Source organism: Pseudomonas panipatensis (genome assembly GCF_900099785.1).
Classification (GTDB): domain Bacteria; phylum Pseudomonadota; class Gammaproteobacteria; order Pseudomonadales; family Pseudomonadaceae; genus Pseudomonas; species Pseudomonas panipatensis.
Genome location: NZ_FNDS01000008.1, coordinates 54892 through 110031 on the forward strand (window position 1 = coordinate 54892; position 55140 = coordinate 110031).

General features: G+C 66.0%; 56 protein-coding genes and 1 pseudogene (2 of these 57 cut by a window edge). 27 read left to right on the forward strand and 30 right to left on the reverse strand.

The annotated features are described in order from the left end of the window. From BLQ74_RS18610 to dadR, 3 genes are all read right to left on the reverse strand, one after another. Nucleotides 1-1104: the 5' portion of a phospholipase D family protein gene (locus BLQ74_RS18610; RefSeq protein WP_090264916.1), read on the reverse strand. It extends 450 nt beyond the left edge of the window; 1104 of the gene's 1554 nt are visible here — the first part of the coding sequence; its start codon is at nt 1102-1104; its stop codon lies off the left edge, out of view. A 44-nt stretch (nt 1105-1148) separates the two neighbouring features. Then, entirely contained in the window at nt 1149-2468 is a 1320-nt protein-coding gene (locus BLQ74_RS18615) for an NAD(P)/FAD-dependent oxidoreductase (RefSeq protein WP_090264918.1), read from the reverse strand. Nucleotides 2469-2573: 105 nt separating this feature from the next. Next, a complete protein-coding gene (gene dadR, locus BLQ74_RS18620) occupies nt 2574-3062 on the reverse strand; it encodes a transcriptional regulator DadR (RefSeq protein WP_009614106.1) in 489 nt (162 codons plus the stop codon). Nucleotides 3063-3229: 167 nt separating this feature from the next. On the opposite strand from dadR, the gene BLQ74_RS18625 reads away from it, so the two are divergent. The 8 genes from BLQ74_RS18625 to BLQ74_RS18660 all read left to right on the forward strand — a co-directional run bounded on the left by BLQ74_RS18625 (nt 3230) and on the right by BLQ74_RS18660 (nt 10816). Further along, on the forward strand, nt 3230-5800 hold the full coding sequence (locus BLQ74_RS18625) for an intermembrane phospholipid transport YdbH family protein (protein ID WP_090264920.1): 2571 nt from the start codon (nt 3230-3232) through the stop codon (nt 5798-5800). A 17-nt stretch (nt 5801-5817) separates the two neighbouring features. Next, on the forward strand, nt 5818-6009 hold the full coding sequence (locus BLQ74_RS18630; RefSeq protein ID WP_090264923.1) for a YnbE family lipoprotein: 192 nt from the start codon (nt 5818-5820) through the stop codon (nt 6007-6009). A gap of 11 nt (nt 6010-6020) precedes the next feature. Further along, nucleotides 6021-6365: a YdbL family probable chaperone protein gene (locus BLQ74_RS18635; protein ID WP_090264925.1), complete on the forward strand. Its 345-nt coding sequence runs from the start codon at nt 6021-6023 to the stop codon at nt 6363-6365. 351 nt (nt 6366-6716) lie between these two features. After that, a complete protein-coding gene (gene dadA, locus BLQ74_RS18640) occupies nt 6717-8012 on the forward strand; it encodes a D-amino acid dehydrogenase (RefSeq protein ID WP_090264927.1) in 1296 nt (431 codons plus the stop codon). Beyond that, nucleotides 7987-8340, forward strand: coding sequence for a RidA family protein (locus BLQ74_RS18645; RefSeq protein ID WP_090264929.1), 354 nt, complete (start codon nt 7987-7989; stop codon nt 8338-8340). Before dadA ends, BLQ74_RS18645 begins: the two co-directional genes overlap by 26 nt. A gap of 81 nt (nt 8341-8421) precedes the next feature. Further along, nucleotides 8422-9495, forward strand: coding sequence for an alanine racemase (gene alr, locus BLQ74_RS18650; RefSeq protein WP_090264931.1), 1074 nt, complete (start codon nt 8422-8424; stop codon nt 9493-9495). Nucleotides 9496-9674: 179 nt separating this feature from the next. After that, on the forward strand, nt 9675-10223 hold the full coding sequence (locus BLQ74_RS18655; RefSeq protein WP_090264933.1) for a cupin domain-containing protein: 549 nt from the start codon (nt 9675-9677) through the stop codon (nt 10221-10223). A gap of 161 nt (nt 10224-10384) precedes the next feature. Then, nucleotides 10385-10816: a c-type cytochrome gene (locus tag BLQ74_RS18660; RefSeq protein ID WP_342028958.1), complete on the forward strand. Its 432-nt coding sequence runs from the start codon at nt 10385-10387 to the stop codon at nt 10814-10816. A gap of 66 nt (nt 10817-10882) precedes the next feature. Here the strand turns inward: BLQ74_RS18660 and BLQ74_RS18665 are convergent, their stop codons facing one another. Both BLQ74_RS18665 and rep read right to left on the reverse strand, forming a co-directional pair. Then, complete coding sequence (locus tag BLQ74_RS18665; RefSeq protein ID WP_090264937.1) at nt 10883-11455, reverse strand: xanthine phosphoribosyltransferase; 573 nt, start codon at nt 11453-11455, stop codon at nt 10883-10885. A gap of 216 nt (nt 11456-11671) precedes the next feature. Beyond that, on the reverse strand, nt 11672-13681 hold the full coding sequence (gene rep, locus BLQ74_RS18670) for a DNA helicase Rep (protein ID WP_090264939.1): 2010 nt from the start codon (nt 13679-13681) through the stop codon (nt 11672-11674). 291 nt (nt 13682-13972) lie between these two features. Between rep and BLQ74_RS18675 the strand changes: the two genes are divergently transcribed. After that, the gene (locus BLQ74_RS18675; protein ID WP_090264941.1) at nt 13973-15652 is read left to right on the forward strand and encodes a putative bifunctional diguanylate cyclase/phosphodiesterase; all 1680 of its coding nucleotides are present in this window, start codon (nt 13973-13975) and stop codon (nt 15650-15652) included. Here BLQ74_RS18675 and BLQ74_RS18680 read toward each other — a convergent pair. Beyond that, nucleotides 15624-17033 (reverse strand): NorM family multidrug efflux MATE transporter, encoded by a 1410-nt coding sequence (locus tag BLQ74_RS18680; RefSeq protein WP_090264943.1) that lies wholly within the window; start codon nt 17031-17033, stop codon nt 15624-15626. The genes BLQ74_RS18675 and BLQ74_RS18680 overlap by 29 nt on opposite strands. Nucleotides 17034-17176: 143 nt before the next feature. Between BLQ74_RS18680 and BLQ74_RS18685 the strand changes: the two genes are divergently transcribed. Then, the gene (locus BLQ74_RS18685; RefSeq protein WP_090264945.1) at nt 17177-18097 is read left to right on the forward strand and encodes a LysR substrate-binding domain-containing protein; all 921 of its coding nucleotides are present in this window, start codon (nt 17177-17179) and stop codon (nt 18095-18097) included. A gap of 179 nt (nt 18098-18276) precedes the next feature. Continuing rightward, a complete protein-coding gene (locus tag BLQ74_RS18690; RefSeq protein ID WP_374439465.1) occupies nt 18277-19329 on the forward strand; it encodes an HAD family hydrolase in 1053 nt (350 codons plus the stop codon). An 87-nt stretch (nt 19330-19416) separates the two neighbouring features. On the opposite strand, the gene BLQ74_RS18695 is transcribed toward BLQ74_RS18690, so the two are convergent. Beyond that, nucleotides 19417-20865, reverse strand: a complete 1449-nt coding sequence (locus BLQ74_RS18695) for an aminotransferase-like domain-containing protein (protein ID WP_090264949.1) — start codon at nt 20863-20865, stop codon at nt 19417-19419. Between the two features lie 177 nt (nt 20866-21042). Between BLQ74_RS18695 and BLQ74_RS18700 the strand changes: the two genes are divergently transcribed. Beyond that, entirely contained in the window at nt 21043-21273 is a 231-nt protein-coding gene (locus BLQ74_RS18700) for a DUF1127 domain-containing protein (RefSeq protein WP_090264951.1), read from the forward strand. Nucleotides 21274-21278: 5 nt separating this feature from the next. Here the strand turns inward: BLQ74_RS18700 and BLQ74_RS18705 are convergent, their stop codons facing one another. Next, complete coding sequence (locus BLQ74_RS18705) at nt 21279-22766, reverse strand: YifB family Mg chelatase-like AAA ATPase (RefSeq protein WP_090264953.1); 1488 nt, start codon at nt 22764-22766, stop codon at nt 21279-21281. Nucleotides 22767-22802: 36 nt separating this feature from the next. Continuing rightward, entirely contained in the window at nt 22803-23066 is a 264-nt protein-coding gene (locus tag BLQ74_RS18710) for an accessory factor UbiK family protein (protein WP_090264955.1), read from the reverse strand. 418 nt (nt 23067-23484) lie between these two features. On the opposite strand from BLQ74_RS18710, the gene glnK reads away from it, so the two are divergent. The 4 genes from glnK to sutA all read left to right on the forward strand — a co-directional run bounded on the left by glnK (nt 23485) and on the right by sutA (nt 26124). Next, nucleotides 23485-23823 carry a P-II family nitrogen regulator gene (glnK, locus tag BLQ74_RS18715; RefSeq protein WP_003457590.1) on the forward strand — a complete coding sequence of 113 codons (339 nt, stop codon included), beginning with the start codon at nt 23485-23487 and terminating at the stop codon, nt 23821-23823. A 39-nt stretch (nt 23824-23862) separates the two neighbouring features. Beyond that, entirely contained in the window at nt 23863-25197 is a 1335-nt protein-coding gene (locus BLQ74_RS18720) for an ammonium transporter (protein ID WP_090264957.1), read from the forward strand. A 103-nt stretch (nt 25198-25300) separates the two neighbouring features. Next, nucleotides 25301-25726, forward strand: a complete 426-nt coding sequence (locus BLQ74_RS18725) for a secondary thiamine-phosphate synthase enzyme YjbQ (RefSeq protein ID WP_090264959.1) — start codon at nt 25301-25303, stop codon at nt 25724-25726. Nucleotides 25727-25803: 77 nt separating this feature from the next. Beyond that, a complete protein-coding gene (gene sutA, locus BLQ74_RS18730) occupies nt 25804-26124 on the forward strand; it encodes a transcriptional regulator SutA (RefSeq protein WP_090264960.1) in 321 nt (106 codons plus the stop codon). Nucleotides 26125-26223: 99 nt separating this feature from the next. Here sutA and BLQ74_RS18735 read toward each other — a convergent pair whose 3' ends face one another. Genes BLQ74_RS18735 through lptM form a run of 6 tightly spaced genes read right to left on the reverse strand, consistent with a single transcriptional unit; the run spans nt 26224 to nt 30841 of the window. Further along, nucleotides 26224-26916 (reverse strand): HAD family hydrolase, encoded by a 693-nt coding sequence (locus BLQ74_RS18735; RefSeq protein WP_090264963.1) that lies wholly within the window; start codon nt 26914-26916, stop codon nt 26224-26226. After that, nucleotides 26913-27833, reverse strand: coding sequence for a tyrosine recombinase XerC (xerC, locus tag BLQ74_RS18740; protein WP_090264965.1), 921 nt, complete (start codon nt 27831-27833; stop codon nt 26913-26915). Before xerC ends, BLQ74_RS18735 begins: the two co-directional genes overlap by 4 nt. Before the next feature lie 54 nt (nt 27834-27887). Beyond that, nucleotides 27888-28589 carry a DUF484 family protein gene (locus tag BLQ74_RS18745; protein ID WP_090264967.1) on the reverse strand — a complete coding sequence of 234 codons (702 nt, stop codon included), beginning with the start codon at nt 28587-28589 and terminating at the stop codon, nt 27888-27890. Nucleotides 28590-28600: 11 nt separating this feature from the next. After that, nucleotides 28601-29431 (reverse strand): diaminopimelate epimerase, encoded by an 831-nt coding sequence (dapF, locus tag BLQ74_RS18750; protein ID WP_090264969.1) that lies wholly within the window; start codon nt 29429-29431, stop codon nt 28601-28603. Between the two features lie 10 nt (nt 29432-29441). Further along, nucleotides 29442-30689, reverse strand: a complete 1248-nt coding sequence (gene lysA / locus BLQ74_RS18755) for a diaminopimelate decarboxylase (protein ID WP_090264970.1) — start codon at nt 30687-30689, stop codon at nt 29442-29444. Between the two features lie 11 nt (nt 30690-30700). Next, nucleotides 30701-30841, reverse strand: a complete 141-nt coding sequence (lptM, locus tag BLQ74_RS18760) for an LPS translocon maturation chaperone LptM (RefSeq protein ID WP_009614052.1) — start codon at nt 30839-30841, stop codon at nt 30701-30703. 262 nt (nt 30842-31103) lie between these two features. Between lptM and BLQ74_RS27730 the strand changes: the two are divergent. The 4 genes and pseudogenes from BLQ74_RS27730 to rnk all read left to right on the forward strand — a co-directional run. Next, nucleotides 31104-31235: pseudogene (locus BLQ74_RS27730) on the forward strand (AraC family transcriptional regulator); the annotation flags it as partial. Nucleotides 31236-31244: 9 nt separating this feature from the next. Next, on the forward strand, nt 31245-31580 hold the full coding sequence (cyaY, locus tag BLQ74_RS18770; RefSeq protein ID WP_090264975.1) for an iron donor protein CyaY: 336 nt from the start codon (nt 31245-31247) through the stop codon (nt 31578-31580). Beyond that, nucleotides 31558-31758, forward strand: a complete 201-nt coding sequence (locus BLQ74_RS18775) for a DUF1289 domain-containing protein (protein WP_090264977.1) — start codon at nt 31558-31560, stop codon at nt 31756-31758. Before cyaY ends, BLQ74_RS18775 begins: the two co-directional genes overlap by 23 nt. A 107-nt stretch (nt 31759-31865) precedes the next feature. Then, nucleotides 31866-32273 carry a nucleoside diphosphate kinase regulator gene (gene rnk / locus BLQ74_RS18780; protein ID WP_090264983.1) on the forward strand — a complete coding sequence of 136 codons (408 nt, stop codon included), beginning with the start codon at nt 31866-31868 and terminating at the stop codon, nt 32271-32273. A gap of 87 nt (nt 32274-32360) precedes the next feature. On the opposite strand, the gene BLQ74_RS18785 is transcribed toward rnk, so the two are convergent. The 3 genes from BLQ74_RS18785 to BLQ74_RS18795 all read right to left on the reverse strand — a co-directional run bounded on the left by BLQ74_RS18785 (nt 32361) and on the right by BLQ74_RS18795 (nt 35928). Further along, on the reverse strand, nt 32361-35210 hold the full coding sequence (locus tag BLQ74_RS18785; protein WP_090264984.1) for a class I adenylate cyclase: 2850 nt from the start codon (nt 35208-35210) through the stop codon (nt 32361-32363). 147 nt (nt 35211-35357) lie between these two features. After that, nucleotides 35358-35594: a TIGR02647 family protein gene (locus BLQ74_RS18790; protein ID WP_090264985.1), complete on the reverse strand. Its 237-nt coding sequence runs from the start codon at nt 35592-35594 to the stop codon at nt 35358-35360. 61 nt (nt 35595-35655) lie between these two features. After that, nucleotides 35656-35928: a DUF1841 family protein gene (locus BLQ74_RS18795; RefSeq protein ID WP_090264987.1), complete on the reverse strand. Its 273-nt coding sequence runs from the start codon at nt 35926-35928 to the stop codon at nt 35656-35658. A gap of 88 nt (nt 35929-36016) precedes the next feature. Between BLQ74_RS18795 and BLQ74_RS18800 the strand changes: the two genes are divergently transcribed. Together BLQ74_RS18800 and ppk2 are read left to right on the forward strand one after the other, a co-directional pair. Next, entirely contained in the window at nt 36017-37000 is a 984-nt protein-coding gene (locus tag BLQ74_RS18800; protein ID WP_090264989.1) for a magnesium transporter CorA family protein, read from the forward strand. Nucleotides 37001-37236: 236 nt separating this feature from the next. After that, on the forward strand, nt 37237-38118 hold the full coding sequence (gene ppk2, locus BLQ74_RS18805; protein WP_090265499.1) for a polyphosphate kinase 2: 882 nt from the start codon (nt 37237-37239) through the stop codon (nt 38116-38118). 36 nt (nt 38119-38154) lie between these two features. On the opposite strand, the gene BLQ74_RS18810 is transcribed toward ppk2, so the two are convergent. Then, nucleotides 38155-38922, reverse strand: coding sequence for a hypothetical protein (locus BLQ74_RS18810; protein ID WP_090264991.1), 768 nt, complete (start codon nt 38920-38922; stop codon nt 38155-38157). Nucleotides 38923-39151: 229 nt separating this feature from the next. Further along, nucleotides 39152-39847 (reverse strand): Crp/Fnr family transcriptional regulator, encoded by a 696-nt coding sequence (locus BLQ74_RS18815; protein ID WP_090264994.1) that lies wholly within the window; start codon nt 39845-39847, stop codon nt 39152-39154. A gap of 75 nt (nt 39848-39922) precedes the next feature. Between BLQ74_RS18815 and BLQ74_RS18820 the strand changes: the two genes are divergently transcribed. Continuing rightward, a complete protein-coding gene (locus tag BLQ74_RS18820) occupies nt 39923-40453 on the forward strand; it encodes an Mpo1 family 2-hydroxy fatty acid dioxygenase (RefSeq protein WP_090264996.1) in 531 nt (176 codons plus the stop codon). 19 nt (nt 40454-40472) lie between these two features. On the opposite strand, the gene BLQ74_RS18825 is transcribed toward BLQ74_RS18820, so the two are convergent. Together BLQ74_RS18825 and BLQ74_RS18830 are read right to left on the reverse strand one after the other, a co-directional pair. Next, nucleotides 40473-41063, reverse strand: a complete 591-nt coding sequence (locus BLQ74_RS18825; RefSeq protein ID WP_090264998.1) for a 2-hydroxychromene-2-carboxylate isomerase — start codon at nt 41061-41063, stop codon at nt 40473-40475. A 66-nt stretch (nt 41064-41129) separates the two neighbouring features. Then, the gene (locus tag BLQ74_RS18830) at nt 41130-41861 is read right to left on the reverse strand and encodes an SDR family oxidoreductase (RefSeq protein WP_090265000.1); all 732 of its coding nucleotides are present in this window, start codon (nt 41859-41861) and stop codon (nt 41130-41132) included. A 90-nt stretch (nt 41862-41951) separates the two neighbouring features. Here BLQ74_RS18830 and BLQ74_RS18835 point away from each other — a divergent pair, with 90 nt between their 5' ends. Next, entirely contained in the window at nt 41952-42527 is a 576-nt protein-coding gene (locus BLQ74_RS18835) for a TetR/AcrR family transcriptional regulator (protein WP_090265002.1), read from the forward strand. Nucleotides 42528-42573: 46 nt separating this feature from the next. Here the strand turns inward: BLQ74_RS18835 and BLQ74_RS18840 are convergent, their stop codons facing one another. The 6 genes from BLQ74_RS18840 to BLQ74_RS18865 all read right to left on the reverse strand — a co-directional run bounded on the left by BLQ74_RS18840 (nt 42574) and on the right by BLQ74_RS18865 (nt 49155). Continuing rightward, complete coding sequence (locus BLQ74_RS18840; RefSeq protein WP_090265004.1) at nt 42574-43563, reverse strand: sulfate/molybdate ABC transporter ATP-binding protein; 990 nt, start codon at nt 43561-43563, stop codon at nt 42574-42576. A gap of 10 nt (nt 43564-43573) precedes the next feature. After that, nucleotides 43574-44446 (reverse strand): sulfate ABC transporter permease subunit CysW, encoded by an 873-nt coding sequence (cysW, locus tag BLQ74_RS18845; RefSeq protein ID WP_090265006.1) that lies wholly within the window; start codon nt 44444-44446, stop codon nt 43574-43576. Between the two features lie 10 nt (nt 44447-44456). Beyond that, nucleotides 44457-45275, reverse strand: coding sequence for a sulfate ABC transporter permease subunit CysT (cysT, locus tag BLQ74_RS18850; RefSeq protein ID WP_090265009.1), 819 nt, complete (start codon nt 45273-45275; stop codon nt 44457-44459). Between the two features lie 126 nt (nt 45276-45401). Next, nucleotides 45402-46400 carry a sulfate ABC transporter substrate-binding protein gene (locus BLQ74_RS18855; protein ID WP_090265011.1) on the reverse strand — a complete coding sequence of 333 codons (999 nt, stop codon included), beginning with the start codon at nt 46398-46400 and terminating at the stop codon, nt 45402-45404. A 158-nt stretch (nt 46401-46558) separates the two neighbouring features. Next, nucleotides 46559-46741 (reverse strand): sulfur starvation response protein OscA, encoded by a 183-nt coding sequence (gene oscA, locus BLQ74_RS18860; RefSeq protein WP_090265013.1) that lies wholly within the window; start codon nt 46739-46741, stop codon nt 46559-46561. Nucleotides 46742-46872: 131 nt separating this feature from the next. Then, nucleotides 46873-49155 carry a putative bifunctional diguanylate cyclase/phosphodiesterase gene (locus tag BLQ74_RS18865; RefSeq protein WP_090265015.1) on the reverse strand — a complete coding sequence of 761 codons (2283 nt, stop codon included), beginning with the start codon at nt 49153-49155 and terminating at the stop codon, nt 46873-46875. Nucleotides 49156-49320: 165 nt separating this feature from the next. On the opposite strand from BLQ74_RS18865, the gene desA reads away from it, so the two are divergent. From desA to BLQ74_RS18880, 3 genes are all read left to right on the forward strand, one after another. Continuing rightward, complete coding sequence (gene desA / locus BLQ74_RS18870) at nt 49321-50502, forward strand: delta-9 fatty acid desaturase DesA (RefSeq protein WP_090265018.1); 1182 nt, start codon at nt 49321-49323, stop codon at nt 50500-50502. Nucleotides 50503-50629: 127 nt separating this feature from the next. Then, on the forward strand, nt 50630-51601 hold the full coding sequence (locus tag BLQ74_RS18875; protein WP_090265020.1) for a GGDEF domain-containing protein: 972 nt from the start codon (nt 50630-50632) through the stop codon (nt 51599-51601). 589 nt (nt 51602-52190) lie between these two features. Continuing rightward, nucleotides 52191-53576, forward strand: a complete 1386-nt coding sequence (locus tag BLQ74_RS18880) for an OprD family porin (RefSeq protein ID WP_090265022.1) — start codon at nt 52191-52193, stop codon at nt 53574-53576. Between the two features lie 121 nt (nt 53577-53697). On the opposite strand, the gene aguA is transcribed toward BLQ74_RS18880, so the two are convergent. Both aguA and aguB read right to left on the reverse strand, forming a co-directional pair. Then, nucleotides 53698-54807, reverse strand: coding sequence for an agmatine deiminase (gene aguA, locus BLQ74_RS18885; protein WP_090265024.1), 1110 nt, complete (start codon nt 54805-54807; stop codon nt 53698-53700). A 61-nt stretch (nt 54808-54868) separates the two neighbouring features. Then, nucleotides 54869-55140, reverse strand: the end of a protein-coding gene (gene aguB, locus BLQ74_RS18890) for an N-carbamoylputrescine amidase (RefSeq protein ID WP_090265026.1). Its footprint extends 610 nt past the window's final position; 272 of the gene's 882 nt are visible here — the last part of the coding sequence; its start codon lies beyond the right edge, outside the window; its stop codon occupies nt 54869-54871.

The window sequence follows — 55140 nt, forward strand, 5'->3', positions numbered from 1 at the left end:
GCCGGCGTGTACGGCCGGCACGTCGGTGGCCTCCAGTGAGTTGGTCAGCAGGCGCACGCTGACCCCCTTCCGGGTGCGCTCGGTCAGGTAGTCGACGCCGGAGCTGGTCGGTACGAAATAGGCGGAGACCAGGATCAGTTCCTGCGAGACCTGGTTGAACAGCGGCGCCAGTTGGCTGCTCAGTTGCTGCTGCGGTTTGGCTTCGCCGCCGTCGAGCACCTTCAGCGGATTGTCCCAGACCGCCCGGCCGGGCGCCCAGACCAGGTCGTCCAGCCAGGTCGAGAGGTTCGAGGTCAGGCTGCGCTGGCGCAGCCTCTCAAGGTAGGCCGAGTGACGTACCTTGCTTTTCTCCAGGTAGTGCTCCAGGCGCCGGCGTGCGCGCGCCAGTTCGTCGGCATCGGGTGCGTCCCACAGATAGTCCTGGATCGGCCGGCTGATGGTGCTGTTCCAGTACTGGTCGAAGCTCTGCCCCAGTTCGTGGGCCACCGGGCCGGCGCTGAGCAGGTCGAGGTCGCGGAAGTTCATCGCGGCATTGGCGCCGAAGTATTCGTCGCCGAGATTGCGCCCGCCGACGATGGCCACGCTGTCATCGGCCAGCCACAGTTTGTTGTGCATGCGCCGGTGCTGTTCGGCGAGGTTGAACAGGCGCCCGAGGTTGCGCGTGATGCCGGTGCTGCGGCCCAGGTGCAGCGGATTGAACAGGCGCACCTGAATGTTCGGGTGGGCGGCGAGGGTGCCGATCTCGTAGTCCCAGCCGTCGCTGCTGGTGTCGTCGATCAGCACGCGCACACGCACGCCACGGTCGGCGGCACGCAGCAGTTCGCGGACCAGGGCGCGGGTGGTGATGCCGTCGTGGACGATGTAGTACTGGATATCCAGGCTGCGCTGGGCGGCGCGGATCAACTCGGCGCGGGCGAGGAAGGCGTCGCTGCTCGACGGCAGCAGGCGGAAGCCCGAGGCGCCTGAGTGCGCCATCGTCAGTTGTTGCACGGCATCGCCCAACGGCGTGCCGCGCGCCGGCAAGGCGTGCGAGGGGGTGGGCATGGGCGCGCTGGCGCAGCCGCCGAGCAGCAGCAGCGCCAGCAGGAGCAGGCGTGGTAGCAAGCAAAAGTCTCCGACGCATCCGCCTGGGCGGAAATGCGCAGATTCTACCCGCTGAGTGCCTCTTTGAAGCGATACCAGGCCATGCCCAGGGCGAGCAGCGGCGAACGCAGCAACTTGCCGCCGGGGAAGGTGATGTGCGGCACCTTGGCGAACAACTCGAAGCCTTGGCTGTGCTGGCCGGCGATGGCCTCGGCGAGCAGCTTGCCGGCCAGGTGGGTGGCGTTCACCCCGTGGCCGGAATAGGCCTGGGCGTAGTACACGTTGGGCTGGTCGGACAGGCGGCCGATCTGCGGCAGACGGTTGGCGCCGATGCCGATCATGCCGCCCCACTGGTAGTCGATGCGCACATCGGCCAGGTGCGGGAATACCTTGAGCATCTTCGGCCGCATGTAGGCGGCGATGTCCGCCGGATCGCGTCCGGAATAGTGGCAGGCGCCGCCGAACAGCAGGCGCCGGTCGGCGGAGAGTCGGTAATAATCCAGCGCCACGCGCTGGTCGCAGACCGCCATGTTCTGCGGCAGCAGCTCGTGGGCCAGCTTCTCCGGCAGCGGTTCGGTGGCGATCACATAGCTGCCGGCTGGCAGCACCTTGCCGTCCAGATAGTTGTTCAGGCCGTTCTGGTAGGCGTTGCAGCCGATCACCAAAGTCTTGGCGCGCACGCTGCCCTTGGCGGTGCGTACGCGCACCTCGACGCCGTAGTCGATGGCGGTGACCCGCGAGTCTTCGAACAGGCGCACGCCCAGGCTTTGTGCCGCGGCGGCTTCGCCCAGGGCGAGGTTGAGCGGGTGTAGATGGCCGGAACCCATGTCGACCAGGCCGCCGACATAGCAGTCGGCGCCAACGATGCTGCGCATCTGCGCCTTGTCGATCAGGCGCAGTTCATGGGCATAGCCGAGGCGCTTGAGTTCTTCGTAGTCCTCGCGAAAGCCCTCGATGTCCGAAGCCTTGTTGGCCAGATCGCAGTAGCCCCAGGTGAGGTCGCAGTCGATGGCGTATTTTTCGACGCGCTGGCGGACGATTTCCACCGCCTCAAGGCCCATCAGCTTGAGCTGGCGCACGCCGTCCTTGCCGATCACCGATTCGAACTGCTCGACGCCATGGCCGACGCCGCGGATCAGTTGGCCGCCGTTGCGCCCGCTGGCGCCCCAGGCGATCTTGTGGGCCTCCAGCAGCACCACGGAAAAGCCGCGTTCGGCCAGTTCGATCGCCGTGTTCAACCCGGAAAAGCCGCCGCCGATGATGCACACGTCCGCCTGTTCCTCGCCGGCCAGGGGAGGGCACTCGATGCGTCGGCTGACGGTCGCGGCGTAATAGGACGGGGCGTGCAGGTCGGTGTGCACCGGGAGGCGAACGCGGGCGTTCATGTGCGATATCCTGATTGGCGTGTTGTTAAAATTTGACACAGGATAAACGCCGTTTTCCCGCCCCGCCAAGGGGGGATTCAGGAAAAGCCCGGCAAAATGTTGCGATCAGTCGGGAATAGGCAAGGTCAGGCTTTCCTTGACCTCTTCCATGACGATGTAGCTCTTCGACTCGCGCACGTGTGGCAGCTTGAGCAGGATGTCGCCGAGCAGCTTGCGGTAAGACGCCATTTCCGAGATGCGTGCCTTCACCAGGTAGTCGAAGTGGCCGGACACCAGATGGCATTCCAGGACATGCGGCAGCTTGAGTACGGCGCGGCGGAAGTCCTCGAAGGTATCGCCCGATTTGTAGTCCAGGCTGATCTCGACGAATACCAGCAGGCTAGCCTTGAGGTATTGCGGGTTCAGGCGGGCGTTGTAGCCCATGATGATCCCTTCGCGCTCCAGGCGCCGCACGCGCTCGGTGCAGGGAGTGGTGGACAGGCCGACGCGCTCGCCCAGTTCGGTGAAGGAGATACGCCCTTCTTCCTGGAGGATGCGCAGGATATTGCGGTCGATCTTGTCCAGTTCGCGGCGGCTTTGGTGCTGAGTTCTCATGAGCGCTGGCTCTGGCGGAGTTCAGATGATTGGGGATTGTCGCCAAATATAGTCGTTAAGCCAGTGAATATCACTGGGACTTGATCTTCCCGGCGCCGCTCGCCAGCCTTGGATGCGCTGCGCCGGCCGGGAGCCCCGGCTCGCACACCTGGCCACTGGAGTTCGGCATGTCGCTACCCCGCGCGCGGACACTGCTTCTGCTGCTCGTGTTGATCCTCGCATCGCTCGGCGTCGGGCTCTGGCTGGGTGCTCAGCGCCTGCTCGCCAGCCAAGGCATCAGCCTGACCCAATGGCAGGGTTTGCACCTTTCCTGGCAGGGGTTTTCCCTGGATCACCTGGCACTGCAGCGCCAAGTAGCTGGCGGCGGTCGCCTCGACGCCAGTGCCCAGTCACTGCGCCTGGGCTGGCCAGGGCGCGCCGAGGGCCGCTGGCGGCTGAGCGAGCTGTCGGTCAGCGATCTGACGCTACAGTTCTGGTCCGCGCCGGAGGCTGAGGCTGAGGCTGAGGCGACCGCGCTGCCCGCTCCTGAACGCGTGAGCCGCTGGCTGGCCTGGCTGCCCGGACACCTGGCGCTCGACCATCTGTCCCTTGAACTGCCCTGTGCCAGGGCTCAGCGTTGCACCCTGAACGGCAGCCTGCAGTGGACTCAGTTGCCCGGAAATGCAGGGGGGCTGAGCGCCGAGTTGCGCCAGGGCGGCCGGCAGTTGGGCGTGAATGGCGTCCTGCGGCCGGAGAACGCAGCCTGGCAGCTGAATCTCGATTCGTCCCTCGATGGCCAGCGCCTGGCCACGCTCGACGCCGCCTGGGAGCCGGCTACCCGACACTGGAGCGGCACGCTGGCGACACCGGGCGTGCCGCCGTTGGAAGCGATTCGCAACTGGCTATCAATGTGGTTGCCGGCGCCGATCCTGCCGATGTCGCTCCCCGAGGCCGGGCGTTTTCGCCTCGCCTGGGACACATCGCTGGCCGGCGACAGTCCCTGGCCCGACTGGGCCGGTGTGCAGGGCGCGCGTGGCAGTGCCGAGCTGGTCATGCAGTTGCCGGAGCCCTGGCCGGTGCCCGGGGTGGGCAGCTTGCAGGGCGACTTGCAGGTGGCCGCCTCCGCCGCGCAGGCCGGCTGGCAACCCACGCTGCTCAGTGGCGATCTGCGCCTGACCGATCTGTATGGCGACTGGTTGCAGCGGCTGCCGGTGGGCTTGCGTCCGGCGCTGCTGACGTTGCGCCTGGACCCTGGCGTGGACGATGAGGCAGGTAGCGTTCGACTCGATCTGCACGCTGCCGGTGCCGCCGATATGCGCGTGCAGGGGCGTTTGAGCCTGGCCGAACTCAGCTCCCTCGACCTGCACTGGCGCGATGGCCGCCTGCGGGGCCAGGTGCCGCATCTGGAGCTGCCGGGGCTGCGCGTGGACGATGCCCGCTTCGACCTGCCCTTCGACGGCCATCTGGATCGCCAGGGAGCGAGCCTGTCCATCGCCGCAGGCGCCAAGCTGCAGGCCGGTGAGCTGAAGGGGCCGCAAGCGCTGCGAGCCGGCAAACTGAGTGCCGTCTTCGGCAAGGGCACCCTGCAGGCGGGCTACGCGGCCGCCCAGCCGTTCAGCCTGAACGTCGACGGTCCGCTGCAACTGGCGGTGGGCGAGTTGCGCCAGGCGCATCTGCACCCGCTGGCCTGGAACTATCAGGGCCAGGTCAGCGCCAGCCTGACGCGGCTGCACCTGCAGGGTCGCTTGCAGAACAGCGCGGCTCTGCTCGCCGAGGTCGACCTGCAGCGCGCGGACGATGGCGCGCTGAGCCTGGCGGCGCAGTTGCCGGAGATTCAGCTGGCCGGCGCGAATCCATGGGCCGCCACGCTGGCCGACTGGCCCGAATTGCTCAGCCTCGACAGCGGCCGCCTGAGTGGCCGGCTCGACTGGAAACTGCCGGCGCGGGGGCAAGCGCAGAGCCTCGACCAGGCGTTGGAGTGTCACGCCCTGGCAGGCATCTACGACCGCAGCGAGGTGCATGGCTTGGATGCCCACATGCAGGCGCTGCTGCGCGGTGCGGCGCTCAGCCTGCAGTTGCCGCAGTTGCGCGTCGAGCAGTTGAACCCGGGGGTGTCGCTCGGCCCGCTGCAATTCCAGGGCAGCTATGCCACGACCCTGGGCGCGTTGCTGAGTGGGCGTGTGGAGTGGCAGCAGGCGGAATTGCAGCTGTTCGGCGGTCGCACCTGGCTGGCGCCGGGCGGACTCGACCTGGCGGCGAGCAGTCCGCCTCAGGTCCTGCATCTGCAAGGTCTTTCCCTGGAAGAAATACTCAAGGCCTATCCGGCCGAGGGCCTGGCCGGCAGCGGTGTGCTCGACGGCGAACTGCCCGTGCAGTTCGTCAATGGCAGCCTGCGCATCCAGGGTGGCCAGGTGGCGGCGCGGCAGCCGGGCATCCTGCAGTTCCGCTCGGAGAAGGTCCGCGCCCTCGGCCAGAGCAATCCGGCCATGCAACTGGTTGCCAGTACCCTCGACGATTTCCATTACGAGCGCCTGTCCAGCACGGTGGATTATGCTGAGGGCGGCCGTTTGCTGCTCGGCTTCAGCCTGAGTGGCCGCAATCCTGCGCTGGAGCAGGGGCGGCCGATCAACCTCAACGTCAACCTGGAGGAGAATGTGCCGGCCCTGCTGACCAGTCTGCAATTGAGCGACCGGGTCAGCGAAACCATCCGCAAGCGCGTGCAGGAACGTCTGCGCAACCGCCCGCCCGCCGCGCCATGACCGCAAGGAGAACCCGCATGCGCCTGTGCGCTGTATTCGCCGTCCTGGCTCTGCTCGGTCTTTGCCAGGGCTGTACGCCGACGGTCCAGTTAGCGGCCCCCAAGGAGCCGATCAACATCAACTTGAACGTGAAGATCGAGCACGACATCTACATCAGGGTCGACAAGGCCCTGGACGGCATCATCAACAAGAACAGCGGTCTGTTCTGAGGAGCTCTTTCATGACACTGCGCAGCAAACTCGGCGTCGCGCTGCTGGCCCTCTGCGTCAGCCTGCCGGCCCTGGCGATGAACCTGGAACAGGCCATGGCCGCCCTTGGCGCGGCCAAGGCGCAAGGCCTGGTCGGTGAGCAGCCCAACGGCTACCTCGGTGTGGTCGGTAATGGCGGCCAGGCGGCGGACATCGCCAGCCAGATCAACGCCGCGCGCCGCGCCCAATACCAGAAGGTGGCCAGCGACAGTGGCGCCAAGCTCAGCGACGTGGAAAGCGTGGCCGGGCAGAAGGCCATGGAGCGTACGCCGGCGGGGCAGTACATCCAGGTCAACGGCAAGTGGGTGCGTAAGTAAGGGAAATTCCCTGGTTGCGCCGTCCATCGGGCGGCGCCTGCGACCGAGGGTCGCCGTGGCGGTTATTCCCGTGCCGCGACCCTCGCGCGGGAATAACTCCTGTGTAGCGAGTGATGTACGAAATTCCTTTCTGAAAGCACGATTCAATCAGCGTTTTCGGCTAGACCAATTTCTGGTCGTTTTTGCGCTTTCATGGTGAATGTGCCTCCATGAACTGGCTTTTTGCCAAGAATTTTCCGCAATTAATCCCTCTTAAATGGTGATTATTTCTGTGGGTGACTTCCTATACTGCGCGCATCTTCGTTCAAAATAAAAAACGTCGCGTGCCTACACGCGATGTAGGAGGCAGCGATGCGCGTTCTGGTGCTTGGCAGCGGTGTGATCGGTACCGCGAGTGCTTACTATCTGGCCCGTGCCGGCTTCGAAGTGGTCGTGGTCGACCGTCAGGCCGGCCCGGCCCTGGAAACCAGCTTCGCCAACGCCGGCCAGGTTTCCCCCGGCTACGCGTCGCCCTGGGCCGCCCCGGGCATCCCGCTGAAGGCCATGAAGTGGCTGCTGCAGCGGCACGCGCCGCTGGCCATCAAGCTCACCTCCGACCCCAGCCAGTACGCCTGGATGCTGCAGATGCTGCGCAACTGCACCGCCGAGCGTTACGCCATCAACAAGGAGCGCATGGTCCGTCTGTCCGAGTACAGCCGTGACTGCCTCGACGAACTGCGCGCCGAAACCGGCATTGCCTACGAAGGCCGCACCCTTGGCACCACCCAGCTGTTCCGCACCCAGGAGCAGCTCGATGCCGCCGCCAAGGACATTGCCGTGCTGGAAAGCTCCGGCGTGCCTTATGAAGTGCTGGACCGCGCCGGCATCGCCCGCGTCGAACCGGCGCTGGCCAAGGTCGCCGACAAGCTGGTCGGCGCCTTGCGCCTGCCCAATGACCAGACCGGCGACTGCCAGATGTTCACCACCAAGCTCGCCGAACTGGCCCAGGGCCTGGGTGTGGAGTTCCGCTTCGGCAAGGACATTCAGCGCCTGGACTTCGCTGGCGACCGCATCAACGGCGTGTGGGTCGATGGCGAGCTGCTGACCGCCGATCATTACGTGCTGGCGCTGGGCAGCTACTCGCCGCAGATGCTCAAGCCACTGGGCATCGATGCACCGGTCTACCCGCTCAAGGGCTATTCCCTGACCGTGCCGATCACCAACCCGCAGATGGCGCCGACCTCGACCATCCTCGACGAAACCTACAAGGTCGCCATCACCCGCTTCGATCAGCGCATCCGCGTCGGCGGCATGGCCGAGATCGCCGGTTTTGACCTGTCGCTGAACCCGCGCCGTCGCGAAACCCTGGAAATGATCACCACCGACCTCTACCCGGAAGGCGGCGATGTCAGCCAGGCAGTGTTCTGGACCGGCCTGCGCCCGGCGACCCCGGACGGCACCCCGATCGTCGGCGGCACCCGCTACCGTAACCTGTTCCTCAACACCGGCCATGGCACCCTTGGTTGGACCATGGCCTGCGGCTCCGGCCGCTACCTGGCCGACCTGATGGCGAAGAAACGCCCACAGATCAGCACCGAAGGCCTGGATATTTCCCGCTACAGCAAATCCCCGGAGAGCCAGAATGCCCATCCAGCGCCAGCACACTAACGAGCGCCTGAGCCAGATCGTCGTCCACAACGGCACTGTCTACCTCGCCGGCCAGGTCGGCGACGACATGGCCGCGGGCGTCGAACAGCAGACCCGCGAGACGCTGGCCCACATCGAGCGCCTGCTGGAAGAGGCCGGTACCGACAAGACCCGCATCCTCTCGGTGACCATCTACCTGAAGGACATCGATGCCGATTTCGCCGGCATGAACAGCGTCTGGGACCAGTGGTTGCCGCAAGGCGTCGCCCCGGCCCGCGCCACCGTGGAAGCCAAGCTCTGCGAGCCTGAGATTCTGGTGGAGATGTCGGTCATCGCGGCACTGCCGTAAACCGTTGCGTGTGGCCCGGCCGGAACGCCGGGCTTTTTTTCACCTGTTTTTCGTCGCACCCATAAGTAGAGAGTTCTCGCCATGCGTCCAGCCCGTGCCCTGATCGATCTCCAGGCCCTGCGCCACAATTACCGACTGGCCCGCGAAGTCAGCGGCGCGCGCGCCCTGGCAGTGGTCAAGGCGGACGCGTACGGACACGGTGCGGTGCGCTGTGCCAAGGCGCTGGAAGCGGAAGCCGACGGCTTCGCCGTGGCCTGCATCGAAGAGGCGCTGGAGCTGCGCGACGCCGGTATCCGTGCGCCCATCCTGCTGCTGGAGGGCTTTTTCGAAGCCAGCGAGCTGGAATTGATCGAGCGTCATGATTTCTGGTGCGTGGTGCATTCGGCCTGGCAACTGGAGGCGCTGGAGCGTGCGCGTCCGGCCAAGCCGCTGACGATCTGGCTGAAGATGGATTCGGGGATGCACCGGGTCGGCTTCTTCCCGCAGGACTACGCCGCCGCCCTGGCGCGCCTGCAAGCCCTGCCGCACGTCGGCAAGGTGGTGCTGATGAGCCACTTCTCGCGTGCCGACGAGCTGGACTGCCGCCGCACGGAAGAACAGGTCGCTGTTTTCGAGGCTGTACGTGCCGGGCTGAGCAACGAAGTCAGCCTGCGCAATTCGCCCGGCATCCTCGGCTGGCCGAGCGTGCCCAGCGACTGGGTGCGTCCGGGCATCATGCTCTACGGCGCCACGCCCTTCGAGCAGGCGCATCCCCTGGCCGACCAGTTGCGTCCGGTCATGACCCTGGAGTCCAAGGTGATCAGCGTCCGCGAACTGCCCGCGGGCGAGCCGGTGGGCTACGGCGCGCGTTACGTCGCCGAGCGTCCGGTGCGCGTCGGCGTGGTCGCCATGGGCTATGCCGACGGCTATCCGCGCCACGCCCCGGACGGCACCCCGGTATTCGTCGATGGCAAGCCGAGCCGGATCATCGGTCGCGTCTCCATGGACATGCTCACCGTCGATCTCACCGATTTGCCGGGTGCCGGTCTGGGCAGCCGCGTCGAACTCTGGGGCGCCCAGGTGCCGGCCAGCCAGTTGGCCAGCCTGTGCGGCGCCATTCCTTATCAACTGTTCTGCAACCTCAAGCGGGTTCCGCGGGTCTACAGCGGCGACTGATCGCGCGACCGACGTCTGGCCGAGGCTGTAAAAACTCATCCGGCATTCAGGGCTCGATCTGTTGTAAATACTGAACGGTGTTGCCATGATACGGAGCACTTGGAACCCGCTCGGCGTCAGCCGTTGGCGGGTTCTGCCTTTACAGCCCGCCAGAACAAGAAATAAGGAGGACCCCACCCTTGGACGTCGGTGCTCGTCTGCAAGCCATCCGTAAGCTCAAAGGGCTGTCCCAGCGTGAACTCGCCAAGCGCGCGGGCGTCACCAACAGCACCATCTCGATGATCGAGAAGAACAGCGTGAGCCCCTCGATCAGCTCGTTGAAGAAGGTGCTGAGCGGTATTCCGATGTCCCTGGTGGAGTTCTTCTCCCTCGACATCGAGCAGGACAGCAATACGCAGGTGGTCTACAAGGCAGACGAACTGAGCGACATGTCCAGCGGTGAGATCGTCATGAAGCTGATCGGCAAGGCCTACCCCAGCCGGTCCATCACCCTGCTCGACGAGACCTACCCACCGGGTTCCGACACGGGCAATGACATGTATGCCCATGAGGGCGAAGAGACCGGCGTACTGGTCGAGGGCCGGCTCGAGCTGACCGTCGGCGACGAGGTCTACATCCTCGAGAGTGGCGACAGCTATTATTTCGACAGCACCCGCCCGCACCGTTTCCGCAACCCTTTCGATGTGCCGGCGAGGTTGATAAGCGCGACAACTCCGGCAAATTTTTAGAGGCGGCTGAGCCGCCTGCGACCTAACGCCGCAAGGCCTTCAGGGGCCTCGCAATTGTTTCGACCCGGTAATTTTTGTCGTTATACTGGCCGCCGCCCGCGCGACCTAGACTACGATGAAAACCGTGCCCGGGCGTGATAAGCCACGATGAGGGTGAAAGGGTGAACCTGATTAAAAAAATGCTGGTGGCTCAAGCTGCCGTGCTGGCCCTGTTGGCCGCAAGCGCTCAGGCCACGACCAACGATGACGCGATCGCCAAGCGTCTCGAGCCGGTGGGTAAGGTCTGCGTCCAGGGCAAGGAATGCGAGGGCGTTGGCGCCGTGGCTTCCGCGGGTGCCGGTGGCGGTGCGCCGCGTTCTGGCGAAGAGATCGTCGGCAAGGTCTGCACCAACTGCCATGGCACCGGCCTGCTGGGTTCGCCGAAGATCGGCGACAAGGCCGACTGGGGCAAGCGCGCGAAGGACCAGGGTGGTCTCGACGCTCTGCTGGCCAAAGCCATTTCCGGCTTCAACGCCATGCCGCCGAAAGGCACCTGTGCCGACTGCTCGGACGACGAGCTGAAAGCCGCGATCAAGCACATGTCCGGCCTGTAATTCGCCGGCATGTTGTGAAAAAGCCGCCTACGGGCGGCTTTTTCGTGTCTGCGCGATGCGCATCGGTCAGTCGAGGAACTCGACCTGCCCGCCTTGCAGCGATTTCACCCGAGCCAGGGATTCCACCCGGTAGCCTTCGCTTTCCAGCAGCGCGCGGCCGTCCTGGAACGATTTCTCGATGACGATGCCCAGGCCGGCGATGCTTGCCCCGGCCTGGCTGATCAGGTCGATCAGCGCCTTGGCGGCGTGGCCGTTGGCGAGGAAGTCGTCGATCACCAGCACGTGGTCGGCGCGGCTCAGGTGCTTGGCGGAGATGGCGATGGTGCTTTCGGTCTGCTTGGTGAAGGAGAACACCTTGGAAATCAGCAGGTCGTTCTTCAACGTCAGCGACTGGAACTTGCGCGCGAAGATCACCGGAATGCCCAGCTCCAGGCCGGCCATGACCGCCGGAGCGATGCCGGAAGCCTCAATGGTGACGATCTTGGTGATGCCCTGGCCGCGGAAGCGCTCGGCGAACTCGTGACCGATCTGCTTCATCAGCAGCGGGTCGATCTGGTGGTTGAGGAAGGCGTCTACCTTGAGAACCTGGTCGGAAAGAACGATGCCTTCGCTACGGATTTTGTCTTTGAGAATGTCCAATTGGGGGCTTCCTGGCGGGGTCACTGCCGCTGATGAAGCGCGTAATTCTACCTTGGAAGCGGCGCCTTGCGCGACGTTCCGACAGAAGTAAAGCTGATCGAATGGACAGGTTGTCGTTGTAGCCGTGGACAACCCCGTTTTCGCGCGGCTACCGCATGCACCCGCGCTCCCCGGTGCCTGCGCCCCGGCGAACGCGCGGGGCGGGTGAGCGATCCGTCAGCGCTTGAGCAGCGCGCGAATATCCGCCAGCGCCGCATTGCCCTTGGCTGCCTTGACCTCCTGCGGCGCGTCTTCCTGCCCTTCCCAGATCAGGTCTTCCGGCGGCAGCTCGTCGAGGAAGCGGCTCGGCGAGCAGTCGATGATCTCGCCGTACTGCTTGCGCTTGGCGGCGAAGGTCATGGCCAGGTTCTTCTTCGCCCGGGTGATGCCGACATAGGCCAGGCGCCGCTCTTCCTCGATGGTGTCGGCCTCGATGCTGGAGCGGTGCGGGAGGATTTCCTCCTCCACGCCGAGGATGAAGACGTAGGGGAACTCCAGCCCCTTGGAGGCATGCAGGGTCATCATCTGCACGCCCTCGGCGCCGTCTTCCTCTTCCTGCTGGCGTTCCAGCATGTCGCGCAGGACCAGCTTGGCGATGGCCTGCTCGATGGTCATGTCGCCTTCTTCGTCGCGCTCCAGGGTGTTCTTCAGCGCATCGATGAGGAACCAGACGTTGCCCATGCGGAAGTCGGCGACCTTGTCGCTGGAGGCGTTCTGCCGTAGCCAGTTCTCGTAGTCGATGTCCATCACCATGCTGCGCAGGGCGCCGATCGGGTCATTGCCGGCGCACTGCTCGCGGACCTTTTCGATAAAGCGCTTGAAGCGTTGCAGTCGTTCGACATAGCGGCTGTCGAGGTGCTCGCCGAGGCCGATTTCGTCGCAGGCATTGAACATCGAGGTGCCGCGCTCGGTGGCGTAATTGCCGAGCTTCTCCAGGGTCGCCGAGCCGATTTCGCGGCGTGGCACGTTGATCACGCGGAGGAAGGCGTTGTCGTCGTCCGGGTTCACCAGCAGGCGGAAATAGGACATCAGGTCCTTCACTTCCTGGCGCCCGAAGAAGCTGGTGCCGCCGGACAGTCGGTAGGGGATCTGGTGGTGCTGCAACTTCAGCTCGATCAATTTGGCCTGGTAGTTGCCGCGGTAGAGGATGGCGAATTCGCTGTATGGCCGCTGGGTCTTCAGGTGGATGGTGAGGATTTCCATGGCCACCCGCTCGGCCTCGGCTTCCTCGTTGCGGCAGCGGATCACCCGGATCGGGTCGCCTTCGCCCATCTCGCTCCACAACTGCTTTTCGAACACGTGCGGGTTGTTGGCGATGAGCACGTTGGCGCATTTGAGGATGCGGCTGGTGGAGCGGTAGTTCTGCTCCAGCATCACCACCTTCAGCGAGGGGAAGTCATCCTTCAGTTGCATCAGGTTTTCCGGGCGCGCGCCGCGCCAGGCGTAGATCGACTGGTCGTCGTCGCCGACCACGGTGAAATGCGCGCGCTGCTGCACCAGCAGCTTCACCAGCAGGTACTGGCTGGCGTTGGTGTCCTGGTATTCGTCGACCAGCATGTAGCGCACGCGGTTGCGCCACTTGTCGAGGATCTCCGGGTTGTCCTGGAACAGTTTCACCGGTTGCAGGATGAGGTCGTCGAAATCCACGGCGTTGTATGCGCGCAAGGTGCGCTGGTAGTGCAGGTAGACCATCGCCGCGGTCTGTTCCTTGGGATTGCGCGCTTTCTCCAGCGCCTCTTCGGGCAGGATCAGGTCGTTCTTCCAGGCGCCGATGAGGTTCTTGATCTCGTCGATGCCATCGTCCCCGGAATACTCCTTCTGCATGATGTCGGTCATCAGCGCCTTCACGTCGCTCTCGTCGAAGATCGAGAAGCCCGGCTTGTAGCCGAGCGCGGCGTATTCCTTGCGGATGATGTTCAGGCCCAGGTTGTGGAAGGTCGAGACCGTCAGGCCCTTGCCCTCGCCGGGACGCAGCAGGGTGCCGACGCGCTCCTTCATCTCGCGCGCGGCCTTGTTGGTGAAGGTCACCGCAACGATGTACTGGGCGCGGATGCCGCACTGCTGGACGAGGTAGGCGATCTTGCGGGTGATCACGCTGGTCTTGCCGGAACCGGCGCCGGCCAGCACCAGCAGGGGGCCGCCGACGTAATTCACGGCTTCCTGTTGCCGAGGGTTGAGTCGGGACATGGGGGGAGAAGGGTCTGTAGCGAAGCGGGCGGCTATTCTATCAGGCTGCCTCCGGGCTGTGGCGGCGGGCGGAAAAGCGGCGATCTGTGACGGGGTCGAGCTTCGCGGTTTTGGATAAATACATCTTTGTATTAGGCTTGTGTCGGTAATACTTGAAGAAAACTCTGAAGAGTTTCTCGGAATTCCCCGTGGCTTCTCTCTTTTTGCCCGAGGCGCGAGGGGTTCGAACCGGGATGACCGGCGCAAGGGAAGGCGCTCCTGGATCGTCTCATCTCAATGAATGGGGGTCGCTTGGCAGCGTCGTTGGAACCAACGCGCCTGCTCCTGCTGGCGGAAACGCCACAGTGGGCCCAACTGCTGCGTGAGCATCTCGCCGCGCTGGGGTCGGCTTACTCGCTGATTACTGCGCCTTCCTGGGAAGCGGCCAGCAGCCTCTTCGAGGAAGACCAGATCGGCCTGCTGCTGGCTACCCCGCGCAAGCTGCCTTCCGCACGCAACTGCCATCTGCCGATGATCCTGCTGCTGGAGCAGGAGCCCGCCGAGCCGCCGGCGGGGGTCGTCGATTGGCTGGTTCCCGCCCACCTCAACAGCGAAGTGCTGCGCCGTGCCCTGCGCTACGCCCGCGAGCGCTCCGGCCTGCAGACCACCCTGCAGCGCCTGGCCGAGCAGGACCCGCTGACCGGCATCGCCAACCGCCAAGGTTTCCAGACACTGCTTGCCGCGCGCCTTAGCGAGTTCGACGGGCGCGGGCTGGTCCTCGGCCATCTCGATCTGGATAACTTCCGCCACGTCAACGACGCCCTTGGCCACCAGGCCGGCGACCGGCTGATCCTGCAAGTGGTGGCACGCCTGAGGGCCGAGTTGGACAACGGCGACCACCTGGCCCGCCTGGGCAGCGACGAATTCGCCCTGTTGCTGGATACCCGGCGTGACGGTCAGCGTGCCGCGCGCTTGGCCGAGCGGATCACCGAGGTGCTCGGCGAACCCTACTGGGTCGAGGGTGAAAGCCTGCTGCTGGGGTGCAGCCTGGGTGTCGCCCACGCCCGTGCCGGCGACAGCGCCGACCCGCTGATGTGGCACGCGCATATCGCCATGCAGCACGCGAAGATCCGCCAGGGCTGCACCTTCCACATCTTCGACGAGCGCGTTAACCGCGGCGCGCGCAGCCTGGCCGACCTGGAGAGCGAGTTGCGCCGCGCGCTGCGCCGCGATGAGCTGGAGCTGCACTATCAGCCGCGCATGGACCTGGAGAGCGGGCGCATCGTCGGCCTGGAGGCGCTGGTGCGCTGGCGGCATCCGGCGCGCGGTCTGCTCACCCCGGGCGATTTCGTTCCGCTGGCCGAGGAGAGCGGGCTGATCATCCCGCTCGGCTACTGGGTGATTTCCCGGGCCCTGCGCGATATGCAATGGCTGCTCGGACGCGGGTTGCCGCCGTTGCACATGGCGATCAACCTGTCGTTCCGCCAGTTCCAGGACAGCCAACTGCTGCCGACCCTGCAACGGCTGATCGCCGAGCGCGGCGTGGACGCCCGCTGGCTGGAGTTCGAACTCACCGAAACCGCGGTGATGCGCCGCAGCGACCAGGTGCTGCAGACCATGCAGGCCCTCGGTCAACTTGGCGTGCGTTTCTCCCTGGACGATTTCGGCACCGGCTTCTCCTCCTTCGTGCACCTCAATAGCCTGCCGATCACCTTGCTGAAGATCGACAAGAGCTTCGTCGGCGGCATGCACGAACGCCCCGAGAATCGCCAGTTGGTGCGGGCGATGATCAACCTGGCGCACAACCTCAACCTGGAGGTGGTCGCCGAGGGGGTGGAAACCGTCGAGCAGCAGATGCAATTGCGCCAGTTCGGCAGCGACCAGGTCCAGGGCTACTGGATCAGCCGGCCCCTGCCGCTGGCCGAACTGGCGCGCTTCCTGGTGTTCGGCGCCAATCGCGCGCTCAAGCAGCAGGATTCAGTGGGCAACTGAGCGTGGCCGGCGCGCGCGGCTGCAACAGCCGTGCGCTGCGCGTCTCGAAGGCCAGGCACAGGCCCAGCGCTGTGCAGGCCAGCCCCGCCGCCAGCCCCGCCGCCAGCCCCCACCAGACGCCTGGCGCGCCCCAGCCGAGCGGGAAGGCCAGCAGCCAGGCCAGCGGCACCCCGGCCAGCCAATAGCCGACCAGGCCCACGAGGAAGGTGGTGCGGGCATCTTTCAGGCCGCGCAGGGCGCCCATGGCGATGCTTTGGGTGCCGTCGAACAGCTCGAACCAGGCGGCGATCGCCAACAGGCTCACGGCCAGTTGCACCACGGCCTGGTTGTCCGGCGTGTCGAGGTCGAGGAACAGGCCGACGACTGGCCTGGGCGCCAACCAGAACAACAGCGCGAAAGCGAACATGCACAGGGCGCCGAAGCCGATGCCCACGCGCCCGCTGCGCCGTGCTTCGAGCAGGCGTCCGGCGCCGTAGTGCTGGCCGATGCGGAAGGTCACCGCGTAGGAAATGCCCACCGGCAGCATGAAGGCGACGTACACCGACTGGATGGCGATCTGGTGCGCGGCCAGGGCGCCGGCACCGATGGCGCCCATGCACAGGGTGGCGACGCTGAACATCCCCGACTCCACCGCGTAGGTGCCGCCGATCGGCAGGCCCAGGCGCAGGGTTTCACCGATGCCGCGCCAGTCCGGCCGGAGCAGGCCGCGCAGCAGCGGATAGTGGGCATAGCCGGGGTGCCAGCGCAGGTAGAGGGCGAGGATCAGCGGTAGCAGGTTCATGACCACAGCGCTGACCAGGCCTATCCCGGCCAGGCCGAGGCGGGGCAGGCCGAACCAGCCTTCGAGGAAGGCGTAGTTCAGTCCCAGGTTGGCCAGGGCGCCGATCGCGCTGATGGCCATCACCGGACCGCTGCGCTCGATGGCGCTGGTGAAGCCGCGCAAGACCATGAAGGCCAGGAAGCCGGGCAGGGCGAAGAGGATGCTGTGCAGAAAACTCATGGTGCCCTGCACGGTCTCGGCGGCCTGACCGAAGGCCAGCAGCGCCGGCCGCAGGTGCCACAGCAGCAGCCCGGCGAGCAGGGTCAGGCCGAGGGCGACCCAGAGTCCGGCCTGGGTCGCCCGTACCACGCCAGCGCTGTCGCGCGCGCCGTGGCGGATGGCGACCAGGTTGCCGCTGGCGGCCACCACGCCGCTGCACAGGGTCGACACGAAGGCGTAGGCGGAGGCGCCCAGCCCGCCGGATGCCAGGGCCTGCGGGCCGAGCTTGCCCATCATCAGGGTGTCGGTGAAGACCATGGCGACATAGGCCAGTTGGGCGGCGATCAGCGGCCCGGCCAGGCGCAGGATGGCCCGCAGTTCGGTGCGGTAGGGTGAAGTCATGGAATGCGTCTGGCTCAGTGAAGGCGGCGGCACGCGGCCTCGGCGGTTCGTGGTTGGAGCCATTCTGCTGGGCGCCGTGGACTTCCCACAAAAGGAAAAAAGCGATGCAATGCATGAGTCTGACTCATGTCTGAAAGGTTGCCATGACCCGTCGCCTGCCTCCGCTGTATGCCTTGCGCGCCTTCGAGGCCGCCGCTCGCCATGCCTCTTTCACCCGTGCCGCCGAGGAGCTGGCGATCACCCAGAGTGCGGTGAGTCGGCACGTTCGCACCCTCGAAGAGCACTTCGACTGCCAGTTGTTCCAGCGCCAGGGCCGCCAATTGCGCCTGACCGAACCGGCGCGTCTGCTGCTGCCTGGCTTGCGCGATGGCTTCGATGCCCTGGAGCGCGCCTGCGCCAGTTTGCGCAGTGAAGAGGGCGTCCTCCGCCTGAAAGCGCCCTCGACCCTGACCATGCGTTGGCTGCTGGCGCGACTGAGCGCCTTCCGCATGAACAACAGCGATATCGAAGTGCAACTGACCAGCGCCTGGATGGACGTGGACCGGGTCAATTTTGCCCAGGAGCCCTTCGACTGCGCGGTGCTGCTCAGCAATGGACGCTTCCCGGAAGAATGGGAAAGCACCCTGTTGTTCCATGAGTGGCTGATTCCGGTGGGCGCTCCCGAGCTGCTGCGCGAGGGCTCCTGGACTGTCGAGCGCCTGGCTGGCGCCGAGCTGCTGCATCCGACGCCCGACCGCCGCGACTGGCGGCGCTGGCTGCAGCGCATGGGGCTGGCCGAGCAGGTATCGCTGAAGGGTGGGCAGGTCTTCGACACCCTGGAGCTGGGCATAGTGGCGGCGGCGCGTGGTTACGGGGTGTCCATCGGTGACCTGGTGATGGTCGCCGAAGACGCCAACCAGGGCCGCCTGGCCTTGCCCTGGCCGAGCGCGGTGGCCAGCGGCGAAAGCTATTACCTGGTCTGGCCCAAGGCGCGTCGCCAGCAGGAGCGCCTGCGTCGCCTGCGCGATTTCCTCCTCGCCGAATTGCAGGCGATGCGCCTGCCGGAGGTCGAGCTGCTGGAGTAACGGCGGCGCTTCCAGGCATGGCCTGTCGCTCCCGGCCAATTCCTGGCGCGCAGGCAACGCCCGAGGTCGCGTTCATCGTCGGACTGCAATGTGGCTTTGCTAGGGTCGGCACTGGACTAGTCCAGGGAATGGCTCGCATCGGGTCCTTCCCACCCACACGACCACCTCGGGGGAACCAGATGAAACCCATGCGCACTCTGCTCGCCGCTCTGCTGCTCGGCGGCCTCGCCAGCACCGCCTTCGCCGCCACCGAACTCAAGCACTGGCCGGAGCCGGCCGCCAAGCAGCTCGACGCGCTGATCGCGGCCAATGCCAACAAGGGGGCCTATGCGGTCTTCGACATGGACAACACCAGCTACCGCTACGACCTGGAAGAGTCGCTGCTGCCTTTCCTGGAAATGAAAGGCGTGCTGACCCGCGAGAAGCTCGACCCGTCGCTGAAACTGATCCCCTTCAAGGACGTGGCCGGGCACAAGGAAAGCCTCAACAGCTATTACTACCGCCTCTGCGAAGTCGACGACCTGGTCTGCTACCCCTGGGTCGCCCAGGTGTTCTCCGGCTTTACCCTCAAGGAGCTGAAGGGCTACGTCGACGAGTTGATGGCCTACGGCAAGCCGATCCCCAGCGACTACTACGAGGGCGACGTGGTCAAGCCGATCGAGATCCAGCCGCCGAAGGTCTTCAGCGGCCAGCGCGAGCTGTACAACAAGCTGATGGAGAACGGCATCGAGGTCTATGTGATCACCGCCGCGCATGAGGAACTGGTGCGCATGGTCGCCGCCGATCCGAAGTACGGCTACAACGTCAAGCCAGAGAACGTCATCGGCGTCAGCACCCTGCTGAAGAACCGCCAGACCGGCGAGCTGACCACCGCGCGCAAGCAGATCGCCGCCGGCAAGTACGACGAGAAGGCCAACCTCGACCTGGAAATCACCCCCTACCTGTGGACCCCGGCGACCTGGATGGCTGGCAAGCAGGCGGCCATCCTCACCTATATCGACCAGTGGAAGCGGCCGATTCTGGTGGGTGGCGACACCCCCAGCAGCGATGGCTACATGCTGTTCAACGGCACCGCGGCGGATGGCGTGCACCTGTGGGTGAACCGCAAGGCCAAGTACATGGACCAGCTCAACGGCATGATCAAGCGCAACGCCCAGGCCCAGGCCGAGCTGAAACAGCCGGTCAGCGCGGACAAGAACTGGGTGATCGTCACCCCGGAGCAGATCCAGTGATGCCCGCCGCGCGTTGCCAATAATGCGCCAGCGGCCCGCCGAGCGCCTGCCCGCGATGCTGCTGGCGCAGGCGCTGCGGGCAGCGGGTTACGCCGGCTCCGGGCTGGACTCCAGCGCCTGGGTTTCTTCGAGCAGGCGGGTGGCGGCCGCGCCGACCCGGCGCACCGCCTCCTCGATGCGAGGCAGCTCGGGGCTGGAGTAATTCATGCGCAGGCAATTGCGGTACTTGCCGGAGGCGGAAAAGATGCTGCCGGCGGCCACTTGCACGCACTCCGGGCGCAAGGCCTGGTTCAGGCGCACGCTGTCGAAGCGTGGGTCCAGCTCGACCCACAGCATGAAGCCGCCTTGCGGGCGGCTGGCGCGGGTGCCATCGGGGAAGTAACGGCTGACCCAGTCGCTCATCAGGTCGCGATGGCGTTGGTATTGCGCGCGCATGCGGCGGATATGCGGCTCGTAGTGGCCGCCGCCGACGAACTCGGCCAGGGCCATCTGCGGCTGCGGCGCGCAGGTGCCGCTGGCGATGTATTTCAGGTGCAGGATGCGCTCCAGGTAGCGCCCCGGCACCACCCAGCCAGTGCGCAGGCCGGGCGCCACCGTCTTGGAAAAGGAACTGGCCAGCAGCACCCGGTCATCGCTGTCGAACGACTTGATGCTGCGGGGACGTGGGTAGGCATACGCCAACTCGCCGTAGACGTCGTCTTCAAGGATCGGCACGTCATAGCGTTGCGCCAGGCTGAGCAGGGCGCGCTTGCGTGTGTCCGGCATGATGTAGCCCAGCGGGTTGTTGCAGTTGGGGGTGAGCATGATCAGCTTCACCGGCCACTGTTCCATGGCCAGCTCCAGCGCTTCCAGGCTGACGCCGTTGACCGGGTCGGTGGGGATTTCCAGCGCCTTGAGCCCATGCGCCTTGAGCGCCTGCATGGCGCCGTGGAAGCTCGGCGAATCGATCGCGACTATGTCGCCCGGCTGGCAGATGGCGCGCAGGGTGATGGCCAGGGCCTCCTGGCAGCCGGTGGTGACGATGATCTCGCTGGGCGGCACCCGGCAGCCGGAGTCCAGCATCAGCCGGGCGATCTGCTCGCGCAGCGGAAGCGAGCCCTGGATGCCTTCGTAACCCAGCGCGCGCAGGTCGGAACGCCGCGCCGCATTGGCCATGGCGCGCAGCAACGGTTTGAGCGACGGACTGCTGATGTCCGGGGTGCCGCGGCCAAGCTGGATCAGGTTGTCGCCGGGGGAGGTGCGCACCTGTTCCAGCACCTGGTCCCACTGCGAGATATCCACCGGCCGCTGTGCCGGTCGGGTCATGGCTGGCAGCGCGGGTACGCGGCGCTGCTCGGGCACGAAGAAGCCGGACTTGGGCCGTGGCTCGACCAGGCCGGCGTCCTCCAGCACGCGATAGGCCTGCTGCACCGTGCTGATGCTGACGCCGTGCTCCTCGCTCAAGGCGCGTACCGAGGGTAGGCGGTCGCCGGGGCGGTAGAGCCCCTGCTCGATGCGTTGGCCGAGGGTGGCGGCCAGCCTGGCATAGCGTTTCATTACAGTTTCCCCTGCGTGCTGGGCCGTAGCGCGAAAAATCAGTACAGATTGCCCGCTGGCCGGCCATTCAGATGCCGTTTCCGGTTTTCTGTATGGAAAATATAGCGACGCTCTGAATCTGTAACGATTTTTCGTATTTCGCCAGGCTATCTCCAGGTTGTGAGGAGGACTGGCGCAATGAACGGCATGGGTGATGTACGTCTGACGCTCTACCAGCAGGAACTGCTCGGCTTGGCGGATGGCTCCGTGGTTTCCCGCGGCGCGCAGGAAAGCCGTTGGCAGCAATTCTGGCGGCGGGTGCGCACGCGCAAGCAACTGCTGGAACTGAGCGACGAACAGTTGCGCGACATCGGCATCAGCCGCGAGCAGGCGCGGATCGAGGCCATGCGACCGTTCTGGCGTTGCTGAAGGACTCAGTGCCCGGCGCGATACTGCAGGGCTTCGGCCAGGTGGCCGCGGGCAATCGCCTCGGCACCCTCCAGGTCGGCCAGGGTGCGCGCCACCTTGAGGATGCGATGCAGCGCGCGGAGGGACAGGTTGAGGCGTTCGCCGGCGGTTTCCAGCCAGGCCTGGTCCTTGTCCTGCAGTGCACAGTTTTGGTGCATTGATTTGAGGTCAAGGAAGGCGTTCGCGCAGCCTTGGCGCGCCTGTTGGATTTCACGGGCGCGGGCGACCTGCGTGGCGAGTTCGGCGCTGCGCTGGGCGCTCGTTTCGGGAAGCAGGCGAGTGCTTTCGCGGCTTACCGTCAGGTGCAGGTCGATACGGTCCAGCAGCGGGCCGGAGAGCTTGGCGCGGTAGCGCTGGATCTGCTCCGGCGTACAGCGGCAGCGCCCGCTGGGGTCGCCGAGAAAGCCGCACGGACAGGGGTTCATCGCCGCCACCAGTTGGAAGCGTGCCGGGAAACGCACCCGGCCGTTGGCCCGGGCGATGACGATCTCACCGTTCTCCAGGGGTTCGCGCAGGACCTCCAGGACTTTTCTGTCGAACTCCGGCAACTCGTCGAGAAACAGCACCCCCTCATGGGCCAGGGTGATTTCGCCGGGTTGTGGCCGGCTGCCGCCACCGACCAGCGCGGCGGCGGAGGCGGTGTGGTGCGGCTGGCGGAACGGGCGCTGCGGCCAGTGGGTCAGCGGACCGCTGCCGGCCACCGAGTGGATGGCCGCGACGTGCAGGGCTTCATCCTCGTTCAGCGGCGGCAGGAGACCGGGCAAACGGCTGGCCAGCAAGGTCTTGCCGGTGCCCGGCGGGCCGCTGAACAGCAGGTTGTGGGAACCGGCCGCGGCCACCAGCAGGGCACGCTTGGCCGCCGCCTGGCCCTGGACCTCGGCCAGGTCCGGATAGGGTGGGACTTCCCGCAGCAGGCCGCGCGCCTGATAGGGCGCCAGTGGCGTCTGGCCGCTCAGGTGCGCGGCGAGTTCGAGCAGATGGCCGACCGCGAACACCTCCAGGCCGCTGGCCAGGCTGGCTTCCTCGGCATTCTCCCGCGGCACCACCAGGGCACGGCCGGCCGCGCGGGCGGCCAGGGCGGCGGGCAACACGCCCTGGACCGGACGCAGCGCGCCCGAGAGCGCCAGTTCGCCCAGGCATTCCAGCCCCTGCAACGCCTGGACGGGCAACTGTCCGCTGGCGGCGAGGATGCCGAGGGCGATGGCCAGGTCGAAGCGGCCGCCGTCCTTAGGCAGATCGGCCGGGGCCAGGTTGAGCGTGATGCGTCGGTTGGGAAAGTCGAAGCCGGCGTTGAGGATGGCGCTGCGCACGCGGTCCTTGCTTTCCTTCACCGCGGTTTCCGGCAGGCCGACCAGGGTCAGCGACGGCAGACCGTTGGCCAGGTGCGCTTCAACGGTGACGCCGGGAGCCTCGACGCCGATCTGGGCGCGGCTGTGGACGATGGCCAGGGACATGGATCACTCCTTGATCGCATGCCGCGCGCGGCGGGTTTATTCGGCGGCGGGCGGCGAGAGTTTGGCTTCCAGTTCTGCGACCTTGGCTTCCAGGGCTTCGAGGCGGGCGCGGGTGCGGGCGAGCACGACCATCTGGCTGTCGAACTCGTCGCGACTGACCAGATCGAGCTTGCCGAAGGCGCTCTGCATCAGCACCTTGAACTGCGCTTCCAGTTCGGCGCGCGGCAATGGCGGCTCGCCACCGAAGAGGCGGCTGGCCTGGTGACTGAGGGCGTCGAGGAAGGCTTTGGGCGGCAGCATGGCGGTTTTTCCGGGTGGACTCGGGTGGCAGTCTAACATGGCCTCCCCGGAGTCTGGGGTGGAGGGCGGCGGCGGGGCGCTGCACGGTTTTTGCGCAGCTGCACCAGCGACTCTGCGCGCTTGTGGTGCGCCGTACCCGGCCTGGCACGCCTCCCGTACCTGGCGACTTTCACTAAACGGCTGAATACAGACGCTTTTCGGTGAACTGGCAAGGTTCATGCTTTGCGGCATACAGAGCGTGCACCGAAGCAGGTCCGGTGCAGCTGAAGAAGCTGAATTCGCTTCGTGGGGAGCGGCTGGATCATGTCGGAATGCCGAGGCAAGGCGGCCGGCGCGTTACAAAGCCAGACACTGCGCTTAGACTTGTCCCGGGTTCGTTTTCCTGGGGCGAGTCCACCAAAACACGGGAGAGAGTTTCATGAAGCTAGTCACAGCCATCATCAAGCCGTTCAAGCTGGACGACGTGCGCGAGTCGCTGTCCGAGATCGGCGTGCAGGGCATTACTGTGACCGAAGTCAAGGGCTTCGGCCGGCAGAAAGGTCACACCGAGCTGTACCGTGGTGCGGAGTATGTCGTCGACTTCCTGCCCAAGGTGAAGATCGATGTGGCGATTGCCGATGACCAGTTGGACCGCGTTATCGAGGCCATCACCAAGGCGGCCAACACCGGCAAGATCGGTGACGGCAAGATTTTCGTCGTAAATCTGGAACAGGCGATCCGCATCCGTACCGGCGAAACCGGCACCGACGCGATCTAAGCCAAGCCAACCGAACCCCCCGCCCCAGGAGAAACAAAAATGACTCTGCGGAAGTACGCAGGGCTAGGTGCCCTATTGCCCCTCGCAATGCCCGGCTTGGCCATGGCGGCCGATGCTCCGGCCCCTGTTCTGAACAGCGGTGACACCGCCTGGATGATGATTTCCAGTGCCCTGGTGTTGATGATGACCATCCCCGGCCTGGCGCTCTTCTACGGCGGCATGGTTCGCGCCAAGAACGTCCTGTCGATCATGATGCAGTGCTTCGCCATCACCGCGGTGGTGAGCATTCTCTGGACGCTCTACGGCTACAGCATGGCCTTCGACACCACCGGCATGGAGAAGGGCGTCGTCAACCTCAACTCCTTTGTCGGCTCGCTGCACAAGGCCTTCCTCAGCGGCGTGACTGCCAACGGTCTGACCTCGGCCGCCGCGCTGTTCCCGGAAAGCGTCTTCGTGATGTTCCAGATGACCTTCGCGATCATCACCCCGGCGCTGATCGTCGGTGCCTTCGCCGAGCGCATGAAGTTCTCCGTGCTGCTGATCTTCACCACCCTGTGGTTCACCCTGGTCTACGCGCCGATCGCGCACATGGTCTGGAGCGGTGACGGCGGCCTGCTGTGGGACTGGGGTGTGCTGGACTTCGCCGGTGGCACCGTGGTGCACATCAACGCGGGTGTCGCCGGTCTGGTGGCCTGCCTGGTAATGGGCAAGCGCAAGGGCTATCCGACCGCCGCCATGGCGCCGCACAACCTGGGCTATACCCTGATTGGCGCGGCCCTGCTGTGGGTGGGCTGGTTCGGCTTCAACGCCGGTTCCGCGGCTGCCGCCAACGGCACCGCCGGCATGGCCATGCTGGTGACCCAGATCGCCACCGCCGCCGCCGCCCTGGGCTGGATGTTCGCCGAGTGGATCACGCACGGTAAGCCGAGCGCCCTGGGCATCGCTTCCGGCGTGGTCGCTGGCCTGGTCGCCGTCACTCCGGCCGCCGGTACCTGTGGCCCGATGGGCGCGATCATCCTCGGCCTGGCCGCTGGCGTGATCTGCTTCTTCGCCGCCACCAGCCTCAAGCGTGCGGTCGGCTACGACGACTCCCTCGACGCCTTCGGCGTGCATGCCATCGGCGGTATCGTCGGCGCCCTGCTCACCGGCGTGTTCGCGGCGCCGGCCCTGGGTGGCTTCGGCACCGTGACCGACATCGGCGCGCAACTGTTCATCCAGTTCAAGGGTGTCGCCTTCACCATCGTCTACACCGCGATCGTCAGCTTCGTGATCCTCAAGGTGCTGGACCTGGTGATCGGCCTGCGCGTGACCGAGGAAGAAGAGACCGTGGGTCTCGACCTCTCCCTGCACAATGAGCGTGGCTACAACCTGTAAGACTTCCGCGAAGTAAGACGAAGGGCGCCTACGGGCGCCCTTTGTTTTTTCCTACGTCACGCTAGAATGCGCGCGCATCGGTAGCCAATCCGGAGGCCACGCCATGTGGCGGCAGACCCTGATCACCCTGCGTCCCCGGCCACGTGGATTCCATCTGGTCAGCGAGGAACTTCTGGCGGCGCTGCCGGCGCTGGCGGAGTGCCGCATCGGTTTGCTACACCTGCTGTTGCAGCACACGTCGGCATCGTTGACGTTGAATGAAAATGCCGACCCCTCTGTGCGGCGGGATTTCGAGCGGTTTTTCAATCGTCTGGCGCCCCAGGGCGCCGACGGTTACGAGCACGATTACGAAGGGCCGGACGATCTACCCGCGCACTTCAAGGCCAGTCTGCTGGGCTGCCAACTGACCCTGCCGGTGCGCGATGGGTGTTTGGCGCTGGGCACCTGGCAAGGCATCTATCTGGGCGAGCACCGTGACCACGGTGGGCCGCGCAGGGTGCTGGCGACGCTGCTGGGCGAGCCGGCATGAATTTTTTCCGGCGGCGTTCGTCAAAACGCGCGGCTGGGCTATAACTAACCTGCTTTTGCAGCACCACGAGGTTGAACATGAGCGACGAAGAACTGGAACAAGACGAGCTGGAAGGCGCCGATGAGGACGAGGGCGAGGAGCTTGCCGCGGCCGACGATGGCGACTCGGACAGCAACGACGCGGATGAAGCCCCTTCCTCTGGCGGCAAGAAAGCCAAAGCCGCAGTAGTTGAAGAGGAACTGCCCTCGATCGAGGCGAAGCAGAAGGAACGCGATGCCATCGCCAGAGCGATGGAAGAGTTCCTCTCCCGCGGTGGCAAGGTGCAAGAGATCGAGCCCAATGTGGTCGCCGATCCGCCGAAAAAACCGGATAGCAAATACGGCAGCCGCCCTATCTGATCCGCCGTTATCGAATGGAAGAGCCCGCCCTCCCCAGCAGGGGAGTGGCGGGCTTTTTCATGCGCTCGGCTTTTGCCTGAGCGCTAGCCGCTGCGGCGGCTAGAGTGTCGCCAGCACGCCGGGCAGCTCCGCCAGGCTGTGAATCACCGCGCTGGGGGCTTCCTCGCCTTCCCACAGCTTGCGCGCCGGATTGAACCAGATGGCGTGCATCCCGGCCCGGCGGGCGCCGGCGATGTCGTCGCTGGGATGGTCGCCGATGTGTACGGCCTGAGCGGCATCCACTCTGGCGCGTTTCAGCGCTTCGCGGAAGGGTCTCGGGTCGGGTTTGCCGATGCCCAGCTCCTCGGCGCACAGGGCGAACTGGAAGTAGTCCGCCAGGCCCAGGCGGCTCACGTCGGCGTTACCGTTGGTGAGCACGCCGAGGATGAAGCGGTTGGCCAGGGCTTCCAGGGTCGGGTGCACCTCCGGGAACAGGTCGACCTGATGCCGCGCATGCAGGAAGGCCTGGAAGCCGGCTTCGGCCAGCTCCGCCGCTTCCGCTGGTGGGTAGCCGGCGTCGAGCAGGGCGTGCAGGAGGATGCGCCGGCGCAGTTCGCTGAGGCGATGCTTGAGCATCGGATCCTGCTCCATCAGCCGGGCGCGGATCGCCCACAGGTGTTCGATGGGGACCGGCCCGAGTCTGGCGGCGTTGATCGCCAGCCATTCGCGCAGTGTGGCCTCGGCGCTGTTCATCACCGGGGCGACGTCCCAGAGGGTGTCGTCGAGGTCGAAGGTGACCAGGCGAATGCTCATTCCTCTGCTCCTGTATCGCTGTTCTGCTTGGCGCGCCGGGCGCGCGGGTGGGCCTGGTCGTAGACCTTGGCCAGGTGCTGGAAGTCCAGGTGCGTATAGATCTGCGTGGTGGCGATGTCGGCGTGACCGAGCAACTCCTGTACCGCACGCAGGTCCTGGGAGGATTCCAGGATATGGCTGGCGAAGGAATGCCGCAGCATGTGCGGGTGCAGGTGTTGGCCCAGCTCGCGGATGCCGGCCTGGCGCACGCGCAATTGCACCGCGCGCGGGGTCAGGCGTTTGCCGCTCTGGCCGATGAACAGCGCGCCGTCCGCCGGTCTGGCCTGGGCGCGCAACGGCAGCCAATGCTCGATCGCCTGGCGCGCGGCGCGGCCGACCGGCAGCTCGCGTACCTTGTTGCCCTTGCCGTGTACGCGCACTAGGCCCGCGCCGAGGTCGAGCCCCTCCAGGTCGAGGCCGACCAGCTCGGACAGGCGCAGCCCGGAGGAATAGAACAGCTCCAGCAGGGCCTGGTCGCGGCGAGCGATGAAATCGTCCTCCAAGGCGCCATCGAGCAATTGCGAGGCGCGGTCGGCGTCCAGGGTCCTCGGCAGCTTGCGCGCGGCCTTGGGCGCGGCCAGGCCGTCGGCCGGATCGTGCCGGCAGCGTCCTTCGCGGATCAAGTACTGGTAAAGCCCACGGGTGGCCGAGAGCAGCCGCGCGAGGCTACGGCTGGAGAGACCCTGCTGGTGCAAACGGGCGACGAACACGCGCAGCTCGCGGACTTGCAGGTCGCTCCAGGCGGCGATGCCAGCCTTGTCGCAGAGCGCGACCAGCTTGAGCAGGTCGCGCCGGTAGCCGTCGAGGGTATGGGCGGACACCTGGCGCTCGCTGCGCAGGTGTTCGAGGTAGCTGTCCAGATCGGCGCTGAGGGTCAAGCTGCAGGCTCCAGGTAAAACCGTTTGCGCCCGGCGTCCTGCCCGTCGCTGCCCTCAGCGCACCGAACGCAGCGGCGTGGAGAAGCGTGGCAGCACGCGGGCCAGGACTTCGGCGATGTAGCCGAGGAACAGGGTGCCGAGGGAACTCTTGTAGTGCTGGGGATCGGGGCTGCCGATCGCCAGGACGCCATGCAGGCCCTGGAAGTTCAGGGACACCACGGCGGCGGAGCCGACTTCCACGCCTTCGCGTTCGCCGAAGAGGAAGGCCAGTTCGTGGGGACGCAGCACGCCGCAGACCGTCTTGCCGCCGGAAAGCAGGCCGCCGATGGCTTGGTGCGCTTCGCTGCTGCTGACCGAGCGACCCACCGGCAGGTTGCTGTCGCTGAACAGGATGAGGCTGACGTAGGGCACCTGGAATTCGTGGCGCAGGCTGTCTTCGACGGTGCTGACCACATCTTCCAGGGTGCCGGCGTCGAGCAGGTCGAGCACCAGGCGACGGGTCTTGTCGAACAGCCGGTCGTTGTCGCGGGCCACGTCCATCAGCTGCGACAGGCGATGGCGCATCTCGATGTTGCGCTCGCGCAGCAGGCGCACCTGGCGCTCCACCAGGGACACGGCGTCGCCGCTGTCGTGGGGGATGCGCATCTCCGGGATCAGCTCGTCGTGATCGACGAAGAATTCCGGATGCTGGCGCAGGTAGGCGGCGACCTGTTCGGCATCCAGCGGTGCGTTGCTTTCCGGGCTGTTCTCGGTCATAGGCGTCTCGGTTATAGGCGGACCTGGCCTTCGTACACGCGCACGGCGGGCCCGGTCATCATAACCGGCTGACCCGGCCCTGCCCACTCGATGCTCAGGCGTCCGCCCGGCAGGTCGATCTGTACCGGCGAGCGCAGCCAGCCCTGGCGAATGCCGGCCACCGCCGCCGCACAGGCGCCCGTGCCGCAGGCCTGGGTTTCACCGACGCCGCGCTCCCAGACGCGCAGGCGCGCATGGTGCGGGTCGAGCACCTGGAGGAAACCGATGTTGGCTTTCTGCGGGAAGCGCGGGTGCACTTCCAGCAACGGGCCCAGGGTGCGTACCGGGGCGTCGTCGACGTTGTCCACGCGCAGCACGCCGTGTGGGTTACCCATGGAGATGGCGGCCAGCTCGACGCTTTGCCCGTCCACCTCGACGCGGTAGCTCAGCGCTTCGGCGTCGGCCTGGAACGGCACCTGCTCCGGGCTCAGGCGCGGGGCGCCCATGTCCACGCTGATCTGTCCGTCGTTGGCGACGTTCAGCTCGATGATGCCGCCCTTGGTCTCCACGCGGATGGATTTCTTCACGGTGAGCCGCTTGTCCAGCACGAAGCGGGCGAAGCAGCGCGCGCCGTTGCCGCACTGCTCCACTTCGCTGCCGTCGGCATTGAAGATGCGGTAGCGGAAATCGACGTCGGGGCTGCCCGGCGGCTCGACGATCAACAGTTGGTCGAAGCCGACGCCGGTGTGGCGGTCGCCCCAGTTCTTGACGTGGCGCGGCAGCACATGGGCGTGCTGGCTGACCAGGTCGAGGACCATGAAGTCATTGCCCAGTCCGTGCATCTTGGTGAAACGCAGCAGCATGGTCTCGGCCTCACTCCGGCAACAGGCTTTCGCCGGCGTAAAGCTCCTGGACGGTTTCGCGGCGCCGTACTTCGTGGGCCTTGTCGCCGTCCACCAGCACTTCGGCGGCGCGGCCGCGGGTGTTGTAGTTGGAACTCATGACGAAACCATAGGCGCCGGCCGAGCGGATGGCGAGCAGGTCGCCTTCCTCCAGGGCCAGCTCGCGGCTCTTGGCGAGGAAGTCGCCGGTTTCGCAGATCGGTCCCACCAGGTCGTAATGGCGTGTCTGGCCCTGGCGCTGGCGCACCGGGGTGACGTCCATCCAGGCCTGGTACAGCGCCGGGCGGATCAGGTCGTTCATCGCCGCATCGATGATGGCGAAGTCCTTGTGCTCGGTGTGCTTGAGGTACTCGACGCGAGTCAGCAGCAGGCCGGCGTTGGCGACGATGTAGCGACCCGGCTCGAAGACCAGGGTCAGCGCGCGCGCGCCCAGGCGTTCACGGATGGCATGGATGTAGTCGCTGGCCGGCGGCGGGGTTTCGTCGCGATAGCGCACGCCGAGGCCGCCGCCCAGGTCCAGGTGGCGGATGTGGATGTCGCGGGCGGCGAGGCGGTCGATCAGCACCAGCAGGCGATCGAGGGCGTCGAGGAAGGGCTCCAGCTGGGTCAGCTGCGAACCGATGTGGCAATCCACGCCTTTGACTTCCAGGTTCGGCAGCGCGGCGGCGCGGGCATAGATGGCCTCGGCCTGGTCGATGTCGATGCCGAACTTGTTTTCCTTCAGTCCGGTGGAAATGTACGGGTGGGTCTGGGCGTCGACGTCAGGGTTGACCCGCAGCGAGACCGGCGCCTTGAGGCCAAGCTCGGCGGCGACTTCCTGCAGGCGTTCCAGCTCGACCGCGGATTCGACGTTGAAGCAATGCACGCCGACTTCCAGGGCGCGGCGCATGTCGTCACGGCTCTTGCCGACGCCGGAGAACACCACCTTGGCCGGGTCGCCACCGGCGGCCAGCACGCGCTCCAGCTCGCCGCGCGAGACGATGTCGAAGCCGGAGCCCAGGCGCGCCAGGACGTTCAGCACCGCCAGGTTGGAGTTGGCCTTGACCGCGAAGCAGACCAGATGCGGCATGCCCTTCAGCGCGTCGGTGTACGAGCGGTACTGCTGCTCGATGTGCGCCCGCGAGTAGACGTAGGTGGGGGTGCCGAAGCGTTCGGCGATCGCCGACAACGCCACGTCTTCCGCGAACAGTTGCCCGTCACGGACGTTGAATGCCTCCATGTGCCGCTCCCTTACAGACCGTAGCGGTCCTTGCTGTGCTTGCTTTGGGCTTGCTGGTCATCCGGCAGGTACAGCGGGCCTTTCTGGCCGCAACCGGCGAGCGCGGCGCTGAGCACGGCGAGCGCGACGAAGGGAAGAAGCAGTCGCTTCATGGTGGAATCCTTGTAATAAAGCGTCGATTGCACCGGAGTATACCGGCCCCCTGGCGCCTTGCCTATGCGAGCGGGCTCCCGCCTGGCGGGGCTTGCGGGGAGGGTGCGAGGAAAAAACGGAGCGCCGCTGGATGGCCGTGGCATCCTCGCCGGGTCGATCTCGATCGCCTGCCTGCCGGGCCTGCGGGGCTCCCTCGAACGCCGCGGCTGGGCGCTGCATCGCCAGGCAGGTTACGCCGTGCTGGCGAGGCGTCTGGGCCAGGTGGAACCGGCCGAGACCGCCGCGTGGGTCGGTTTCAGCGAGCGCGGCTCGCTGGCCCGCGCCTTTCGACGCTGGACGGGGCAGAGTCTCGGCGAATACCGGCGTACACTTCAGCCTTTGTCAGATGCTTGAGGACGATGCATGAGCACTATGAGCGAAGCCCGCTTCCACGACCTGGTCGATGACTTGCAGCGGACGGTGGAAGACACCTTCGACGACAGCGACCTGGACCTCGACCTGGAGAACTCGGGCGGCGTGCTGACCGTGCGCTTCGCCAACGGCAGCCAACTGATCCTCAGCCGCCAGCCGGCCTTGCGTCAGCTCTGGGTGGCAGCGCGTTCCGGTGGTTTCCATTTCGACTACGACGAGTCCGGCAGCCTCTGGGTCAACGACACCACGGGCGAGCCGCTGGGGGCGTTGCTCAGCCGCGCGACCCTCGAACAGGCGGGCGAGGATGTCGAGTTCGCAGGCCTCTGAGGTGCCGATTCCTTCGCCCTGCTGCCGGCGCTGCTGCCTCGACGATGGCGACATTTGCCTGGGCTGTGGCCGCAGCCTGGCGGAAATTCTCGAGTGGAGCGCGGCCGATGGCGCGCGTCGGCGAGCGATCGTCGAGACCGCCCAGGAGCGCCGAAATCTGCGCTTACCAAGGGGCTGAGCCGCGGTATTGCTTATTCGACGCACTGTGCTAGTGTCCGCTGAAAACCCCGCCTTGGGCGGGGTTTTTCTTTTTTCGAGCCACTGCCAAGGAGTCTGCCGGCCATCATGACCACTTCACCGCCCATCACCGTTACCCGTCTCGACCTGCAACGTCTGGAGCGCATGCTCGACAGCCTGGATGAGTACGGGCCCGCCGCCGAAGCGCTGGAAGCCGAGCTTTCGCGTGCCCAGGTGGTCGGCCACGACGAGGTGCCGCCGGGCGTGGTGACCATGAACTCCACCGTGCGCTGCCGCGAAGAAGGCAGCGGCAAGGAGTACCAGCTGACCCTGGTCTACCCGGATGCCACGGGCGATGAGGGCAAGGTATCCATCCTCGCCCCGGTCGGTACCGCGCTGCTGGGCCTGTCCATCGGCCAGTCGATCGACTGGGCCGTGCCCGCTGGCAAGACCCTCAAGCTGACCCTGCTGGACGTCACCTACCAGCCCGAGGCGGCCGGCGACTATAACCGCTGAGCCGTTCCCGCCTGCCCGCGCCGCCGATGACGGCGGCGCGCCCGGTCTTTCCCTCCCCCCGCTTTCCCGGTTTCCCGATCACCGCCGTCAGGCATTGGCCAGGGCGCGATTCAGTGCGCTTTCCAGACGCTGCTTATAGCGTAGGAAGTGGATGCTCTGCAGGGTACTTTCCGCGGTGACCGCCGACAGGTCCAGGTCGGTGATGTAGCACGGGTAGCGTTCCTGCCCCCGGCGTTGCGCGAGGATGTGCCGGGCCACTGCCTGGAACAGCTCGCCGGCATAGTCCAGCTCGGAGAATTCGCGGTGGTTGCAGTAAAGCGTGGTGCGCGGACGCTGGCCATCGCCGGGCTCGATGATCGCCTGCACGTTGTAGTACGGCTGCGTTTGTTCCACCTGCGGGGACTGGCGGCGCTCCACGCGCTGGGCGCGCTGGCGGCCGCTTGGCAGCAGCTCGTAATAGAGGATTTCCAGGCCCGGCTGGGCCTGCGCGTCGCCCAGCGGTAAATGCGCGGCGCGGCGGTAGAGCATGGCCTGGAGGAAACGCTGCAGCGGCACCAGCAGCGCTTGCTCGTTGTCGCAGGGCTGGCGCCGCGCCCACAGCGAGTTGCGTTCGTCGAGCACGTACAGATCGGCCTGGCCCTCGTCGAGGCGATAGAACACCTGGATGCAGCCGGGACGGCCGAGCGGCAGGATCAGTGCCAGGTCTTCGCCCTCCAGGGCGTGGCGGTCGAGGTACAGCGGGCTGTATCCCGGCTGCGGCTCGCCGAGGTGTTCGAGCAGCGCCGGCAGGTCGTCGAGGGCCTGGTGGCTGACGTTGCCGGGGGCCAGGCGCAGCAGGTGATATTGCTGGCGGATCTGCAGCAGGTAGCGCCCACCACGGCCGCTGGCCAGTTGCGCATAGGCATCGCGGAACAGCTCTTCGACGCGCTGCGCGATGGCCGCCGCACGGTTGCGGCAGAAGCAGCGCACCAGCAGGCGCGGCGGCGCGCTGCCGGCGGGCAGGGCGTTGAAGAAGTCGCGCAGGCAGTCGAGCAGCGCGGCGGGGCCGGCGTAGCGACTGACCATGATTTCGTTCCAGCTGTTCAGGCTGATCTGATCGAGGCTCAGCACCAGGTTGTCGCGTACCCCGGAATAGCCGAGGGAGTCGGTGCGCGCCGTGGTCATGTGCAGGTTCGCCTGACTGTGCTGGCGCAGGGGGTCGAGGCCGACGTTGACCAGCATCAGCACGCTGGACGGCACGCTGGGGCGCAGCAGCGCCTGCTCCGACACGTCCGCCAGGGGCATGGGAATGGCTTGCTGCAGGCTGCCGAGCAGGTTCAGCAGTTCATAGTCGTTGAGGTCGCTGGCGCCGGGTTGCAGCGACAGCCGGGTGCTGGCGTCGATCACGCCGTTGCGGTGGCTCCAGGCGAGCAGTTCCATCAGCTCGCGGGCGCGCTTGAGCGGCGCATAGTCGGGCATTTCCGCCGCCGACAGGTTGCCGCCGAACAGTGCCCAGGAGGTCGCGCCAGCGCCTTCGGCGACAGGTAACTGGGCGAGGGTGAGGATATCTTCGCCGAGATCCGGTGCGATCCCCGGATTTATGAATTCGACCTTGCCGGCCTTGCGCTCGAAGGCCGCGTAGAGGCGGCGCCCGAGCACGCCCAGGTCGCGTGGATTGATGCCGCTAGCGGCTTGCTGCAGGCGAGCGAACTGCGACAGGAAACGGTAGCTGTAGGTCAGTTCGTTGACCAGGGCGCGGCGCTCCTGGGTCACCTGGCGGACCTTCCACTGACTGCGCGCGTCGAGCAGGCCGAGGACGCGGTTATCCCAGCCCCACTCGCCGCTGAGGCGCTCCATCAGCAGTCGTTGCCAGCTCTTGCGGCCCTGGCGCGGGGCGCGGCTGAGTTTCTTGCCGACCTTCAGGTACAGGCAACGGCGCACCAGTTCCAGGCGCTCTTGCTCGCCGCGCGCGACCAGGTATTCCTCCAGGCGTCGGTAGAGCATGAGGTAAGGGTCCAGTTCATCCAGCGCCAGGCGCCCGGCGTAGACCTCTGCCTTGAAGCGCAGGCTGAGGCAGGCCACCTGCGGGTGCTCGCTGGCGTAGACCTCGCTGAGCAGCAGCTTGAGGACCGATTTGTAGGGCGAGGAAATGCCCTTGAACAATTGCCACATGCCCGAGCCGATGAACTCGCCCGGCGGAATGCGTGCCAGATTGCCGAGGTCGAGCACCTCGTCGGCGCGGATGAAACGCTTGCGCAGCAGGGTGTCGACGTATTCGGCGTAGCGGCCTTCCTCGTAGACCGGCACCAGCCACCATAGCGGAGTGCGTCCGCCGAGCCAGATCGCCGTGCGGTAGAACTCGTCGAGCAGCAGGTAGTGCTGGCTGGTGCCGCAGTCGTCGGAGGTCAGTTGCGCGTTGCGTGCGCCGGCGACGAAACCCTGCGGCTCGATGAGGAAGCAGTGCACCTCGGTGCCCTGGGTGGCCGCCCACTGTTCGAGCAGGTCGCATTTGCGGCGGAGTTCGGCGACCGCGCTGGCGGTCAGCTCGCTGGCGTGGCAGACCCAGAGGTCGAGATCGCTTTGCTCGGCCTGGGCCAGCGTGCCCGGGCTACCCATCAGGAACAGGCCGTGGATCGGCAGGTCGGCGTTGCCGCGGCGCGGTTTGTAGCTGAAGGAGCGGGTCAGCCGCTGGACCTCGGCGAGCAGTTCGTCGTCCGGGATGAAGCCGCTCAGGCCGGCGGGCGTGGCGGCGGAGACATAGCCGGGGAGCAGCGGGTGATTGACGTCGAGCAGCAGCGGCAGCAGGCGCAACACCAGTTGCTGGCGGCTCGACAGGGCTTCCATGGCGCGTTGCAGGCGGCCCTGGTTGACCGCCAGGAAGCGCTTGCGCAGCCGCGCCAGCACCTTGCGGTCGATACCGTCGTCGATGTCCGGGCGAATCTCGGAGTTGAGGGTCATGGCCTGCCGCGATCAGGGGAGGGGCGTCGTGATGACTGTCGCGGTACGACGCCGGAAGTCGGACTCTATATCGTCCGCGGCGCCAGTGTCTTTAAGAACCCGCGAGCAGCCGCGCTGGGGCTGGGCTGCTCGCCGGCAGGGGTGGGCTCAGGCGGTCTTGAGGATGTTCAGCAACACCTGGGCATGCTCGGCGGCGTCCAGGCCGAGGCTGGTCAGATAGCCGCCGTCGGGCTGGTCGATCAGGCCTTTGGCGTGGAGGCGTTGAGCGGCCGCCACGGCTTCCGTTGACGCGTCATTGTGGATTTTCAGGCCCGCCTGGGTGTTTTCCAGGTCGTACAGGGCGAGCAGTTCAAGTTCCGCTACCAGCTCATGGGTGAATGCCATGGCGACTCCTCGGGGACGATGTCGCCTCAGTGTAGCCACAACCGCGGCCCCGCCGGCAAGCTCATTCCTCGCCCGGCAGTTCCGGCAGCGCGCGCAGGGCCTGTTCGTACCAGGCGCCGTCGAAGGGGCGCTCGTCGCGCAGCATCGCCTGGATTTCATGGGCCAGCACCAGGGCCATGAGGTGCAGCGCCTCTTCGCGCTCGTAGCCGACCAGGGTCAGCTTGTTGAATACCGCGCGGGCGGCGGCCGGGGATTCGCTTTCGATCTGGTTTTCGATGGCCTGGATCAGGGTTTCTTCGGCGAAGGATTCTTCGCCATCGTCGTGTTCGTTCATTCTCTATTGCTCCGCGCGGGCTTGTCTGGGCGGTGGAAGTTGTCCAACCTGCGGCGATCGATTGGGCCGCAAAGGACTCGTGAGCGACATGATCACCTATTACACCCTGGTAGGCGACCGCCTGGAGCGGCACGCAGGCGACGCCAGCGGTGCCATGCCCGCCGGCACCCTGTGGATCGACCTGCTGCACCCCAGCGCCGATGAGGAGCGCCTGCTGGAGTCGTTCATCGCGGTCGATGTACCGACCCGCGAGGAGATGGCCGAGATCGAGGACTCGTCGCGTTTCTACGAGAGCAACGGCGCGCTCTACATGACCACCTCGGTGGTCAGCGGTATCCGCGAGCACCGGCCGAGCACCGCTGAAGTCACCTGTGTGCTAACCCCGCAGTGGCTGGTGACGGTGCGCTACGCCGATCTGCTGTCCTTCCGCACTTTCGAGACGCGCGTGGCGCGCGGTGGCTGCAAGCGCGCCGCCGACCAGTTGTTCGTCAGCCTGATGGACTGCGTGGTGGATCGCATCGCCGACGTGCTGGAGTCGGTGCAGGGGCAACTGGACGCGCTGTCGCGCGATATCTTCACCGAGCAGGGCACGTCCGGCGCCAAGGTGCCGAAGGCCGACCTGCAGCAGATCGTCAAACACCTCGGGCGCAGCAACTCGCTGCTGTCCAAGCTCAACGAGAGCCTGCTCAGTGTCAGCCGGCCGCTAGCCTATTTCCGCCAGGGCGGCAACGGTAACGCCTGGGTCAGCGACGAGGCCAAGCTGGGCATGAAGTCGGTGGAGCGCGACGTGCGTTCGCTGGGCGAGTACCTGACGAAGATGTCCAACGAGATCACCTTCCTGCTCGACGCCACCCTCGGGCTGATCAACATCGAGCAGAACAGCATCATCAAGGTCTTTTCCATCGCCGCCGTGCTGTTCCTGCCGCCGACCCTGGTCGGCACCGTGTATGGCATGAACTTCACCCACATGCCCGAGCTGGCCTGGACGGCGGGTTACCCGATGGCGCTGGTGATGATGGTGATTTCGGCGATCCTGCCCTACCTCTGGTTCAAGTATCGCGGTTGGCTGTAGCGGCCGCGTCGGCGCTTTGATGCCGGTCAACGGCAGGGCCTTCTGCGCCGGCCTAGAGTGACGGTATATCCACGTCTCAATGGGAGGAGACCATGGCGCCATTCGAGCGTACCGATAATGTCCGCGATGTCGGCGAAGACACCGCGGATCAGCGCAATACCCCGGCCGCCGAGGTGGCGAGTCCGGTTCCGCCCACCCCGGGCGGCAAACAAATCCGCGCACAGAGCAAGGGACCCGTGGCCACCAAGGTGGCGCTGGCGCCCCACGGCAGCAGCGAGGACTCCACCGCGGCCGCGCTGCCGGCCAGCTATCCCTACCGGACCCGCCTGCAGCGCAGGGAGTACGAAAGCCACAAGGCCGAACTGCAGGTCGAACTGCTCAAGGTGCAGAACTGGGTCAAGGAGACCGGGCAGCGCATCGTGGTGCTGTTCGAGGGCCGCGACGCGGCCGGCAAGGGCGGCACCATCAAGCGCTTCATGGAGCATCTCAATCCGCGTGGCGCGCGGGTCGTGGCCCTGGAGAAACCGAGCGACGCGGAGCGTGGCCAGTGGTATTTCCAGCGCTACATCCAGCACCTGCCGACGGCCGGGGAAATCGTCTTCTTCGACCGCTCCTGGTACAACCGCGCTGGCGTCGAGCGAGTGATGGGCTTCTGCAGTCCGCGCGAATACCTGGAGTTCATGCAACAGGCGCCGGAGCTGGAGCGCATGCTGGTGCGCAACGGCATCCGTCTGTTCAAGTTCTGGTTCTCGGTCAGCCGCGAGGAGCAACTGCGGCGTTTCGTCTCGCGCCGCGATGACCCGCTCAAGCACTGGAAGCTGTCACCCATCGACATCCAGTCGCTGGACAAGTGGGACGATTACACCCAGGCCAAGGAGGCGATGTTCTTCCATACCGACACCGCCGATGCGCCCTGGATGGTGGTGAAGTCGGACGACAAGAAGCGCGCGCGGCTGAACTGCATCCGTCACTTCCTTCACGAACTGGATTACCCGGACAAGGACAGCAAGGTCGCTTCGGCGCCGGACGTCCGGCTGGTCGGACGCGCCGCCCGTCTGGAGGGGCCGGAGGAGATGGCCCGGCAGATCGACACCCGACCTGCCGCGGTACCCGCTTGACGACGTGCCCGCCGGGAGCTGCCCGGCGGGCCGGGTTCACTGTGCCTGGCTGAGCTGCATCAGTTGGCTGGCCAGTTCGCGGGAGTGGCGTTCGACGATGATCGGCGCCCAGGGGCGGCCGGACACGCTGACCAGGGCGTTGCTGCGGCTGTTCATGTCCTGCAATGCCTGGCTCAGGTACTTCCAGCGCACCTGCAGCTTCTTGCCCGCCTCGTCCTGGGGCAGTTGGGCGATCCTTTGGTCGAGCAGCGGCAGCAGGGTGCTTTCGTCCTGGCCGAGGTAGGCCTGGGGCTGCTCGCGGGCGATCTCCAGGCCGCCGAGGTACGCCCGGCCGAGGTACTGCGCAGAGAGGTATTCGACGCGTACCGGCAATTGCCATAACGGCAGTTCACCGGGCTTGGTCGCTGGCGGAACGAAGCGTTCGACCTGGCCGAGGAAGTCGCGCAGGGCGCGGCTGAGGTCCTTGGCATAGGTCCAGGGCAGATCGTCTTCCTTAGGCCCGTAGGCGGCGCCGTTGCGGACGCGGGTGAGCAGTTCCTGGTAGGCATTTTTCAGCCCGTCGTCGGCTTTGGCGTAGCCTTTGACCGCGTTGTCGAGGGTGGCGAGGTCGTTCTTCAACTGACTGGCATGGCCCTCCTGGAAGCCTTCGCCGCGCAGCAGCATGAGGCTGTCGAGGACGCGGCAGGCGTAGACCTGCATGGTCTGCAACTGCAATTCCTCGGTGGGCAGATTGGCCCGCGCGTGGGGCGGGAGGAGGGCGAAACAGCAAAGGAACGCATACAGCAGTACGGATGTGCGCTTCATGGCGGGAGTTTCCCTGTTGTTCTTGTTGGCCGCCGAACATGCCCGCTGGCCGGGCATGCCTGTGGTCGCGGACAGCCCCGGCCGTGCCTGGCCGGTCGGGCTCCTGCGATGGAGAGCCCGTACGCGGGCGCCATCGTGCCAGGCGCCCGGCTCCCGGGATTGCGGAGCCAGGCAAAGGTAGCGCCGATCGGCGCGGCTGCAACCATCCGAAAGAGTGAATATCCGCGCGTCAGTCGCCGGCCTGGGCGGCGTCGCAAAGACCCGGGTAGTCGAGGATCTCGATGCCGCCGTAGCTCAGGCGCAGGATGCCGCGGGCTTCCAGCTCCTTGAGGATGTGGTTGGTGGTCTGTCGCGACAGCGCCAGCATTGCCGCCAGTTGCTCTTGTGGCAGCTGCAGACTGCGCTGGCAGGCATCGCCGGCGCCGTAGCCCCCGGCCAGCATCAACAGGCGCCGGGCCAGGCGCGGCGCGGCGGGCAGCAGGGCCTGCTCTTCGAGCATGGCGAAGGCCATGCGCAGTTTGTGGCTCATCAGCAGGGCGAAGTCGCGCCAGTATTCCGGGTGTCGCGCCAGCAGCGACTGTAGTGCGCCCATGGGCACTTGCAGCAGCGTGGTGGGTTTTTCCGCGAAGGCATCGTGGGTACGCGGCTGGCCGTCGAACAGGCTGATCTCGCCGAACCAGTTGGGCGCCTCGACCAGCGCCAGCAGGGCCTCCTTGCCGCTGGCGGCGACCGCGCCGACGCGCATCCGTCCCTCGACCACGCAGTACAGGCCGCACGGCGCGTCACCCCGGGCGAACAGGCGCTGACCGGCCGGCAGGCGGCGCACCTGGGCGCTGCGTCCGAGGGCGTCGCGCAGCTCGGTGGGCAGACTCTGGAACCAGCGGCCGGAGGAAATCCGTTGCAGACAGGCGGCGCTATCGGACATGGGCTTTGTCGGCTAATTGACAGTATGAAGGCAGCACGTACACCCATGATGCCAGCACCTTGCCGGAGAACAATAATGAAAACGCTCGTCGATCACCTTGCCCAATACGCTGCCTACCATCGCGACCGGCGCAACATCGTCAGTCATTTCATCGGTATCCCGATGATCGTCCTGTCCATCGCCGTGCTGCTGTCGCGCCCGGGCATCGAATTCGCCGGCCTGCTGCTGGCGCCGGCGACCCTGCTGGCGCTGGCCGCGACTGTCTTTTACCTGCGCCTGGACCGCCGTTTCGGCCTGCTCATGGGACTGCTGCTGGCGCTGTCGCTATGGGCCGGCGCCGCGCTGGCCGGCGGTTCCACCGGCACCTGGCTGGCCTCGGGGATCGCGCTCTTCGTGGTTGGCTGGATCATCCAGTTCATCGGCCACTGGTACGAGGGCCGCAAGCCAGCCTTCGTCGATGACCTGGTGGGGCTGCTGGTCGGCCCGTTGTTCGTCGTCGCCGAGGCGGCCTTCCTGCTCGGCCTGCGCGACGAGGTGCGCCACGCGGTGGAAGAGCGCGCCGGGCCGACCTGCATTCGCCAGCGGCCGACCGCCAACCTGCACTGATCGCCCGGCGCGCGGCGGGTCAGGCGAGGGCTTCGCGGACGAAGTCCAGGCGATCCTGGCCGAAGAACATTGCCTCGCCAACGAACATCGTCGGTGCGCCGAACATACCGCGCTGCACTGCCGCCTCGGTGTTGGCCTTGAGCAGGTCTTTCACTGCCTGCTCATTGGCCAGCGCCAGCAGCGCCTGGGCATCGAAGCCGGCCTCGGCCAGGCTGGCGGCGAGCACCGCTGGATCGCCGAGGTTCTTCGCCTCGACCCAGAGGGCGCGGAACATCGCCGTCAGGTAGGCCTCGAAGCGCGCCGGCTGGCGTGCCTGCAGAGCGGTGGCGGCGCGCATCAGGAGCAGGGTGTTGATCGGAAAGAACGGATTCATCTGCAGCGCCACGCCATAGCGCCTGGCGAAGCGCTGCATGTCGATCAGGGTGTAGCGGCCCTTGGCCGGAACCGCGATCGGCGAGGTGTTGCCGGTGGCCTGGAAGACCCCGCCGAGCAGTACCGGGCGATAGTTCAGGGTGGCGCCGGCCGCGGCGCAGATCGCTGGCAACTGAGTGAAGGCCAGGTAGCTGGTGGGGCTGCCCAGATCGAAGTAGAAGTCGACGCTTTTGCTCATCTCGATGCTTCTCTGTTTTGTTGTTTGAGTGCCGCGAAGCCGGCGCGCGGCTCCGTGAACGGGTGCTTACCAGCGTTCGATCCAGGGGCGCAGGTCCAGTTCGAAGGTCCAGGCATCGCGCGGCTGGCTGTGCAGGTACCAGTAGTTGTCGGCGATGTGCTCGGGGGAAAGGATGCCGTCCTGGTCTTTGAGTGCGTACTTTTCCGGGAAGCTCTCGCGGATGAAGTCGGTGTCGATGGCGCCATCCACCACCACATGGGCCACGTGCAATCCCAGCGGGCCCAGTTCGCGCGCCATGCTCTGCGCCAGTGCGCGAATGCCGTGCTTGGCTCCGGCGAAGGCGGCGAAACCGGCGGCGCCGCGCAGGCCGGCGGTGGCTCCGGTGAACAGCAGCGTGCCGCGCTGGCGCCGGACCATGCGCCTGGCCACCGCCTGAGCGCTGAGGAAGCCGGAGAAACAGGCCATTTCCCAGATCTTGAAGTACTTGCGCGCGGTCTCGTCGAGGATGCTGCAGGGCACGTTGGCGCCGATGTTGAAGACGAAGGCTTCGATCGGCCCGATGTCGCGCTCGATGGTCTCGACCAGCTCTTGCACCTGCTCTTCCTTGCGCGCGTCGGATGCGAAGCCATGGGCCTCGCCGCCTTCGGCGCGGATCGCGTCCACCAGCGGTTGCAGCTTGTCCGCCGAGCGCCGGGTCACGCAGGCCACGTAACCTTCGCGGGCGAAACGGCGGGCGATGGCGCCGCCGGTGGCGTCGCCGGCGCCGATCACCAGTACCACTTTCTTATCGTTGTTCATGGGCTGTTCTCTTTGGTAAACGATCGTTAGATAAACGAACGTTATGCTACGCTTGCGCGGTCCGTCAAGCCGACTCCCCGGAGCCCCGTCATGCGTTATTCCGCCAGCCACAAGGAAGAAACCCGCCAGCGCCTGCTCGATAGCAGCGGCGCCATTGCCAAGCGCGATGGCTTTTCCAGTGTCGGGGTGGATGCGCTGATGAAGGCGGTGGGGCTGACCGGCGGGGCTTTCTACAATCACTTCTCATCGAAGGGCGAGCTGTTCGCCGCCATCGTCCAGCGCGAGCTGACGCAGAGCGCCGAGCGCTTGGGCAAGGCGAGCGAAACCTTCAGCCGCGAACGCCTGCAGCGCTGTCTGCAGCGCTACCTGAGCCAGGCCCATGTGGATAACGTCGAAGGCGGCTGCGCGATTCCTGCGCTGGGCGCGGAAATCGCCCGCGCCGATGTCGCGGTGCGCGAGAGCACCGAAGAGGCGCTGCTGGCCTTGCAGCGGGTCTGGGCGCAACTGCTGGACTCCGACCAGGAGGCCTGGGCGCTGCTCAGCCAGTGCGTCGGTGCGCTGCTGCTGGCGCGCATGAGCGCCAGCGAGGAGACGCGGCAGGCGATCGTCGACTCCAGCCTTGCGTTCCTGCTCCGTCACCTGGACGAAGCGGCGCCCGCCAGCTAAGCCTGCGGCGGGCGGGCGAGCCGTTGGCGCGTCCGCCCGGACGGGCTCAGAGGTGGGCCAGCGGCTGGAAGGCCTTGGGCTTGAAGTACAGCGTTTCGCCGCGCGCCAGGCCGGTCAGGCTGTCGTGGTCCTTGACCACTTCGGCTTCGATCAGCTCGTCCTGGCCCTCGACTTTCAGCGTGACCCGCGTGATCGCGCCCAGCGGGCGGATATCGCGGACTTCGGCGGGACGGTGCTGCGCCACGGCCAGGCGCGACAGCGAGACCTCGTGCGGGCGGAACAGCAGGTGCTCGTCGTTACCCAGGTGCAGGCGGTTGGAGTCGCCGAGGAAGTGGTAGACGAAATCGCTCGCCGGGTTCTCGTAGACCTCGCCCGGCGAGCCGATCTGCTCGATCACGCCCTTGTTCATCACCACGATGCGATCGGCGACTTCCATCGCTTCTTCCTGGTCGTGGGTGACGAACACGGACGTCAGGTTGATCTCTTCGTGCAGGCGTGCCAGCCAGCGGCGCAGTTCCTTGCGGACTTTGGCGTCGAGGGCGCCGAAGGGCTCGTCGAGCAGCAGGATCTTCGGTTCCACCGCCAGTGCGCGGGCCAGGGCGATGCGCTGGCGCTGGCCGCCGGAGAGCTGTTCCGGGTAGCGCTCGGCGAGCCAGTCGAGCTGCACCATGTTCAGCAGCTCATGGACCTTTTCGGCGATCCGCGCTTCGCTCGGGCGTTCCTTTTTCGGTTTCATGCGCAGGCCGAAGGCGACGTTGTCGAACACCGTCATGTGGCGGAACAGCGCGTAGTGCTGGAACACGAAACCGACGTTGCGGTCGCGCACGTCGTGCTGCGAGACGTCCTCGCCGTGGAACACGATGTTGCCGGTGTCCGGGGTCTCCAGGCCGGCGATGATGCGCAGCAGGGTGGTCTTGCCGCAGCCGGACGGACCGAGCAGGGCGACCAGTTCGCCGCTGCGGATATCCAGGTTGATCTCGTTGAGCGCCTTGAAGGCGTTGAACTGCTTGCTGACGTTGCGGATCTCGATGCTCATGGCGTGGCTCTCATTCTTCGTCAGCGTTGGCTTTCAGGCGGGACAGGCGCGATTCGCTCCACTGCTTGAGCAGCAGGATGACCAGGGCCATCAGCAGCAGCAGGGTGGCGACGCTGAAAGCGGCGACGTGGTTGTATTCGTTGTAGAGGATCTCGACGTGCAGCGGCAGGGTGTTGGTGACGCCGCGGATGTGCCCGGAAACCACCGACACCGCGCCGAACTCCCCCATCGCCCGCGCGGTGCACAGCACCACGCCGTAGATCAGGCCCCATTTGATGTTCGGCAGGGTCACGTGCCAGAACATCTGCCAGCCGTTGGCGCCGAGCAGGCGCGCGGCCTCTTCCTCCTGGGTGCCCTGTTCCTGCATCAGCGGGATCAGTTCGCGGGCGACGAAGGGGAAGGTGACGAAGATGGTCGCCAGGACGATGCCGGGCACGGCGAAGACGATCTGGATGTCGTGCTCCGACAGCCAGGGCCCGAGGTAGCCCTGGGCGCCGAACAACAGCACGTAGATCAGGCCGGCGATCACCGGCGAGACCGAGAACGGCAGGTCGATCAGGGTCACCAGCACGCTCTTGCCGGGGAACTCGAACTTGCTCACGCACCAGGCGGCGGCGACGCCGAACACCAGGTTCAGCGGCACCGAGATGGCCACCGCGATCAGCGTCAGCTTGAGCGCGGCGAGGGCGTCCGGTTCGACGATGGCGGCGAAGAAGGTGCCCAGGCCCTCCTTCAGTGCCTCGCTGAGCACCACGTACAGCGGCAGCAGCAGGAACAGCGCGAAGGCCAGCCAGGCCAGGCCGATCAGCACGCGGCGGCCCCAGGGGTTGCCGCGCCGGGCGGCATTCGCCGCGTGCGCGGCGGAAAGCGTTGCGGAAGTCATGGCGCGTTCCTCACGGGGTTTCGATGCGGCGTTGCAGCAGGTTGATCAGCAACAGCAGGACGAAGGCCACCACCAGCATGAGCACGCCGATGGCAGTGGCGCCGGTGTAGTCGTACTGGTCCAGCTTGACCATGATCAGCAGCGGCAAGATCTCGGTCTTCATCGGCATGTTGCCGGCGATGAAGATCACCGAGCCGTACTCGCCGACGCCGCGGGCGAAGGCCAGGGCGAAGCCGGTCAGCCAGGCCGGCAGCAGGGCCGGCACGAGGATGTGGCGGAACACCTGCAGCGGCTTGGCACCGAGGCAGGCGGCGGCTTCTTCGACTTCGCGCGGGATGTCCGCCAGCACCGGCTGTACGGTACGCACCACGAAGGGCAGGACCACGAAGGTCAGCGCCAGGGTGATGCCCAGGGGCGTGTAGGCGATCTTCAGGCCCAGTTGCGTGGCGAACTGGCCGACCAGACCGGCCGGCGCGTAGAGCGCGGTGAGGGCGATGCCGGCGACGGCGGTGGGCAGGGCGAAGGGCAGGTCGATCATCGCATCGATGATCTTGCGGCCGGGGAACTGGTAGCGCACCAGCACCCAGGCCAGCAGGGTGCCGATCACACCGTTGATGACCGCGGCGATCAGCGCGGTGCCGAAGCTCAGCTTGAGCGCGGCGAGCACGCGTGGCGCGCTGATGATGGTCCAGAACTGCTCCCAGCTGAGCTGGGTGGTCTTGAGGAACATGGCCCCCAGCGGAATCAGCACCAACAGGCTGAGATACACCAGGGTGTAGCCCAGAGTCAGCCCGAAGCCGGGTATGACCGGGGAGATGCGACGTGACATTGTCTGTCCTTTCTCATGCGTCGGAACGCGTTGGGCCCCCGCCATGGGGCGGGGGTTGTCGATCCGGGCAGCGCTGCAGCGCTGCCCGAAGCGTCTGGCCCGGCGCGCGGCCGGGCGCCCCAGGCCTTACTGCGCCTGGTAGATCTTGTCGAAGATGCCGCCGTCGTTGAAGAACTTCGGCTGCGCGGATTTCCAGCCGCCGAAGTCCTTGTCGATGGTCACCAGATTGAGTTTCGGGAACTGCTGGGCGAACTCGGCGGCGATCTTCTCGTTGCGCGGACGGTAGAAGTTCTGCGCGGCGATGCGTTGGCCTTCTTCGCTGTACAGGTACTTGAGGTATTCCTCGGCGACCTTGCGCGTGCCTTTCTTGTCGACCACCTTGTCGACCACCGCCACGGGCGGCTCGGCGAGGATGGAGATCGACGGCACGACGATTTCGAAGTTCTCGCCGCCTTGTTCCTTCTTGGCCAGGAAGGCTTCGTTCTCCCAGGCCAGCAGCACGTCGCCGATGTTGTTGTTGACGAAGGTGATGGTCGAGCCGCGGGCACCGGTATCCAGCACCGGCACGTGTTTGTACAGCTCTTTCACATAGGCCTCGGCCTTCTCGTCGCTAGCGAACTGGTGCTTGGCCCAGGCCCAGGCGGCGAGGAAGTTCCAGCGGGCGCCGCCGGAGGTCTTCGGGTTCGGCGTGACTACTTCCACGCCCGGCTTGGTCAGGTCGGCCCAGTCCTTGATGCCCTTGGGGTTGCCCTTGCGCACCAGGAACACGATGGTCGAGGTGTAGGGAGTGCTGTTGTCCGGCAGGCGTGCTTGCCAGTCGGCCGACAGCAGGTTGCCGTTCTTGCTCAGTTCGTCGATGTCGCCGGCCAGGGCCAGGGTCACCACGTCGGCCTTGAGGCCGTCGATCACCGCGCGGGCCTGTTTGCCCGAGCCGCCGTGGGATTGCTGGATGCTCAGGTCGTCGCCGCCCTGGGCCTTCCAGTGCTTGATGAAGGCGGCGTTGTACGCCTGGTACAGCTCGCGGGTCGGGTCGTAGGAAACGTTCAGCAGTTGGCTGGCGGCGGCCGCGGGGCCGGCGATCAGGGCACTGGCCAGGGCGGCCAGGGCAAAACGGCGAAGGGACATGTGCAGCTCCTGAAAGGCAATTCTTAGTGTTGTGCGTCAGCTGTTCTTAGGAAGGTGTCAGCCGCGCATTCGCGGCTGACCACTGCAATACCGATGGGGGTGGGCTGTGGCGGCGGTCAAGGCGAATCCTCCGGTGTTCCAGTCGGCTGCCGGCAGGCTCAGGCCTGCTTGCTGGCGGGCTGCTGCAGGCGGAACTTTTCCTTGCGTTCGATCTGCACCACTTGGCCGTTGTGCACGGTGATTTCGACGGCGCCGAAACGCAGGCCGCGCAGGGCGCTCTGGACTTCGCGCAGGATGTTGGCTTCGTCCTGGCTATCGAGGCTACGGAGGGTTGCGCTCATGGATCTCTGCTCCTTGTGAGTGAGCCGCCGGCGGCCTGGCGGTGGGCGGCTCGTGCGGTATGAGCGCATCTTAGACAGGAGCTATATATTCTTAAAAATACTGTTTAAGAATTTTTATATTCCGCGAAGTTTTATACGCTTTCGTCGACGTTCTGCGCCGTGGCGCACCAGGGCAATTCGCTGGCTGGCTGCGGGCGTCCGTACCAGTAGCCCTGGCCGAAATCGCAGGCATGGCTGAGGAGGAAGGCCGCCTGGTCGGGGCGCTCGATGCCTTCGGCGACCACCTTCAGGCCCATGCTGCGGGCCAGGGCGATGATCGCGCAGGCGATGGCGGCGTCCTCGGTGTCGCCGGGCAGGCCGGCGACGAAGCCCTGGTCGATCTTCAGCTTCTGCACCGGCATGCGCTTGAGGCGCATCAGCGAGGAGTAGCCGGTGCCGAAGTCGTCGATCGCCAGGTGCACCCCCAGCGCGCGCAGGCGCTGCATCAGCGCCACCGACTGGTCGACGTTCTGCATGATCGCGCTCTCGGTGACTTCCAGCACCAAGTGCTGCGGCGCCAGGTCGCTCTCGCGCAGGGCGCGCGCCACGCGATCTTCCAGACCCTCGCGGCAGAACACCCGGCTGGACAGGTTCACAGCGACGAACTCCAGCAGCACGCCCTGGTCCAGCCAGGCGCGCATCTGCCGGCAGGCCTGATCGAGCACCCAGGTGTCGATGGCAGCGATCAGACCGCAGGCTTCGGCCACCGGGATGAACTCGCCAGGCGGCACCAGGCCGCGCTCCGGGTGCTGCCAGCGCACCAGCGACTCGACGCCGACCACCCGGCCGCTGGCCAGGTCGTGCACCGGCTGGTAGTAGACGCGCAGCTCGTCGTTTTCCAAGGCCTGGCGCAGTGCGGCCTCGACCTGCACATGGGCGCGCGCGCGGGCGGTCAGCTCCGGCGTGTAGAAGGCGTACAGGCTGCGGCCGCTGGCCTTGGCCTGGAACAGCGCGGCGTCGGCGTGCTGCAGCAGGTGGTCGACGTCGCGGGCGTCGTCCGGGTAGAGGCTGACGCCGAGGCTGGCGGAGATGTAGATCGGCTGGCCGGCGACCTCGAAGGGCGCATCCATGGCGTCCAGCAGGCGTTGCGCCAGGCTGCTGACATGCTGCGGCAGGCGGTTTTCGAGGATCACGGCGAACTCGTCGCCGCCCAGGCGGGCCAGCGAGCTGTGCTCGTCGAGGAGCCCGCGCAGGCGTTCGGCGACTGCCTTGACCAGCAGGTCGCCGGTGCTGTGGCCGAGGCTGTCGTTGATGTGCTTGAAGTGGTCGAGGTCGAGCAGCAACAGCGCGCCGCCGCTCTTGTCGCGCTCGCCGCGGGCCAGCGCCTGTTCGATGCGTTCGAGCAGGAGCAGGCGGTTGGGCAGCCCGGTGAGCGGGTCGTGGTGGGCGAGGAAGTCCAGTTCGCGCTGCGAGCGTTTGATGCTGCTGAGGTCGGAGAACACCGCGACGTAGTGGGTCAGCTTGCCCTTTTCGTCATGCACGGCGCAGATGTGTTGCCACTGCGGATACACCTCGCCGCTCTTGCGCCGGTTCCAGATTTCTCCGCACCAGACGCCGTCGGACTTCAGCGCTTGCCACATGCGTTGGTAGAAACCGTCGTCCTGCAGGCCGGACTTGAGCACTGAAGGATTGCGGCCGAGCACCTCGTCGGCGCTGTAGCCGGTGATGCGCTGGAACGATGGGTTGATGTGCAGGATCTTGCCGTGCACGTCGGCGACCAGCAGGCCTTCCTGGGTCGCCTCGAAGACAGCGGCGGCCTGGCGCAGATGGTCGTCGGTCTGGCGCTGGCGGGTCACGTCGCGGCTGGTGCCGGTCATGCGCGTCGGTTCGCCATGGCCATCGCGGCTGACTCGGCCGCGCGTGTGAATCCAACGGTAGCCGCCGTCGCTGTGGCGCAGGCGATAGGTGCATTCGAACTGCGCGCTGCGGCCCTGCAGATGATCCTGGTAGGTGGCCAGGGTGCTCTCCCGGTCATCCGGGTGCAGGCGCTCGTACCACTGGCCGATCTGCGTGCCCATCTGGCAGTAGGGCACGCCGATCAGGTGGGCGTAGCCAGGCGAATAGAACACCTGGTCGTTACTCAGGTCCCACTCCCAGATGCCGTCTTCCACCGCGTCCAGGGCGCGGTTGAGACGCTGTTCGCTCTCTTCCAGGGCGGCGTAGGTGCGCTGCTGGTGCCCGAATTGGCGCTTCAGGAGCAGGAACAGCAGCAGGCTGGTCACGGCGATGAACAGGTATTTCTTGCCGGTCAGCCAGGGCATCAGGGCGCTTTCGTCGAGGATGAGCTGCAGCAACTGATCGCTCAGCACAGTCCAGAGACAGGCGGCAACCAGGTACGCGAGGCAGATACGGAGGGCACTCAGGCGAGGGTTCATTGGGGTGAGGGGATGATTTATTGGCTGCGCAGTATAGAGGATGGCGTTTCGCCGCTGTTCATATCTAAAAGACCGGATGGTTTTCCCACTGCGCTTGTTGATAATGCAGGTTGGCCTTGTTTCCCGGGCCCATCGACCATCCCTCCCCGAGGTTCATTATCATTCATGTGGTACAACGGTTTCCTTGACTTGCCGCTCTGGCAGTTATTGGTTGTCACGCTGGTGCTCACTCACATCACCATCGTCAGCGTGACGGTCTACCTTCACCGCTATTCCGCGCATCGCGCCCTCGAACTGCATCCCGCCCTGCAGCACTTCTTCCGCTTCTGGTTGTGGCTGACCACGGCGATGAACACCCGCGAGTGGACCGCCATCCACCGTAAGCACCATGCCAAGTGCGAAACCGCCGAGGACCCGCACAGCCCGGTATACAAGGGGCTGGGCACCGTTCTCCGGCAAGGCGCCGAACTCTATCGCGCCGAGGCGAAGAACCAGGACACCCTGCGCATCTACGGCAAGAACTGCCCGGACGACTGGCTGGAGCGCAATGTCTACAGCCGCTTCCCGACTGGCGGCGTGGCCCTGATGGCGCTCATCGACATCGCCCTGTTCGGTGCCCTCGGCCTGACCGTGTGGGCGGTGCAGATGGTGTGGATCCCGTTCTGGGCCGCCGGCGTCATCAACGGCCTCGGCCACGCCATCGGCTACCGCAACTTCGAATGCCGCGACGCCGCCACCAACCTGGTGCCCTGGGGCATCATCATTGGCGGCGAAGAGCTGCACAACAACCACCATACCTACCCGAACTCGGCCAAGCTGTCGGTGAAGAAGTGGGAGTTCGACATGGGCTGGGCGTGGATCAAGCTGTTCTGCTTCCTCCGCCTGGCCAGGGTCGCCCGCGTGGCGCCCATCGCCCATCGGGTGGAAGGCAAGGGCAGCCTGGACATGGATACCGCCATGGCCATCCTCAACAATCGTTTCCAGATCATGGCGCAGTACCGCAAGCTGGTCATCGGGCCGCTGGTCAAGCAAGAGCTGGCCAAGGCCGATGCCTCGGTACGTCACCTGTTCCACCGTGCCAAGCGCCTGCTCGCGCGCGAAACCAGCCTGCTGGAAGAGCAACAGCAGGCGCGCATCCAGAGCCTGCTGGCGCAGAGCCAGGCCTTGCAAGTGATCTACGAGAAGCGCCTGGCCCTGCAGCAGATCTGGGTCAAGACCAGCGCCAACGGCCACGACATGCTCGCCGCCATCAAGCAATGGGTCCACGAAGCCGAAGCCAGTGGCATCCAGTCGCTGCGCGACTTCGCCGAGCAGCTCAAGACCTATTCGCTGCGCCCGGCGGTCTGACCGCGGACCGCTGCGTTGGGGAAAACGTCACGAAAAGCCCGCCATCTGGCGGGCTTTTGTCTTTTCGCTGAGCGCTTCGCTGTTTTTGCGGTCATAGCCCTCTTCGACAGGGCAAGGGAGATCGACCATGGATGAAAAGGGCAAGACACCGCAGGACTACGAAGAAGCGCTGCTGGCGCTGTTGCACAGCCGCGCCGAAGTGGAGCGCCTGAAGCAGCGCGAACAGCTGTTCAGCGCGCTGTTGGCCAGTGTCAATGCGGTGCTCTGGGCATTCGACTGGCAGGCCCAGCGCATGGTCTATGTCAGCCCGGCGTACGAGCGCATCTTCGGCCGCTCGGCGGCCTTGCTGCTGGCCGACTTCAGCGAGTGGCGCAACGCGATCTACCCGGACGATCTGGACTACGCGCAGAGCAGCCTGTTGCAAGTGCTCGAACGCGGCGCGGTGGAGCAGCGCGAGTACCGCATCCTGCGCGCCGATGGCGAGGTGCGCTGGCTGAGCGACAAGTGCTTCATCAGCCAGCAGGGCGAGGCGGGCCTGCCGCTGATGGTGGTCGGCATCGCCGAAGACATCACCGACAAGAAGCAGCTGGAAAACGAGCTGCATCGTCTCGCCACCACCGATGTGCTGACCCAGAGCAGCAACCGCCGCTACTTCTTCGATAACGCCGAGCAGGCCTTCGACGATTGCCGGCGGGCTGGCACGCCGCTGGCCTTGCTGTTGCTGGACGTCGATGACTTCAAGAAGATCAACGATCGGCACGGTCACCAGGCGGGCGACCGGGTGCTGCAGCGCCTCGCCCAGTGCGCGTCGGTCTCGCTGCGTCGCGGCGACCTGTTCGGGCGCGTCGGCGGCGAGGAGTTCGCCGTGCTGCTGCCCGGCTGCGACCAGGGCACCGCGCGGCAGATCGGTGAGCGCTTGCAGCGCGAGGTGCAGCGTCTGCGCTTCAACGAGGGGGAAGAGTCCTTCGGCATCACCGTCAGCCAGGGGCTGACCCTGTTCAAGGAGGGCGACGAAAACCTCTCCGCCCTCTACGGTCGGGCCGACGCCGCGCTGTACCAGGCCAAGCGCAACGGCAAGGACCGCATCGAACTGGCCTGAGCGCCGGCAAGCCCCTCTCCAGCATCATCGACGCGCATGCCTCGGAACCGGGCAGGGTGTGCTGTGTCTTCTTATATTCTTTATAAGCATTACTTTCTAATTATTAATTCTTTTTTGTTTTAATTCGATTCTCTTATCGTCGGCTCTGCGTGGCCGTGGGCGCCAGGCGAGGATTTCTCGGGGATCGATGGCGGGTATCCGCCAGCGCAGCCGCCAGGGGAGGCGGCTTTCCGCTGACGGGAGCGTGTGGGGATTGCAGGCGTCGGGCTGAAAGCCGCGCCAGTTCTGGTGTCGGGCGAGGCTGCTCAGTTGGCCTGGAGTTTGCGATGCCGGTGGCGAAGCCCTTGGCTTCGACCACAAGAACAAGATGCGAGTACCCGCAATGCTGCCATTCCTTCCTGCAAGACCTGTTCTGCTCGCCCGCCCGTGCCACGACCCCGAATAGGGGCGCGACCGCTTCACACCGACCGATCTACGCCCTTTAGCTCCGGGCCTTGCCTGGCGCCTGGCCGTTCGGCCGGCTTCGCACGGCGAAATTGCCGCTGCGAATGGCTGACTTCACACAAGATCAATTAATGGGGAACCCAATATGAAGAGTCGTACCATCACGCAATCCGCCCTGGCGCTCGCCGTGGCCAGTGCCGCGCTGGGTGTCCAGATCCAGGCGGCGAACGCCGCGGGCTTCATCGAGGACAGCAAGGCCAGCCTCACCCTGCGCAACTTCTACATCAACGCCGACAACCGCAACGGCAGCGCCGCGCCGAACAAGCAGGAGGAGTGGGGCCAGGGCTTCCTGCTCAACTATGCCTCCGGCTTCACCGAGGGCACCGTCGGCTTCGGCGTCGACGCCCTCGGCCTGCTCGGCGTGCGCCTGGACAGCGGCAAAGGCACCCACTACGAGTCCGCCAGCCAGCGCGCCGGCACTGTCTTCCCGTCTGACAGCGATGGCCGCGCCGTCGATGATTTCAGCAGCCTCGGCCTGACCGCCAAGGCCAAGGTGTCCAACACCGAGTTCCGCTACGGCACCCTGCAGCCCAAGCTGCCGGTGGTGGTCTACAACGACGGTCGCCTGCTGCCGGTGACCTTCGAGGGTGGCCAGGTCACCTCCACCGACCTGAAGGACTTCACCCTGGTCGCCGGCCAGTTGGAACATACCCGCGGGCGTAACTCCACCGACTGGCAGAGCCTGTCGATTTCCGGCGCCAATGGCAGCTCCGCGACTTCCCGCGACAGCAACAAGTTCTACTACGGCGGTGGCGACTACAAGGTCAACAAAGACCTGACGTTGCAGTACTACTACGGCCAGCTCACCGACTTCTACCAGCAGCATTTCCTCGGCCTGCAGCACAACTGGGCGATCGGCCCGGGCGTGCTGAAGACCGACCTGCGCGCCTTCGACAGCAACTCCGATGGCAAGAACGGCAGTGCCTCCGGCCGCGCCGATGGTTATGTGAGCAGCGGTTACTACGGCAATGGCGTGACCAAGGGTGAAGTGGACAACCGCGCCTTCAGCGGCCTGTTCACCTACACCGTCGCCGGCCACAGCTTCGGCGCCGGCTACCAGGTGCTCAACGGCGACAGCGACTTCCCCTTCCTCAACCGCGGCGACGGCGAAGGCTCCACCGCCTACCTGATCACCGACGTGCAGATCGGCAAGTTCCAGCACGCCGGCGAGCGTACCTGGCAGGCCCGTTACGGCTACGATTTCGCCCAGCTCGGCGTCCCCGGCCTGACCGTCAACGCCATCTACCTGAACGGCGACAGCATCAAGACCAAGACTGGCGACCAGGGCGAGTGGGAGCGCGACTTCAGCGTCGCCTACGTGATCCCCGACGGCACCTTCAAGGGCCTCGGCTTCACCTGGAAGAACGCGGCGCTGCGCAGCGGCCTGCAGGCCTCCGGCTCGGGCACGCCGACCCAGCGCGATCAGGACGAGAACCGTCTGATCGTCAGCTACACCCTGCCGCTGCTGTAAGCGCCGGTAGCGATGCGCCTGCCCTCGCTGGGCGGCGCATTCCGGCAGCCGTCTTGGCCACCAATGAAAAAAGGCCGTCGTCCCTCACCGGGCGACGGCCTTTGCGTTTGCGGCGAGCGACTCAGCGCGTCTGCGGCGCGGGCTGCTGCTGGGTGATGCAGTGAATGTTGCCGCCGCCGAGGAGGATCTCGCGGCCCGGTACCATCACCACCTCGTGCGCGGGGAACACGCGCTGGAGGATGGCCCTGGCCTCGGCGTCCTTCGCGTCGTCGAAGCTCGGCGCGATGATGCCGCCGTTGACGATCAGGAAGTTGACGTAGGAGCCGGCCAGGCGGATCGACGGGTCGCGCTCCTGTGTGCCGACCACCAGGTCGACGCCGGCGCATTCTTCTTCGGTGGCATGGATCGGCCCGGGAATCGGCATCTTGTGCACCACCAACTGGCGACCCTTGGCGTCGCGCGCCTGCTCCAACACGCGCATGGCGGCCTGGCAGCGCGGGTAGTTCGGGTCCTGCGGGTCGTCGGTCCAGGCCAGCAGGACCTCGCCCGGGCGCACGTAGCAGCAGAAGTTGTCGACGTGACCGTCGGTTTCGTCGTTATAGAGGCCGTCCGGCAGCCAGATCACCGTGTCGATGGCCAGGTGCTCGCGCAGTACCTGCTCGATCTCCTCGCGCGACAGGTGCGGGTTGCGGTTGCGGTTGAGCAGGCATTCCTCGGTGGTGATCAGGGTGCCTTCGCCATCGACGTGGATGGAGCCGCCTTCGAGCACGAAGCCTTCGGTACGGTAGCTCTGGCAGCGCTCGATCTCGAGGATCTTGGCGGCGACCTGGTCGTCACGCTGCCAGGGGAAATACAGGCCGCCTTCGAAGCCGCCCCAGGCGTTGAAGGTCCAGTCGACGCCGCGCACCGCGCCCCTGTCGTCGATGACGAAGGTTGGCCCGGTGTCACGCACCCAGGCGTCGTCGGTGCTGATCTCGACCACGCGGATATTGTCGCAGTGGGCGAGGCGCGCGCGGGCATTCTCGAACTGCCCGGCGGAAACGCAGACTGTCACCGGCTCGAAGCGCGCGATGGCTTCGGCCACGGCGCTGAAGGCGGCCTGCGCCGGCTTGCCGCCGAGGCGCCAGTTGTCCGGGCGCTCCGGCCAGACCATCCAGGTCTGGGTATGGGGTTCCCACTCCGCGGGCATGCGGAAGCCGTCGGCGCGGGGCGTGCTAGTCAGGGGGATCATGGGGTCACCAGTTTCAAGCGGCTGCGGAGGGCGGGGAGGCAAGGCCTCCCGCCAGGCGGACTTACTCGGAGAGGTTCTCGCCATCGAGGCTTGCGATCGGCCAGTACAGATTCGGACGACGGTCGCGGAACACGCCCCAGGCGGTGCGGATCTTCTCCAGTTCGTCGAGATCGAAGCTGTGCACCAGGATGCCTTCCTCGGTCTCGTTGAGTTCCTCGACCTTCTTGCCGAACTGGTCGGCGATGAACGAGGAGCCGTAGAAGGTGATGTCGTAGCCGTCCTGCTCTTCCTTGCCGATGCGGTTGGAGGCGATCAGCGGCATCAGGTTGGCGC

Bases quoted from the DNA above. Each gene is read 5' to 3' on its own strand.
- BLQ74_RS18615 (WP_090264918.1), bottom strand. From the start codon at position 2,468: ATGAACGCCCGCGTTCGCCTCCCGGTGCACACCGACCTGCACGCCCCG.
- dadR (WP_009614106.1), bottom strand. From the start codon at position 3,062: ATGAGAACTCAGCACCAAAGCCGCCGCGAACTGGACAAGATCGACCGC.
- BLQ74_RS18625 (WP_090264920.1), top strand. From the start codon at position 3,230: ATGTCGCTACCCCGCGCGCGGACACTGCTTCTGCTGCTCGTGTTGATC.
- BLQ74_RS18630 (WP_090264923.1), top strand. From the start codon at position 5,818: ATGCGCCTGTGCGCTGTATTCGCCGTCCTGGCTCTGCTCGGTCTTTGC.
- BLQ74_RS18635 (WP_090264925.1), top strand. From the start codon at position 6,021: ATGACACTGCGCAGCAAACTCGGCGTCGCGCTGCTGGCCCTCTGCGTC.
- dadA (WP_090264927.1), top strand. From the start codon at position 6,717: ATGCGCGTTCTGGTGCTTGGCAGCGGTGTGATCGGTACCGCGAGTGCT.
- BLQ74_RS18645 (WP_090264929.1), top strand. From the start codon at position 7,987: ATGCCCATCCAGCGCCAGCACACTAACGAGCGCCTGAGCCAGATCGTC.
- alr (WP_090264931.1), top strand. From the start codon at position 8,422: ATGCGTCCAGCCCGTGCCCTGATCGATCTCCAGGCCCTGCGCCACAAT.
- rep (WP_090264939.1), bottom strand. From the start codon at position 13,681: ATGTCCCGACTCAACCCTCGGCAACAGGAAGCCGTGAATTACGTCGGC.
- BLQ74_RS18680 (WP_090264943.1), bottom strand. From the start codon at position 17,033: ATGACTTCACCCTACCGCACCGAACTGCGGGCCATCCTGCGCCTGGCC.
- BLQ74_RS18685 (WP_090264945.1), top strand. From the start codon at position 17,177: ATGACCCGTCGCCTGCCTCCGCTGTATGCCTTGCGCGCCTTCGAGGCC.
- BLQ74_RS18690 (WP_374439465.1), top strand. From the start codon at position 18,277: ATGAAACCCATGCGCACTCTGCTCGCCGCTCTGCTGCTCGGCGGCCTC.
- BLQ74_RS18695 (WP_090264949.1), bottom strand. From the start codon at position 20,865: ATGAAACGCTATGCCAGGCTGGCCGCCACCCTCGGCCAACGCATCGAG.
- BLQ74_RS18700 (WP_090264951.1), top strand. From the start codon at position 21,043: ATGAACGGCATGGGTGATGTACGTCTGACGCTCTACCAGCAGGAACTG.
- BLQ74_RS18705 (WP_090264953.1), bottom strand. From the start codon at position 22,766: ATGTCCCTGGCCATCGTCCACAGCCGCGCCCAGATCGGCGTCGAGGCT.
- BLQ74_RS18710 (WP_090264955.1), bottom strand. From the start codon at position 23,066: ATGCTGCCGCCCAAAGCCTTCCTCGACGCCCTCAGTCACCAGGCCAGC.
- glnK (WP_003457590.1), top strand. From the start codon at position 23,485: ATGAAGCTAGTCACAGCCATCATCAAGCCGTTCAAGCTGGACGACGTG.
- BLQ74_RS18720 (WP_090264957.1), top strand. From the start codon at position 23,863: ATGACTCTGCGGAAGTACGCAGGGCTAGGTGCCCTATTGCCCCTCGCA.
- BLQ74_RS18725 (WP_090264959.1), top strand. From the start codon at position 25,301: ATGTGGCGGCAGACCCTGATCACCCTGCGTCCCCGGCCACGTGGATTC.
- sutA (WP_090264960.1), top strand. From the start codon at position 25,804: ATGAGCGACGAAGAACTGGAACAAGACGAGCTGGAAGGCGCCGATGAG.
- BLQ74_RS18735 (WP_090264963.1), bottom strand. From the start codon at position 26,916: ATGAGCATTCGCCTGGTCACCTTCGACCTCGACGACACCCTCTGGGAC.
- BLQ74_RS18745 (WP_090264967.1), bottom strand. From the start codon at position 28,589: ATGACCGAGAACAGCCCGGAAAGCAACGCACCGCTGGATGCCGAACAG.
- dapF (WP_090264969.1), bottom strand. From the start codon at position 29,431: ATGCTGCTGCGTTTCACCAAGATGCACGGACTGGGCAATGACTTCATG.
- lysA (WP_090264970.1), bottom strand. From the start codon at position 30,689: ATGGAGGCATTCAACGTCCGTGACGGGCAACTGTTCGCGGAAGACGTG.
- lptM (WP_009614052.1), bottom strand. From the start codon at position 30,841: ATGAAGCGACTGCTTCTTCCCTTCGTCGCGCTCGCCGTGCTCAGCGCC.
- cyaY (WP_090264975.1), top strand. From the start codon at position 31,245: ATGAGCACTATGAGCGAAGCCCGCTTCCACGACCTGGTCGATGACTTG.
- BLQ74_RS18775 (WP_090264977.1), top strand. From the start codon at position 31,558: ATGTCGAGTTCGCAGGCCTCTGAGGTGCCGATTCCTTCGCCCTGCTGC.
- rnk (WP_090264983.1), top strand. From the start codon at position 31,866: ATGACCACTTCACCGCCCATCACCGTTACCCGTCTCGACCTGCAACGT.
- BLQ74_RS18785 (WP_090264984.1), bottom strand. From the start codon at position 35,210: ATGACCCTCAACTCCGAGATTCGCCCGGACATCGACGACGGTATCGAC.
- BLQ74_RS18790 (WP_090264985.1), bottom strand. From the start codon at position 35,594: ATGGCATTCACCCATGAGCTGGTAGCGGAACTTGAACTGCTCGCCCTG.
- BLQ74_RS18795 (WP_090264987.1), bottom strand. From the start codon at position 35,928: ATGAACGAACACGACGATGGCGAAGAATCCTTCGCCGAAGAAACCCTG.
- BLQ74_RS18800 (WP_090264989.1), top strand. From the start codon at position 36,017: ATGATCACCTATTACACCCTGGTAGGCGACCGCCTGGAGCGGCACGCA.
- BLQ74_RS18810 (WP_090264991.1), bottom strand. From the start codon at position 38,922: ATGAAGCGCACATCCGTACTGCTGTATGCGTTCCTTTGCTGTTTCGCC.
- BLQ74_RS18815 (WP_090264994.1), bottom strand. From the start codon at position 39,847: ATGTCCGATAGCGCCGCCTGTCTGCAACGGATTTCCTCCGGCCGCTGG.
- BLQ74_RS18820 (WP_090264996.1), top strand. From the start codon at position 39,923: ATGAAAACGCTCGTCGATCACCTTGCCCAATACGCTGCCTACCATCGC.
- BLQ74_RS18825 (WP_090264998.1), bottom strand. From the start codon at position 41,063: ATGAGCAAAAGCGTCGACTTCTACTTCGATCTGGGCAGCCCCACCAGC.
- BLQ74_RS18830 (WP_090265000.1), bottom strand. From the start codon at position 41,861: ATGAACAACGATAAGAAAGTGGTACTGGTGATCGGCGCCGGCGACGCC.
- BLQ74_RS18835 (WP_090265002.1), top strand. From the start codon at position 41,952: ATGCGTTATTCCGCCAGCCACAAGGAAGAAACCCGCCAGCGCCTGCTC.
- BLQ74_RS18840 (WP_090265004.1), bottom strand. From the start codon at position 43,563: ATGAGCATCGAGATCCGCAACGTCAGCAAGCAGTTCAACGCCTTCAAG.
- cysW (WP_090265006.1), bottom strand. From the start codon at position 44,446: ATGACTTCCGCAACGCTTTCCGCCGCGCACGCGGCGAATGCCGCCCGG.
- cysT (WP_090265009.1), bottom strand. From the start codon at position 45,275: ATGTCACGTCGCATCTCCCCGGTCATACCCGGCTTCGGGCTGACTCTG.
- BLQ74_RS18855 (WP_090265011.1), bottom strand. From the start codon at position 46,400: ATGTCCCTTCGCCGTTTTGCCCTGGCCGCCCTGGCCAGTGCCCTGATC.
- oscA (WP_090265013.1), bottom strand. From the start codon at position 46,741: ATGAGCGCAACCCTCCGTAGCCTCGATAGCCAGGACGAAGCCAACATC.
- BLQ74_RS18865 (WP_090265015.1), bottom strand. From the start codon at position 49,155: ATGAACCCTCGCCTGAGTGCCCTCCGTATCTGCCTCGCGTACCTGGTT.
- desA (WP_090265018.1), top strand. From the start codon at position 49,321: ATGTGGTACAACGGTTTCCTTGACTTGCCGCTCTGGCAGTTATTGGTT.
- BLQ74_RS18875 (WP_090265020.1), top strand. From the start codon at position 50,630: ATGGATGAAAAGGGCAAGACACCGCAGGACTACGAAGAAGCGCTGCTG.
- BLQ74_RS18880 (WP_090265022.1), top strand. From the start codon at position 52,191: ATGAAGAGTCGTACCATCACGCAATCCGCCCTGGCGCTCGCCGTGGCC.
- aguA (WP_090265024.1), bottom strand. From the start codon at position 54,807: ATGATCCCCCTGACTAGCACGCCCCGCGCCGACGGCTTCCGCATGCCC.